Raw genomic sequence first — 57,671 nt, forward strand, 5'->3', positions numbered from 1 at the left:
ATTTACATTACCTATCCCTATTGTAGAGATTAATGCAAATCCTGGAATTGGAGCTCAGCAAAACCCTGGCTATTAATTTTAATTAAAAAGTAAAAAAATCAAAGCGGAATTTCGAGGATAAGATTTTCCGCTTTATTTATTATAAACTTTTAACAACAAGTACCAGCTATTTCAGCTTGTAGAAGTTAGTCAATACTATTTTTTAACATAAGAAGCTGTTAAATTTTTAGATAGAAAAATTAAACTAAAGCATTTTTTTTCTAAATTTAAGTTCTATTAAATAATTGCCTATTGAATTAAAGCTACCTTTCGTTTAACCAAAAACCCCCATTATTATTATGGCGAGAGCAATGTTCGAGTACACGAAAACAGTACTCAGTAAGGTAAGTTTTGATGCCACACTTTTCTGTAAAGAAGTTGAAAAAGCAGTAAAACGCCTATTACCATACGAATTAGAGGAATTGCGAATATTTATTCAAAGTTTAATACATCAAAACCCAGAACTAAACCAATGTTTGGTTTATCTTAAAGCATAATAATGAGCGACTTGTAAGTCGCTCATTTTATTTAGATAAAGGACTTATAATTTCGACATCTTGAAACGCAATAGCACCTCTTATAATACCGGAAATAACATTATGCATTGCATCTATAATCTGCATCTTAAGTTCACTTTTATGATAGATAATACTAACTTCCCTTGCTGGAGAAGGCTTTGTAAAATGTCTTAGGTTTGGACTTAGTTTTTCTCTAAAATCTAATGTATGTAGATAGGGAAGTAGTGTCATTCCTAACCCTTCATTTGATAATTTTATGAGTGTCTCGATGCTACCACTTTCAAGCTGGAAACTATCTTCAGCTTGATCCTTAAATGTTTTGCAAAGGTTAATAACACCATCTCTAAAGCAATGACCGTCTTCTAATAAGAGCATATCTTCGATTTCTAAATCAGATACTTCAATTACTTTTTTGTCTTTTAATCTATGATTATTTGGGACATAAGCAACAAATGGTTCATAGTAAAGTACACGTTCTTTTATGGTTTCATTTTCTAGGGGTGTAGCAGCAATAGCAGCATCTAAGTGTCCTTCATTAATCCTTGTTAATATTTCTTCAGTAGTCAACTCTTCGATTTTGAGCTTTACTTTCGGGTATTTTTTAATAAAATTCTTTAGGAACATAGGTAATAGAGTTGGCATTACTGTTGGTATAATACCTAGCCTAAACTCACCGCCTATGAATCCTTTTTGCTGATCTACGATATCTTGAATACGTTCAGCTTCATTAACAATGTTACGCGCTTGAAACACTATTTTACGACCTACATCTGTAAGTTCTATTGGTTTTTTACCTCTGTCAAAGATGATAACATCTAGCTCATCTTCTAGTTTTTGTATTTGTGTGCTTAGAGTAGGTTGCGTAACAAAGCATTTTTCAGCTGCTTTGGTAAAGTTTTTATGTTCAGCTATAGCTAGCGTATATTTAAGTTGAGTAATTGTCATTAGTATTTGTTTAGACTATAAAAATAACAAAAACTATATATTTTAACTATGATTATCAGTTTAAATTATCCATAAAAAAAGCTGCAAATTATTGCAGCTTTTTAATGATGATTGATGAGTTATATTTTTTAGAATCTGATATTGAGTTCTAAATTTTTATCAGCGACAGTAAACTTTGCATCGGCAAATTGTGGAGGTCCAAAATTCATGACATTGTTAGATGCGCCGTAAGCTTCTAGTGGCATTCCGTTTTCTCTAAAGTCCATTTTACCATTATTATTAGCATCATGACTTCCTAATACTGCGTATTCTCCGGGTGTTACGTTTTCAAAAGTGATAGTTACTTTATTGTTTTCAATTTTTGAAGTTTTTCCTTGTACAGGTGCAGCTTTCATAAAAGTGTTTTGTGTATGTAAAGCCATAGAGACTACACCATCGTTATTGGCAACATTGTCTACTGTTACTGTAATAGTTATACCATCTTGGGCAAAGGTTAATAATGAAGAAAATACTAATGCGATTGTTAAGATTGAATTTTTCATGATGATTTTGTTTTATGTGTTATTAATGATTCAAATATCCAATAAAACTCAAGCTATAAATAATCTAACTTACCGAATTGTAGTTTTAATATGATGAAATGTAAAAAGCATCAATTTCTATAAAATTAATGCTTTTAAATCCTAAATATGTGGCTTTTAATTACGCCCAGCCATTACACCTCCATCTGTATCCCAGATAGCTCCCGTTACCCATGATGCTTTATCAGATAATAGGAATGTGATACTTTCTGCTACGTCTTGTGCAGTTCCGTTTCTTCCAATAGGATGAAAGTTATTAAAACCTTCTAGTGCTTTTTCTGCTTCGTCTTTACCACCAAAAACACTATGGTAAACTGGAGTGCTCACCACAGCTGGTGATACAGCATTAACTCTAATATTATGCTCAGATAGCTCCATGGCTAAATGCTGTGTAAAAGAATGTAATCCTGCTTTTTGCATAGAATATGCAGACGATGGCGTTGCTTTAACTGCTTGTTTAGCCCACATAGAGCCCACATTAACAATTGCACCACCATTTGTTTCTTTCATTTTTTTAGCACTTGATTGTGTTGCAAAAAAGAAACCTCTGTTTAGATCTAGATAAGAATCATAATCTTTTTTTGTATGGTCAAGAAATGATTTAGGCCCAAAAATACCAGAAGCATTTACTAAATAATCTAGGTTGTTTAAGCTTTCAATTTTTTGTGACAATGTTTCTACATCATCGGCATTTGTTATATCTATTTTATGTTTCACTAAATTTGATTCATCTTTAATCTTGTCAGGATTTCTTCCTACAATGTGTACAGTTGCACCGTTTTTTAATAATTGTTTTGCAGTAGCATAGCCTATACCACTTGTACCTCCAATTATAAGAGCTGTTTTGTTTTCAAATTGTTTCATATATTTTTATTTTAAATTAGTAAATAGACAGACAAGTCTGTCTTTATTTTGATAAATTTTTTATAGTATTTGTTCGCAAATAGATTTTGCGGATTGTATTGGCCAAGAATTATCTTGTAAGTGACTTTCTGAAATAGCACCTTCATATAAAATAAATATTTGTTTGGCTATTTTAAGACTTTCATCTTTTGTATAAGCTTTTAAATTATCTTGAACTAGATGACTAATAAATTCTATTAATGCCTCTTTTTGAGCTACTATTTCGTTTTTAATTGCAGCATTAGATTTTGGAATTTCTGATACTGTATTAATACACCAACAACCATTAAAATCTTTAGAGTTATAAAATGATTGTAGAAAATCAAAAAGTCCTAATAACTTTTGTTTACCAATTGTTTTAGTGTTTATGAAAGTTTTTAAATCTTCTGTAAAACCTTGATTTTTGTACTTTAAGTAAGCAATACAGATATCTTCCTTAGACTTAAAATGATTGTAAAGTGTTGCCTTTGCAATATTTGCTTCTTTAATTATTTCATTTATTCCGGTACGATTATAACCGTTTTTATAAAATAAATCTGAAGCAGTTTCTATAATATGTTGTCTGACTAAGGAACGTTTCATTATACAAATATAAACAAATTTTATAAAAATAGACAAGTCTGTCTATTTTTATAATAAACCTCTTGCTTTAATCTCTAAATATTTGTTGATTGTGTTTACGGTAAGATGCTCTGGAGCCGTTAAGATAGTTTGTATGCCATATTTATGAAGCTCATTGACAATAAGTTTTTTCTCATAGATAAATTTTTCGGCAATTGTTTTTTGAAAAATTTGATATGTAGTTTCGGCCTTATCTTTTGTTAGCTGATGTAACTCGGTATTTTCAAAAAAGATAACCACTAACAAATGATTTTTGGCAATAGCTTGCAAATATGGCAATTGACGATGCAAAGCATCTAAAGTTTCAAAATTAGTATATAGTAATAATAAGCTTCTTTGTGTTACACTGCGTTTAACATCGACATAAAGTCTAGCGAAATCTGACTCAGAGTAATCAGTATCTATATTATAGAGTGTCTCTAAAATATTATTCATTTGCGAAGGTCGCCGCTCTGCAATAACTCTATTTTCGACCTTACGAGAAAAGGTAAACATTCCGGCTTTGTCTTGTTTTTTTAATGCAACATTACTAATTACCAGTGTAGCATTAATAGCATAGTCTAAGAGGCTTAAACCTTTAAAAGGCATTTTCATGGCTCGCCCTTTATCAATGACGCTATAAATTGGTTGAGAGCGTTCGTCTTGAAACTGATTTACCATTAATTGATTACGCTTGGCAGTGGCTTTCCAGTTAATGTTTCTGATATCATCACCCATTACATAGTCTTTGATTTGCTCAAATTCCATAGTATGGCCAATACGTCTTATTTTTTTTAGACCATATTCAAATAGCTTATTAGAAAAAGCCAAAAGCATAAACTTACGTAACTGCAAAAAAGATGGATAATTTGGTACCATGGCATCTTTACCAAATTGAAATCTTCGTGTTACTAATTTTATAGGTGTATTTACATAAATGTTAAGGTTACCAAAATAGTATTCACCACGTTCTAAAGGTCTAAGCGTATATGTAATCTTCTTTTTTTCTTGGGATTTTAAATAGGTTTCAATTTCAAAATCACGTTTTTGGTATTGAAACGGTAATTCGTCTATGAGTAAGAGTTCAGTTTTGTAGTTGTAACTATTGTTTAATGTAATTTCTATTGGATTATCATCACCATTGCTAAGTTTCTCGGGTAAAACTCGAATAGCATTAATTCCTTTTTGTTTATATAATAAAATCAAGTCTATAACGACTAAAGCCAATGCAACATAGAATAGCATTTTTACAATAGCTAATAATCCAGGGAATAGATAGGCCAAAATATAAAGACCAACTAATATGCCAACTATTGTAAAAAAGCGGGAAGTTAAATAGGTATGTTTAAATAAACGTTTCACTATCTAGGAATCTCAATTGTTTCAAGTATTTGATCTACAACTTTATCTACTGTGAAGGCTTCCATTTCTCTTTCTGGAGTTAATACTAGTCTGTGTTGTAAAACAGCTTTTGTACAGCGCTTAATATCATCTGGTGTTACAAAATCACGACCATTGATTGCTGCATTAGCTTTTGATGCATTTAATATAGCCAAGGATGCTCTAGGAGAAGCTCCAAGATATAAGTTGGCATTAGTTCTGGTATTATGAACAATAGAAGCAATGTAGTTTAGTAAATTATCTTCTACTATAACTTGTTTAATAAGCTGTTGGTATTTTATAATGTTATCTGAAGAAAGTACAGGGGCAATACTATCAAAATCCATTTTGTCTTGACGGCTATGATTATCCATTAAAATCTGTACCTCGTTTTCTAAAGTAGGGTAGTCTACATTAATCTTAAATAAGAAACGGTCTAATTGCGCTTCAGGTAAACGATATGTGCCTTCTTGTTCTATTGGGTTTTGTGTAGCAAATACTAAGAAAGGTGCTGACATTTTGTATTCAGTACCATCCATTGTTATTTGTCTTTCAGCCATTACTTCAAAAAGTGCAGCTTGTGTTTTTGCTGGAGCTCTATTAATCTCATCGATAAGAACTATGTTAGAGAAAATAGGACCTTTTTTGTATTCGAAATCATTGGTTTTGACGTTGAAAATTGAGGTCCCCAAAATATCACTTGGCATTAAATCTGGTGTAAATTGTATACGACTAAAATCTACAGCCATGGTTTTTGCTAACAATTTTGCAGTAACTGTTTTAGCAACACCAGGAACACCTTCTATTAATGCGTGACCATTAGTAAGTATAGAAATAATGAGTAGCTCAATCATTTCGTTTTGACCTACTATAATTTTTGCTATTTCGTTTTTAATTTGCTCAACACTATCTTGAAGCGGTTTTAGGTCAATACGATTTTCAAAAGTTTGCGCTTCTTGCTGTTGCTCATTATTTTGAGCTATTGTTTCTTCTTGCTGCGATTTTGTGTTCTCAGCTTCTGGTGATGTATTTTGTTCTTCCATTAGAAATTATTTTTCGTAAATGTTTCAATTTTTTTATTCAATTCTACAAGTTCTGTTTCAGTATGAAAAGTTTTAGATTTTAGATATAATAAATAATCAACAATGGCTTTAGAATCTTCTTTTGTGTTTGTTGATTTTAGCGAGAGTTTTTCAATAAAGTTAGCGTTGAGATTATTGGTGTCTAAAAAATATTTTGTTCTTACAAATTCTAAGAAGTACTGAATCTTTTTTGAAATTATATTTGAGAAGTCTCCATGTTGGTAGTAGAGTTCTCCTATAGTTTGGGTAAACTCTACTGTAGTATTTTCTAATTTATCTACAACTGGTATAATTCTTTGTGTACGCTTTCCTTTAAAAATCACAAATAAAATTAGGCTAAACATACTAATATAAAATGCCCATTTTAGCGCTGGACTTTTTAAAATATATCGTAAAGGACTAGTGATTATTTTCCGACCACTTTTATAATAGTTGTCCCATATGATTTGTTGTTTTGGTAAGTAAGACAATACAGTAGCAGTATAGTCTTCTTTACCATTCAAAATATGGTAATTAGTAAATGCATATGGATTAGTATGTATATAAAAAGCGCCACCGTTTTCACCAAATTTAGTCTTTATATAATTTGGATGAGATTCGTCTTCGTCTTCAATAGACATAGTGCCTAAAATTGTAGTGTTTAGTGTATCTACTGAAGTGATGTAAGCGTTTTCGATAACATCTTTAAAGAGACGATTACTTTCCTTTTGACTTGGACTCGTAAATTCATTATTTGCTGGTTCTTTTAATAAACCAGAATAATCCATCTTTATATTTAAATTTAGCGTATCAGCCAAATTACCATATAGCGTCTTACTACTTAAAAAAACGGCATTCCCATCATCTACAAAATCCATCAAGGCATTTGCATCTTGTTCAGTAAGTCCAACATATCCATTGATTATAAAAAGAGACTGCTTTTTATCTGACACCTCTTTATTATTAAGGTATAAGAAAATAGATTCGGTATTTTCTAAAACATCACCATCGCTAAAGGTTTTGAGTTCATTAAACAACACATAACAACCTAAAGGAATTTTGTCTGCAGCAGAGTAGGAGTCACTCCAGTTTAGGGGTTTTGGTTTTGTGACTTCAGCAATCATCATTAATAAGATAACCGCTGCAATAACATACAATGCAATTTTTGAGCGCTTATCCATTAGACTTAAGTTTTATAAGCTGATTAAAGTCGTTTTTGTTTTGATTAAAATCAGTTTCGTCAATAGGAAACTCACCATACCAAACATAATCGTATATGTAAGAAGCTCTTTTAAATAGAGACTTAACCTGATTATCTTTTATTTCGCGCAGATAATCATTATTAGTTTTGTCAAAATGCCATTCTATAACACCTTTAACACTTAATGCTTTTAAAGATTTAAGGTACATATAACGTGTTGCAAGTCTAAAATTATTTTCTTTTAAGGCATTACTAATAAGAGTATCAAAATCTATGGTTTCAATATTTTCTTCGATATAGTTAAAGCCGTCAATAGTTTTGTTTTCAGTTTTAAAAACAGAACTAACGGGATTTTCTAACAAAAACTTAATCAATAGGTAAAGTACTCCACAGCCTAAAAGGCCATAGATGATGTATTCTAATGTTTTATAGTTTATATAGCTAATATCTATACCAAATAAATCGCGAAGCCATCCAAAAAACTTTCGCAATACTTGTTGAACTAGGTTAACGCCACCTGTATCGTTTATAGAATAATTAAAGTCGTTACCTGAGTAACGTTCAGAAAGCCCTTCTTTAAAATGATTAACATCAATATTTGAAGAGTCTCGAGCGACTTCTTTTACGGATTCTTGTGCGCTCAAAACTATTGAAGAAACCAAACCTAAAGCGGTAATGTATTTAGTTTTTAGACTATTCATTAATACCGATTTGATTAATTTTTTCTTGGAGAAAAGTATTGTGTTTTAATTCAAACAAATTATAATATAGTACACCAAAAGCTATTTGACTTAAGGCTTGTGCGTATATAAATGATAAAATGAAAATAGCAAAACCAAATGTAAAAACAAGAGTAGTAAATGTACTACCTACTAAATCCGCATTACTTTCCACTGAAAAATAGGTGTATATACCAATAATAAACCCAGGTATTGAAAGGATAAGAGCTGTAATCATAAGATTAAGAATGCCTATCACTAAACCATAACCAATAACCTTTAAAAAGTTAGCGAATGTAAAATTGAAACCTTCAGAAATAGCATCACTAAAACCTTTGTTTTTAGAAAACATGGACATAAATGTGAGGCCAAAAATGGCAGAAAGTGTAAAACTCATTCCGTATTGAGCTATAAAACCTAAAAAAGGAATAAAAGATATCATCAGAGATATTATCAAATAAGCCACATAGATAAGTGCCCCTACAATAATCAATAGGATAATATTTCCTATATTTTTTATTATTTGTTTCCAGATGGATTTAGATTCTATTTGACCACCTGTTTTTACATACTGCGCTATATAAGAACTCGAAAAGCTATAGTTAATAAGAGAAGTGACAAATATTATTAAAAATAAAATTATTGCACCAGCAAAAAAATAGCTTTCTGTATCTAGATTGTTCCCCATCCCAAATCTAAAATCACGGCTAGCTAAGCCCATAAAACCTGTAACTAATAAGTAAGCAGCAACAATCGTTAAGACAATACTAATGGCGTTATACCTAAGATATAACATGCTGTAATGCTTAAAATTATATTTTAAGAATAAGAAGTAATTATTAATAATATCTCCAAAACCACTACGGTTTCTAAATTCTATATATGGTTGTTTCACGCGAGTTGTAGTTTAGGAACGCTTCTATTTATAGCTCTGTTTAGCAATATTGGATAAGCTATATAGTAATAGATAATAATAAATAATGATAGGAATATAATGCCATAAGCAACTGGCCAAGGCATTTGTTCTCCATAGCGTGTTATAAAACCTTCAATAAAACCGGCAATTATAAAAAACGGAATAGTACTCACAACAATTTTTAAGCCATCTTTAGCACCTTTCATAAAAGCGACTCGACGTGAATAGGTTTTAGGAAATAAAAAACTATTTCCCATAACTAAACCTGCACAACCAGCAATTACAATAACCGATATCTCTATAGTGCCATGTAGCCAAACGGTTGAGGTTTTTTCTAAAATGCCATAATTGTAAAAAAACGTTATAAAAGCACCAAGCATAATACCGTTGCTAAACAAGACGTAAATGGTACCAACACTAAAAAATATACCAAACGCAAAAGCAATAATAGCCACTCGTATATTATTGATGGTAATACCTAGGAACGTACCAATATGACTTCCGCTTTTATAAACAGCCATAGGTTCTCCTTTTTCAATATTTTCGATAGTCATGTTTACGTAACCATCACCAAGAATTAATCTCACAAAAGAATCGTCATTTAGAGTAGATACAGCACCTATAATTACGGCAGCCATGAATATTAAAAATGTATGCAACAGTGTTTTGTGGTATTGTCTAAAGAACAATGGAAACTCATCTCTCCAGAACGAAACTATTTTGTTCTTTGATTCTCTTTTAGTGATATAAATTTTTTGATGCGCTTGTGATGCTAACGAATTTAGGTAAAGTAAGGTTTTACTTTCAGGATAATAGGTCTGCGCATAAGCCAAATCATTAGTAAGTTGTATGTAATAAGAAGCTAAATCATCAGGATTTATTTTCACATTATTATCTAATGCTTTTTCAAATACAATCCATTTTTCCTTATTTTGCTTGACGAAAGATGCTTCGCGCATAAATTCTTTTTAATTTTAAAAACGAATATACATTTCAATGAGCAAATTAGCAATTAACACTGCACAAAATGTAAACCTAGATTATAAGCTAATTGGTCTTGGGGAAAGAATGGTTGCTTTTCTTATTGATGGCATTATTTTACTTACATATATGACCATTATGGAAAACCTTGTAAATCTGTCTCAAATTTTTGATGCAGATGGTTGGACAAGAAGAGGTTTTTTAGGACTGTTTTATTTACCAGCGTTTTTTTATTCTTTGATTTGCCATATCATTTTTGGTGGTCGTACTATTGGAAAAATGATTATGAAAATTAAAGTGGTACGTCTAGATGGTGCACCAACACAATGGTATAATCTTTTTGTGAGATGGATGCTGCGAATTATTGATATCTGGATGTTTTTTTCATCTATTGGAGTGCTGAGTATTTTGCTTTCAGATAGGAAACAACGTGTTGGTGACGCTGCTGCAGGTACTGTAGTTATTAGTATTAAAAAGAAACATAAAATCACTAGTACTATTTTAGAAGATATTACTGATGATTACAAACCTGTATTTAATAATGTAACACTATTATCTGATAAAGATGTAAGAATCATAAAAGAAGCATTTTTAATATCTAAGAAAAATACAGATTATAAAACGCTGAATCTTTTGAGAAAGAAAATCTGCGATATATTACAGATAAAATCTGAATTATATGATTTGCAATTTATTGATACTATTTTAAAAGATTACAATTACTACACGCAAAACATGTAAGCAGAGTGCTAATTTTTCTTTCTAGAAAAAGTATGCAAATCGCTTATGCTGAGCTTGTCGAAGTATCTTAAAAAAGGAATGATTTATGCTTAAGTTGAAAGACGTATTTTAAATAAAAAACAAATAAAGTGTTCATTCAAACTATAGATATACTAGGTACAGTTGCATTTGCTATTTCGGGAGTCTTAGTAGCAATGAACAAAAAAATGGACCCATTTGGTGTCTTTATTATTGCTTTTGTTACTGCAGTTGGAGGTGGTACATTAAGAGATATTTTAATTGGAGCAACACCAGTTTTTTGGATGCAAGACATGACCTTTATATTGGTTATCTCTTTGGCATCAGTATTTGCAGTAGTATTTAGAAATTACATAAAACATTTAAGGCGTTCATTATTTTTGTTCGATACGATTGGTATTGGGCTTTATACTGTAATTGGTATAGAAAAAGGAATTTCTGCAGATTTGCACCCTATTATTTGTGTGACTTTAGGTACCATGTCCGCATGTTTTGGCGGTGTTATTAGAGATATTTTATGTAATGAAATCCCCGTGATTTTCAGAAAAGAAGTATATGCAACAGCATGTATTTTGGGCGGACTCGCTTACTTTGGATTTGATGCTTTCTTACAAGATCAGAATCTATTGTTTTTAATAGCTGGAGCTGTAGTAATAGCTATTAGATTAGCAGCAGTTATATTTAAGATTAGCTTGCCGAGTTTGTATAAAAAAGATAGTTAAATGTTATTTTACTTCTTTAAATTGAGTACTCAGATATAGTTGTTCCCATTCTCCATTTACATAATTTCCAACTTTAAAATTATATGTTGAATCATTAACGTATTCCCACATGTCTGTTACGGTTGAAGTTCCATAAGTGTATTGATATATAATATTTTTACCTTTAGAGAAGACAGTACCTTTAGTTAATCCACCGAAAACATCAAACTCCCAAAATTTCAAACTTTTAGTGACTTTATCATACATTCTAATTCCATGATTTCTTAACCCTAACTTAGTCTGTTCTTTATCAATATACCCAATAGATTTTGCAATAACTATTGAGTTATCTAAAGAATATTCAAAATTTATTTCTTGATAAAATTTGCTTCCATCTCCCCAATTTCCATTTGCTTTCCATGTTTTTTCTACAAGATTGTCGAAAATTGAGAGATTAGATTTTTGAGCATAAGCCCCAATAGAAACTAATAGAATAAATATCAATATATAATTTTTCATAATTGAATATAACTAGTAATATATTTAGACATTATACTAATATCCCGAATTATTTTCGGGATATTAGTATAAATATGTTTTACTCTAAAGTCACAGGAAACCCTCTGTCTTTCATTAAGGCTTCAATCTTAGCATCACGACCTCTAAATAGTCGATATGCTTCTGCTGGATCCATAGCATTACGAGGCGCAAATAAATATTTCACCAATTTGTCGGCAACATTTTTATCATAAAATCCGTCAGGAGCTTCTCTAAATGCTTCAGAAGCATCACTTGTTAGTACATCTGCCCACATGTAACCATAATAAGCCGTGGCGTAACCTTCACCGGAAAACACATGACCAAAATGTGGTGTACGATGACGCATTGGTAATTCTTTTGGCATGCCGAGGTCTGTTAAGGTTTCACGTTCAAACGTATCAATATCTATATCTGTTGGATCTGCCAAATGCAGTTTCATATCCATTAATGCAGATGCTAGATATTCAGTAGTGCCAAATCCTTGGTTAAAGGTGGCAGCATTTTTAATTTTTTCTACTAATTCTGCTGGGATTGGTTCTCCAGTTTTATAGTGAACTAAAAATTGGTTAATGACTTTATCTGTAGATAACCAACGTTCTAATAATTGCGATTGAAATTCTGTGTAATCTCTAACACCACCATTTAAGGTTGGATACTTTACATTAGAAGAGTAGAAGTGAAGTGCATGTCCAAACTCATGAAAAAATGTTGTTGCATCATCCCAAGAGATTAACACAGCTTCGCCTGGAGCTGGCTTTACAAAGTTATTATTGTTAGAGGCCAAAACATTTGTTTCTCCTTCAAAAGAGGTGTAACTTCTATAGGTTGTCGCCCAAGCACCAGAACGTTTGCCTTCTCTAGCATAAGTGTCTAAATACCATAAACCTATATGCTTGCCAGAATCTTTGTCAGTTACTTCCCAAACTTTTACGTCTTTATGGAATACAGGTACTGAGCCTTCTTCAACAGGAGTAAATTTGTAATTAAACAATTCACCCGCAGTAAAAAACATGGCTTCGCGTAATTTGTCTAATTGTAAGTATTGCTTTACCTCGTCACTATCTAAATCATATTTCTTTTTACGCACTTTTTCTGCATAGTAACGATAATCCCATGGTTCTATAGTAATATTATCTCCAAGTTCATTAGCAACAGTTTGCATGTCTGTAACTTCTTCTTTAACACGAGCTGTTGATGCTGGCCAAACCTTAAGCATCAAATCCATAGCATTCTCTGGAGTTTTTGCCATACGATCTTGCAAACGCCATTGTGCATAATTCTCATAACCCATTAAGCCAACACGTTCTTTGCGGAGTTTTAAAATCTCAGCTATAATCTTATTGTTGTCATACTCATCACCATTATCACCTCTAGAATAGTAGTTTTTCCATACTTGTTTACGTAACTCTCGCTCAGTAGAATATTTTAAAAACGGATCCATTGACGATCTTGTATTTACAATAGCATACTTACCGTCTTGACCTTTGTCCGTTGCAATTTTGGCAGCAGATTTTATAAAGCCTTCTGATAAACCACCTAATTGTTCTTTTGTCAAATACGTCACATAGTTTTCCTCGTCATGAAGAACATTGTTACCAAACTTAGTATATAAGGTTGAGAGTTCCTTATTGATTTCGGCATAACGTTTTTTCTTGTCAGCATCAAGGTTGGCGCCGTTCATTTCAAAACCTTTGTAAGTTAAATCTACAACACGTTGTGCTTGGGACTCTAAAGGTGTTTTTTGTGACGCTTCGTAAACTGCTTTTACACGCTGGAAGAGTTTTTCGTTTTGCGTAATCTTAGAATTAAATTCGGATAGTTTAGGTGCTAATTCTGCTTGAACCTTTCTAAACTCTGGAGAAGATACATTACTAGACATAATGCCATAATATGCAAATACACGGTTTAACTCTTTACCAGCAGCCTCCATTGCCGAAATAGTGTTCTCAAAAGTTGGTGCTTCTGTATTGTTTGCAATGGCATCAATTTCTGCAAGATTGAGTTCCATACCTTTTTCTACAGCTTCTTTTAGATCGTCGACGCTCATTTTGTCAAAAGCTGGCACACCTTCAAAAGGTCCAGTCCACTCTTGGAGTAATACATTGTCTGTCATAAGTTCGTCGGTTATTTTTGCATCTTCTTTACAGCTAGATACTAATATAATACTGCAAATTGCTGCAGTTTTTATAGATTTTGAAATCATGATATTGAAGTTAAAATTAGTGTGTACAAGTTATGAAAATTGAAATTTTAGAATCTTAATTATTCTATAATTTCGACAGTTTTGATATAAACGCTTTTTATTGGCCATTCGCCATCATCAGTTTCAACAGCATTAATTTTATCAACCACGTCCATACCAGTAATGACTTCTCCGAAAACGGTATAATCACCATCTAAAAAAGGTGCGCCTCCTTTTCTGTTTACAATAAAAAACTGATATGGTGAAGCCAATTTATATGGGTTTTCAATCTCGCTACTAGGCATTGATACTGCACCGCGTTTATGCTTATAACCATTTTTTGTATCTGGAGGTAATAAGTACCGCCCAATTTTTTTACGACGCTTGGCAATGTTCATACCATCACTACTACCTCCTTGAATTATAAAATTTGGAACTACTCGGTAAAATTGGGTGTAGTCAAAATAGTTTTGCTTTGCCAGAAATATAAAATTAGCACGATGGAATCTTGTTTTCTTGTAGAGTAAAATATCAATATTACCAAAGTCTGTAACAATACGCACTTTATTTTCTTTATGTGCTTCAGAATAATCCAAGAAGAATTGCAAAGCATTATCATCCGTTAATCTTGGGTATTGACGCTCTTGCTTTTTTTTCTTTGGCGCTTCAGTTTTTACTGTAATTGTGTCCTTTGCGACTTTGGTATTTTGTTTTGAAGTTTGTTTATCTTCACAACTCAATAAAAAACAAACACAACAAAAAAGTAGAATTCTCATAAATGGACTTTAATACGTTTTTAGAATCAATTGTAAATATAAAACATCTTCCACTTTTAGGGGAAGAAGCACATGCAAAACTATCGCCACCTTACCGATTAGATTTAGCCGAAAAATATAAAGAAAAAAGAAAGTCGGCATCAAAAGCTGGTGTAATGGCACTATTCTACCCTGATGAGAATTGTAAAACACATTTGGTATTTATACTGCGAAAATCATACAAAGGTGTACATTCTGGACAAATTGGCTTTCCTGGAGGAAAAGTTGAGAAAACAGATTTGGATATTATGGAGACAGCACTTCGTGAAACAGAAGAAGAAATTGGTGTGCCAACAAAACAAGTTGAAGTACTTAAAACCTTATCGCCGCTTTATATTCCGCCAAGTAATTTTATGGTACATCCTTTTTTAGGCATTTCTAGAGACACCTTACAATTTGTAAAACAGGAAACTGAGGTAGAGGAAATTCTTGAAGTTAGATTAAATGACTTTTTAGATGACCGCAATATTGTAAACACAAAAGTGCCAACGAGTTATAATGTGGAAGTTGAGGTGCCTGCTTTTAAACTTAATGGACATATTGTTTGGGGAGCAACAGCTATGATGCTTAGCGAAATTAAAGTATTATTAAAAGACATACTCTAAGTAGTAGATTTTCTTACATTTGCTATCCGACTAACCAGATTTGATATTATGGGTTTATTCAAAACCAATCCTTTTGGGCATATACTTTTTGTAAAAAAATGGCTAATCAGAATCTTGGGTTTATTAACTCATAGACGCTTTAGAGGTTTTAATGATTTGCAAATTGAAGGCTCAGAAATTATTAAAAACTTACCAGATACTAACGTACTTTTTATATCTAACCACCAGACATATTTTGCTGATGTTATTGCCATGTTTCATGTGTTTAATGCAAGTCTTAGTGGTCGATTAGACAACATTAAAAATGTGGGTTATCTCTGGAATCCTAAGCTTAACATGTATTATGTTGCAGCAAAAGAGACTATGAAATCGGGTTTGATTCCCAAAATTTTTGCCTATACGGGTTCTATAAGTATTGAGCGAACTTGGCGTTCGCAAGGAAAAGATATAAACCGTCAAGTAAAGATGAGTGATATTAGTGCTATAAAGAAAGCACTAGACGATGGTTGGGTCGTCACGTTTCCGCAAGGGACTACTACACCTTTTAAACCTATTAGAAAAGGAACAGCCCATATCATTAAACAATATAAGCCTATTGTTGTACCTATTGTCATTGATGGTTTTAGGCGCTCGTTTGATAAGAAAGGACTCCGAATTAAGAAGAAGAATATCTATCAATCTTTTGAGGTAAAACAGCCTTTACAAATTGATTACGAGAATGAATCTATTGCAGAGATTGTAGAAAAAATAGAATATGCTATTGAGCAACATCCTTCATTTTTAAAGGTTATTCCTCAAGAAGAGCTAGAAGAAAGAGAACGTTTAAATAAGCTTAGAGATTGGTAAGTTTAGCTTTTGTATTTTCTATTTCAGTTTTAAAACGCTTGACTTCATCTACACTTAGTGCTATAGATTTATAACCTTTTTTGATGCCATATAAGCTAGATATTGTATTTGTTTTATTCAAATGAATAATAGTATTGTGACTTTCTAGACCTCCTAATAATGATAACCTTTGCAAATCTTTATTAGTTTCAATATCCTTAGATGATATCTCAATAGAATCAATATCGACGAGCTTAATTTCAGTTTCTTTCATTATACCATATCTTAATAATAATGTTTGTTTGGTTAGTATAATTGGACGCTTTAATATAGATTTTACGAAACCAAAGATTTGTATACAAGTGTAAATACTTAGGCCTGTTAATATCCATGCTACAGTTGTATTCCAACTTGCTAATAGTAGATGAAATACTAGAGTTTCAATAGCAATTAAAAATAGAAACGTAATTAGTAGAGTTAAGCTTCCGCTTTCTTTGTGGTAAGTAAACTCATTTGGCTGTAATGTTCTTTTTTTCCAATAGATAAACCCGTAGTAAAAGACAGATATCTCAGTGACAAATGGTATTACTGCGCCTTTTGGTAATATATCATAGCAGGTGTGTTTTAGTACAGTATAGAAATCTGAATCCTCAACACGTTTTGACTTGAAGCTTTTTATAGCCTTTACAACATTGTAAATTATAAATGAAGCAATGAATAATTCAATAATAGGAAGAGCCCATGTTTTAAAAAGGCTTAAAATATTTTGTTGTTCTTCTGGTAGAATAAATGAAGCCAAAACAACTCCTGCAATCGTAACGGGTAATACAGAAATCTTCGGAATAGATGTTTTACGTATTAATAGAAAATATATAATTGGGATAGTTAATAAAACATCTATTGTTATTGCTCTCGATAAGTGATTAGGTTCAGATATAAAAAATGTAGATGTGCTAACTAAATAGATTGATAAGAATGAGAGTGCTACAAAACCTAAAATTGATACTTTCCGTTGTAGAGTCATATATTTTTTAATTTATACTTCTAGTTTTTTAAGTTCCTTATAATTTCTATTTAAACGTTTTAAAAGAATCCCATAAAGCAAATAGTAAATGCCATAGAAAAATGCAATTATTGCGGCAGTAATTAAAACTATTACAATACCTAGCGTTGCATACTCAGCAAAATGAGCACTGGCATTAAATTTCTCGGCGCCACCTTCAGTAGTCACATATCCAATATATAGACCTACACAAGAAAAAATCCCTGCCATGACCAAATTAAAAAGAACATAATTTTTTACAGTACGTCTAGTTTTAAGTATAGTTTTTATTAATTTTCTAACACTATCTGTTGTTGTAATATTTTTATAATTTTTATAAAACAAATAAACAAATACTGCAATGACAGGAAAGGTTGCGTAGGATAATATCTCTATCCATTTTGGAAATTCTATCTGCCCTTCAATCTTTGGGTTTAATAATATGAGTAATAACCCAATTCCAAATTCGATAAGGCTGATGTAAAAAATCCATTTTACAATGCTCGACGATTTGGCATGGGACATATTGTAAATCTCATCATATGTGAGCTCAGGATACTCAATCGTATCACGCTGCCAATCCTTTTTTAATAATTCTAATTCATCCATAGTATTACGGATTTAGTATTGTTTTTAATTTCTTCTTTACACGGTTCATCTTTACTCGTGCATTAACCTCAGTTATACCAAGGGTAGCACTAATTTCTCTATAATCTTTATCCTCTAGATATAAGAATACTAGTGCTTTTTCTATATCATTTAACTGATGTACTGCATTGTACAACAGTTTTAATTGTTCTTCCTCTGTACTATCGTATTCTTCTGCTTTGATTTTAAACTGATAAGCATCAAAATCATCAGTTTGTATACGACGTTTGGATTTACGGTATAATGTAATTGCCGTATTTAAGCCTACACGATACATCCAAGTACTGAACTTACTATCACCTCTAAACTTTGGATATGCACGCCATAACTGTATGGTAATCTCTTGAAAGAGATCGTTATGCGCATCCTGATTATTGGTATAAAGCCTACATACTTTATGCACAATATTCTGATGTTTTTGAAGCTGCTCTACAAAGCTATGTTCAAGTTCTTTATTCAATAGTTTCTGGTGGTTGATTTAGTTACTATGTAAGTAGTCAAAGATATAGTTATGTTACATTTATAAAGATAAAATTCAGAAATAAATACGTATTCATTTACCTACATAGACAAATATGCATGAAAATGCAATTCGTCATTAAAAAGTTACAGTTCGGTAATTTATAATTTCCAAAGTTTAGAAAAGAGCGGAAGTTTGCTTCATCAATTAATACGAATAGTAAATCATCAATCATGAAATCGAAGATTCAAGAATACCAAAATAATGATAGAAAATCCATGAGTAAGTATTTATCAATCATTCTATTTATAGCTTTTGGCCTCATCAGCCAAGCTCAAACAACAATTTCAGGAAAAGTCATAGACACTAAAGGCAATCCAATATTTGGAGCTAACGTATACCTAAATGGCACTTATGATGGTGCTACAACTATGGAAGATGGTAAGTTTTCTTTTGAAACAGAAGAAACAGGAACTCAATCTTTAGTCGTTTCATTCTTATCCTATGAGACAAAAACTCTGACATTAGATGCTTCACTATTAAATACATTAGAAATTAAACTCCGCGAAGATGTTAATGCTTTAGATACTGTTGTTTTATCGGCTGGTACTTTCGAGGCTAATGATAACAGCAAAGTCTCTGTGTTAAAACCTTTAGATGTGGTAACTACTGCAAGTGCTTTAGGTGATTTTGTAGGCGCATTGCAAACCCTGCCAGGCACATCAAACAATGCCGAAGATGGACGGCTTTTTGTACGTGGCGGTAATGCGGATGAAACCCAGATTTTCATAGACGGTATTCGTGTATTTACACCATATACGCCAACAACTAATAATTTACCAACACGAGGTCGATACTCACCATTTTTATTTGATGGGATTACATTTTCAACAGGTGGTTATTCTGCAGAGTATGGACAAGCACTATCTAGTGTATTGTTATTGAATACAATAGATGAACCAGATCAAGAAAAGACAGATATTGGTATTATGACTGTTGGTGCTGCACTTGGTAATACTCAGAAATGGGAAAAATCTTCATTAAGCGTTAACGCAACATATATAAATCTAGCACCTTATTTACAAGTTTTTGAAGACAGAAATGATTGGGAAAAGCCTTTTGAAGCAGCTCAAGGTGAAGCTGTGTTTAGACGTAAGTTTACAAACGGAACATTAAAATTTTATGCAGCTTTTGATACTACAAATTTTGAATTAACTCAAGAAGATATTAATGAAGAAGATGGATTGCAGTTTAAGCTGAATAATAAAAACTTTTATACAAACACATCTTATAAAGGTATACTGAACAATAACTGGAGTATAGTTACGGGCTTAAGTTATACCTATGCAAGAAATAAAATAGGTGTTGAGATGAATGATATAGATGATACTGAAAATTCGTTTCACGCTAAGTTGAAGCTAAAAAAACGTTTCAGTAGTAGGTTTAAGCTAAATTTTGGAGTGGAGCAGTTTTTAACTGATTTTAATGAAGATTTTTCTAATTCATCTTTTAGCGATTCATACGGATTCAATAACAACATAACTGCAGGTTTTGCAGAAGCGGATTTAGTATTCTCTAAAGACTTAGCCTTAAAAGTAGGCTTAAGAGCAGACTATAGCTCCATCTTTGAAAGCTTTAATCTAGCGCCTCGTACAGCATTAGCCTATAAAGTATCTGATAATGCGCAAGTGTCTTTGGCTTACGGTAACTTTTTTCAGAATCCAAGTGCAGGGGCTTTAAAATTTAGTCAAGATTTGGTGCCACAAAGAACAGATCATTACATATTCAATTACCAGTATGTTAATGATGGTCGCATTTTTAGAGCTGAGTTATATCGAAAAGATTATGACAATTTGGTGAAATTTGATACTCAATTTGAACAGCCTAGTAGCAATTTCAATTCTAGCGGTAGTGGATACGCTCAAGGCTTAGACGTTTTTTGGAGAGATAATACAAGTATTAAGAATTTAGATTACTGGGTAAGCTATTCGTTATTAGATACACAGCGCGACCATCGTAATTTTCCAAATGCGGCTCAACCAAATTTTGCGAGTAAGCATAACTTCTCAGTAGTTGGAAAGTATTGGGTAGAAAGCTTAAAAAGTCAAATAGGTTTGGATTATGTGCATGCTTCTGGTCGACCATATACTGACCCAAATACCAATCAGTTTTTAGGAGGACGTACTAAAAGTTTTAATAATATAAGTTTTAATTGGGCGTATTTAATAAGTCAGCAGAAGATTTTGTATTTCTCAGTAAATAATGTGTTTGGATTTAATAATATAAACGGTTACCAATATGCAAATACGCCAAATGCAAACGGGAATTTTAGCAGACGCGCATTAACACCTGCAGCAGACCAATTCTTTTTTGTAGGATTCTTTTGGACGATTAGTGAAAAAGGGACAGATAATCAGTTGAATAACTTATAATTAATTAGGAATTTACTTCTCTTCTGAATGACATTTGTCATATTTTTTCTGAATTATACTGACTAGCTTTAGAGTATAAAATTTGAAGTCATGGAAGTAAAGAAGAATCCCAACGCAGATGTAGGAAGAAACAGCAGTTTGTTTTTTGTTGTAGGTCTAAACGTAATGCTTTTATTTACATATTTCGGGTTTGAGTATAAAACGTATAATAGCACATTAACAGAAACTGATATATTAATGCTAAATGAGCAATTAGAAGAAGATATACCTATTACTAATATAGAAATAACACCACCACCACCTCCTCCTAAACCAGTGGTAAGTCCAGTTATACAAGTCGTAGAAGATGTTACTGAGATTGAAGAGACAGTATTAGAAAGTACAGAAATAGGCCAAGATGATGTTATTGAGCCAGTGGTAAAAGTAGAGGATGTAGAAGTAGAAGAAGTAGAGGAAGATATAGAAGTGCCATTTGCAGTAATTGAACGTGTGCCAACTTTCCCTGGGTGTAAAGGGAATAATAATCAGTTAAGAGTATGTTTTCAGGAAAAAATCAGGGATCATTTGCAGAAGAATTTTGAATACCCCGAAGTTGCTCAAGAGTTAGGCCTTACTGGTAAGGTATATGTGTTCTTTTTAATAGATAAAGATGGATACGTAACAAAAATTAAAAGTCGAGGTCCAGATAAGTTGTTAGAAAATGAAGCTGAGCGTATTATTGGTTTATTACCAAAAATGATACCGGGCAAACAAAGAGATAGAAATGTAAGTGTGCCTTACAGTATTCCTATTAACTTTAAATTACAAGGAAACTAAAAATATTGGTTGGTTACAATAGTTAATCTCGTTAATATTCAATTTGATTGGTTGATATTAACGAGATTTTTTTTGGAGTAAACTAATTTAGTTAGTGATAGTTTATCATGAAAACCGTGCTCGGTTCCAAAAAGATAAGATAAGGCATCCCATGGCATTAGACGAAGAAAACTACGCATTAAAATTAAAGTAAAATGTGGTTTTTCTCCATATTTATTAACCACTATGGTTTTAGTAAAAATTTTCCCTAGTGTTTGTTGTATGCTAATTTCCATTGCGGAATAATACACAAACAATATTAAATAAAAACTAAAACTGTAGTTGATGTCTGGAAATATCATAAATATTAATATAGAGATTAATGCAACGCAAATAATATCAATAAGATAATTAACAGCCCTTATTCCTTTATCAATTCCTGTCATTTACTTCCATTTAATATTGCAACCCATACTTGGTTTTTGGTTAGGATTTATAGGTTTATTTTCGACTAGTGCATCCATTGCTGCACGTAAATCTTTACCAGTAACAGGAATTCCATTTCCTGGTCTTGAGTCATCTAATTGACCAGCATAAACGAGTTTTAATTCGCTATCGAATAAAAAGAAATCAGGAGTGCATGCTGCATCATAAGCTTTTGCTATATCCTGAGTTTCGTCATATAAATAGGGAAAAGGATAATTGTTTTCATTAGCATGTTTATGCATTAGCTCTGGTCCATCTTGAGGGTAGTTAATAACATCATTACTTGATATGGCAATACAGTTAATACCATTAGAACTATAGTCATTTGCTAATTTTACTAATGCTTCATTCACATGAATTACAAAAGGGCAATGGTTACAGATAAACATCACGAGTGTACCATTAGCTCCCTTAAGTTGAGTTAATGATTTACGTATATTGTCTTTAGTGTCTACCAAAATAAAATTTGGGGCTTTAGTACCTAGTGGTAACATATTTGAAGGCGTTAATGCCATAATTTTTGTAGTTTTAATTTATGGATAAGATAATAACATTTGAAGATTTTACAAAAGTAGATTTACGTGTAGGAACAATTACTGAAGTCAATGACTTTCCTGAAGCTAGAAACCCTGCATATCAATTAACTATTGATTTTGGCAACTTGGGTATTAAAAAATCTTCAGCACAGATTACCACACTTTACAGCAAAGAGGATTTATTGAATAAACAGATAGTAGCCGTAGTTAACTTCCCTAAAAAACAAATTGCCAAATTTATGAGCGAATGTTTAGTTATGGGCGCTGTAAAAGAAAATGATGTGTATCTCTTACATCCGGAAGCTAAAGTTAAGAATGGGAGTACAGTAAACTAAAATTATAAGTTCGTCAAATACTAAATTACAATTCTTCTCTAAAAAAGATAGCGTTCATCAATAGTTTGTTAGTGCCATACCAAAAGGCTCTAAAGTTGGTGTTATCTGTAAATGCAACAATATTACCTCGTCCATAATTGCCAATTTTTAATGGCACAGTACCAGAAATACTATCTAAATTTTGTTTCGAGATATAACCACTTAATAAAGGTTCTTTAGAATATTGTATTGGGTTATCGTAGCTATTCTTGTTTGGTTTTACAAATAATGTTGTATTCCTAAACATTGGTAATATACTGTTCTTATAACCAAAATTTATGGGATGAGAACGGTCAATTTCTGCTTCAAAAATAGCACCACCAATAACTTGAGCACCTCTAAAATCGCTACGTTGCTCTCTTGTAATATTTTTTGCAACTAGCTTTGGCTTTTTAAACTCTATTTTCAATAGTTTTTTAGAGTTCATGTAATTCAATGCGCGTCTATAACCTATTAAAGTACCACCGCTTCTAATCCAAGATTGTAGTTTTTTAGTATTACCTTCATCCAACCCAGAGCCATTGACCATAATTATGGTATTGTAACGACTTATGTTAGCTCTTGAGAAATTCTTAGTATCTAATTTAGTTACAGGAATATCATATCTAGTATCTAGCAAATGCCAGATTTCGCCTGCATCATAAGACGTCATGCCATCACCAACTAATAGTGCAATTTTTGGAACTTCTAATGGTCTAAAATTATTACTTCCTAAATCAATACCATCATTAAGACCAGTAGAAACGGCATCTAAAGTCAAATGACTTTCTTGCGCTAGTTTGTCTAAAAACGTATGTAGTTGAGATTCAGATAATTTTTGATTTTGTACAGGAATCATTAACGTACCATAGTCGTATGATTTTCCATTGGCGTTAAATTGCTTCTGACTTACTTTAGCACGAATCCCTTTTCTTAAAAGTGCATACAGGAATTTTGGGGTGTAATATTCGTTCCATTCGGTGAGGTATGCATAATTACTTTTTGAGTTAGCACCACCATTTCTAAATTCTAAATCTGTAACTATTGCACCAGCATTGCCTGTTGAGGTTTCGGCATAATCTAAGTTAAAAGCTAAAGGAAAAGACCATGCAGAAATATCATAGAACAAACTGTCTTGGAAAGTTGTGCGTTTTTCAAACATGGCATTAATTAATCGCGTATTATTCTGATTTTTCGGTACGATATAACCATATCCTTTTTTAAATCGTTTTCCATCGACTTCAAAATCAGTATCAATATCATGAAACTTAATATTGTGACGCTTTAATATTTCTGCCATATGATATGTTCGTGCGGCATCTTTTTCGTCACCAAAGACAATGGCCTTTTTACCTTCCTTTTTACCTTCCTTTCTTGCATTTTTAAAGAAGTTGACTTGGTAATTAAGAATATCTGTACGCATACCATTCGCCGCTTCAAGTGTAGATAGAGCAGCGGTAAATTGATTTCTAATTGTAAAAGGGAATGTAAGTATGCCATTTACACTTTCCTGTATATGTCCCCGAGAACTAGCTTGCTCAAACAAAATGCCAATACCACCATTAATATCTGGAAACGTTGACCCTTTTCCGTAGTAAAAATCATCAAAGCTTTCTTCGGAATAGTAAAGTGATCCAATTTTATCTAAAGCTTTAGCATGATAGGTTGCTATTTGCTTAGTTAATGCTTGATTTAATTTTGGTGTCAGCGGATGTGTCCTTGAAGGGATTCCTGGTTGAAAGAAAAAACTTGAATTTGTTCCCATCTCATGATGGTCTGTTAAGATATTAGGCATCCACTCATGAAACGTTTTTATGCGGGCTCTAGACTCCGGAAGCTGAACAGGAAGCCAATCTCTATTCATATCAAACCAATAATGATTTGTACGTCCACCAGGCCAGATTTCACTGTACTCTCTATCGTTTGGGTCTGGGTTTAAATTTTGACTTCTATTGGTATTTGCCCAATATGCAAAGCGTTGTAAACCATCAGGATTAAAAGAAGGGTCAAAAAGGATTACGGTATTATCTAAAAGTTCATTGATTTTTGGACCTTGAGCTGCCGCTAAATAGTAGGCAACAGCTAAAGCTGCATTAGAACCACTTGGCTCATTACCATGAATAGAAAAACCTTGATAAACAACAATAGGTCTATCAGTAGATATGTTGTCAGTTTTAGTGGCATCAACATGTGCTTTTTGTATTGCTTCTATACTTGAGTGGTTTTTAGGCGATGTTATTTTTAATAATAATAAAGGTCTATCTTCAAAGGTCTTGCCTCTGTTTTCAATAGTAATTCTATCTGTAGCATCAGCAAGTGCATACATGTATTGTACAAGCTTATCATGCGTGATGTGCCATTCGCCAACTTCGTGACCTATTACACTTTTTGGTGTAGGAATCTCAGAATTGTATTGTACATCTTGGTGAAGGTAATAGGATAAATCGAGGTTTTCCTGAGCAAACAATGTAGATGAAACTATTGTAAATACTAGTAATAGAATGCGACGCATGTGTGTGAGTTTGGTTAGTTATTTTGATAAGATATAAAAATAAAAAAACCGTTACAGAGGTAACGGTTTTTAATATTATTTAACAAGATAAGTTTTAAATGTCATCAAAACTGATATCCGTAAAACTATCAGTATTTGTATCTTCAGAAGTTTTTGCTTCTTGAGCTACAAACTCGTTATCTTCTCTTTTAAAGTCTTTTTGATGACGCTCACTAATCACTTCTTCACCTTTTTCATTGATGATGTAATCTGTCATTTCAGCTAAAATCTCTCTAAATTCAGAGAAATCTTCTTTATACAAGTAAATTTTGTGCTTCTTATAATGAAACGAACCATCATCATTAGTAAATTTTTTACTTTCTGTAATGGTTAGGTAATAGTCACCTGCTTTTGTCGCGCGTACATCAAAGAAGTAAGTTCTACGTCCAGCACGCAATACTTTAGAATATATTTCTTCTTTATCCATCATTTCGTAATCGCCCATAATTTGAGATTTGAGTTTTAAATTCAATCCAAAAATCTAAAAAAAAAGTATAGTAACCAACAAATAGTTACATTTCTTTTTCGGAGCGTTGTTTAATGTATAAGTCTTTGTAGTAACCGTCTATTTCTTTAAGGGTTTTGTGTGTTCCTGTTTGGATAATTTTTCCCTCGTCTAAAACAATAATCTTGTCAGCATTCTTAGCTGAAGAAATACGATGACTTACAATTATGGTTGTTTTGTTTTTGGAGACACGCTCAAGGTTTTTGAGTATTTTTTCTTCAGTTTCTGTATCAACTGCCGATAGACAATCGTCAAATAGTAAAATCTCAGGTGACTTTATAATGGCCCTTGCAATTGACACACGTTGTTTTTGCCCACCAGATAATGTAATACCTCGTTCTCCTAAAACAGTTTCATAGCCGTTTTTAAAACCAATAATGTTTTTATGAACCTTTGCATTTTTAGCGGCTTCTATAACGTCGTCATCAGTAGCATCTTCTTTACCAAATTTAATGTTGTTTTTAATAGAATCTGAAAATAGAAAAGCATCTTGTGGAACATAACCAATACTTTCTCTAAGACTATAGAGGTTTAGCTCTGTTATTTTTTTATCATCTATAAGAATACTTCCATTTTTAGTATCATAAAGTCTACCAATTAAATCAAGTATTGTAGATTTACCAGAACCAGTCATGCCTAATATGGCAAGTTTCTCTCCAGATTTTAAATCAAAACTTACGTTCTTTAATGCGGTAATATTAGTATCTGGGTAGGTGAACGTAACATTGTTGAATGTAACAGCACCATCTATCTCTGTTGGACTATCAACCGTATTATTTATTTCAGGTTCTTGTTTTAAAAATTCATTAATGCGCTTTTGAGATGCTTCGGCTTGTTGTACAATAGAGGTAACCCAACCTACTGTGGCTACTGGCCAGGTTAACATATTTACATAAATAATAAACTCAGCAATGGTACCTATGTTTTCAATTTCACCATCAATATATTGTTTGCCACCAATAAAAATGACTAATAAATTACTAAGACCAATAAGCAAAATCATTAACGGAAAGAAAAGAGCTTGTACTTTTGCTAAGTCTATTTGTTTTTTTCTATTTCCTACTGATAGATGTTCGAACTCTGTATTTACACTAGGTTCAATAGTATAAGATTTTATTACAGAAATACCACTAAACTGCTCTTGTGTAAACGAAGAAAGACCAGATAATGATTCTTGTACCACTTTACTGCGATAATTTATCAGGCGACTTAGTTTGTATATGACAAAAGACAATATAGGTAACGGAAGCATGGTATAAAGCGTAAGTTTGGGTGCAGTACTAATCATATATGTTAATGCCACTACGAAAAGAGTAATAGTATTGATAGTATACATAATGGCTGGACCAACATACATGCGTACTTTTCCAACATCTTCACTAATACGATTCATTAAATCTCCAGTTCTATTAGCTTTATAAAAACTTAATGATAATACTTGGTAATGCTTGTAGACTTCGTTCTTTAAATCAAACTCAATATAACGAGATACATTAATAATAGTTTGGCGCATTAAAAAGGTAAATAATCCTGCAATAATGGCTGCACCTATAAGATATAAGATGTTAATCAGGAGTTGGTCTTCAAAAACATCAAGTGATATTTTTCCATTTACTTTATCAGATATAACATTAATAGAGTTTCCGATTAATCGCGGTGTAAACAGAGCGAAAATCTTTGCAACTATTGTAATAAAAATACCAATAATAAGTCTGTATCGGTACTTGTAAAAATATTTATTAAGATGTTTTAATGCCTTCATTAAAAGTAAAAGATTACAAAGCTATTGCTATAATCTTATTTTTCAGTTAATATTTTGCTAATGCTTTAATAATAATTTATTTTTGCAAGCTGTTTTTAAATAATCTGCAACAGCATTAAAATAAACAAAAGCATGACAACAGACGTTATTGACGCAAAAGACTTAGTAAACGCTGACCCCGTTTTTGGGCAAATGTCATTTGATGACCATGAGCAAATCGTTTTTTGCAATGACAAAGATACTGGTTTAAAAGCAATAATTGGAATACATAATACAGTTTTAGGACCAGCTCTTGGAGGTACTAGAATGTGGCAATATAATAGTGAGTGGGAAGCATTAAATGATGTTTTGCGTTTGTCTAGAGGAATGACTTTTAAGTCTGCAATCACTGGTCTAAATTTAGGTGGCGGTAAAGCTGTAATTATTGGTGATGCCAAAACACAAAAAACACCCGAATTAATGCGTCGTTTTGGAGAGTTTGTTCACTCTTTGAGCGGACGCTATATTACTGCTGAAGATGTTGGTATGGCAACTGAAGATATGGATACTGTAAGAGAAGTAACGCCATTTGTTACTGGTATTTCAGAGAGTAAAGGTGGTGCAGGTAATCCATCGCCAATTACAGCCTATGGTGTTTTTATGGGAATGAAAGCAGCTGCTAAATATAAGTACGGTTCTGATATTTTGGAAGACAAGAATGTGTATGTACAGGGTATTGGTAATGTTGGTGAAGCTTTAGTTGAACATTTAGTAAATGAAGGTGCAAAAGTTACAATTGCTGATATTAGTGAAGAACGCCTTGAAGAAGTAAAAGCTAAATATGGCGTAAGTATTTATCGTGGTAATGATATTTATAGTGAAAACATGGATATCTATGCACCATGTGCATTAGGAGCTACTGTAAATGATAATACTATAGATAAGCTAAAGGCAGATATCGTTGCAGGTGCAGCAAATAACCAATTAGCGGATGAATTAAAGCATGGTAGAATACTGCAAGACAAAGGCATTGTATATGCTCCAGATTTCTTAATCAATGCTGGTGGTATTATTAATGTTTATGCAGAGCTAGAAAACTATGGTAGAGCAGAGATAATGCGTAAAACAGAAAATATCTACAACACAACTTTAGAGATTTTCGAAAACGCTAAGTCTAACAATGTGACAACTCACAATGCAGCATTAAACATTGCTAAAGACCGTATCGAAACTCGAAAAAGAGAAAATGCAAAATAATTTTTTAGAATAGTAAGAAATACTATTTTTGCAGGGTGAAACTAAATATGGTTTCACCTTTTTTAATGATTTAAAATAAGTTCTTTACATATGCTCAATCGACGACACATTCGTATTAAAGTTATGCAATCTTTATTCGCTTTTAAAGGCACAGAAAGTGATGACTTTTCAAAAGATGAAAAATTCCTTTTTCAGAGTATCGATAAAATGTCTGATTTATACTTCGCCATGATGGCCTTAATGATTGAGCTGCAAAAGAAAGCCAATTCCAAACTAGAACTCTCTCAAAAAAAGCTACTTGCTACAGAAGAAGATATTAATCCAAACCGAAAGTTTGCTGATAATGCTGTGCTTGAGTTTATTAGTAATAATACCATGCTTAAGGAGGTCATCGAAAAACGAAAGCTAAATTTTTGGGATTTAGATTTTGAGTATGTAGATATTATTTACAAGGCGATTCTAGAAAGCGATATCTACAAAGATTATATGTCTAAAGGTGCTTCTGATTTAAAGGAAGATAAAGATTTTATGGTAGATATCTATTCTGAAATAATTGCACCAAACGAAAAGCTTTTTGATTATTTTGAAGACAAACAAATCACTTGGGTAGATGATTTACCAGTAGTAAATACAGCTATTGTTAAGACTTTTACTAAGTTTAAGTTAACAAAGCCAGAAACGTATTTAATTCCTGAATTATACAAGGATGAAGACGATAGGGTTTTTGCTAAAGATTTATTAATCAAAACACTTTTAAATACATCAAAATTTTCCGAAGAAATTGCGGCAAAAACAACCAATTGGGATGCTGATAGATTGGCAAGCTTGGACGGAGTCTTATTGCAAATGGCGCTATGTGAGTTTCAGAAATTTGCTTCAATACCTGTAAAAGTGACCATTAATGAGTATTTAGAGATTGCTAAAGAATACTCTACACCTAAGAGTAGCTTGTTTATAAATGGTATTTTGGATAAGATTGTAAAAGAGTACAAGCAAAATAATATCCATAACAAGATAGGGCGTGGTTTGATGTAAAAAGCCCGTAAATTCTACAGTTTACTATCTGTTAATGGCGTATTAAAAATTTTTATTCGTTGAAATTATTATTACATTTGGCGATAGATTAAGAAACATTTAAAATTAATTTAAAAACATAGCGATGAAAAAAGTTATTTTAGGCCTTGGCGCTTTATGCATGCTAGCCTTTACATCTTGTAAGGACGATGCTTCTAGCAAAGTGAATTCTGAAAATGTTGCACTAGCAGCAGAGCGTGATGCTAATGCAGGAAATTTACCAATGATTAAGTTTGATAAAGAAACTCATGATTTTGGTACAATCGAAAACGGAACACCTGTTGAAACTACATTTAAGTACACAAACACTGGTAACTCAATGTTGGTAGTAAGTAATGTAAAAAGTACTTGTGGTTGTACAGTACCATCTAACTATACTAAGCAAGTTGCTCCTGGTGAAACTGGTGAGTTTGCAGTAAAATTTAATGGAAAAGGTAATGGTAACAAAGTTACTAAAGCCATTACTATGACAACTAATACAGCAAAAGGTAATGAGCAAGTAAAGATTACGGCTTTTGTAGAAAAAGACCCTAATGCAAAAACTCCAGCTCAGGCAACAGCTACTGGTACTTCAAGTATTTTACAAGCTCAGCCAAAAAAGTCTAGTACAAAACCAGGTCACGAAGGTCATAACCACGATTAATTAAAATTCATGGGAGAAGGAATAAGTTCATTTTTACCATTTATAGCGATGTTTGCTGTGGTGTATTTCTTTATGATTGCACCTCAGATGAAACGTGCTAAAAAAGAGAAAGCCTTTGCATCAACGTTAAAACGTGGTGACCGTGTAATTACTAAAAGTGGTATGTACGGTAAGGTGGCGGAACTAAACGAAAAAGACAACAGTTGTGTTATAGAAACTCAAGCTGGAAAAATTAAGTTTGACCGTTCTGCGATTTCTATGGAAATGAGTAACAAACTGAATAAACCAGCAACTACTAAGTAATTGTTAGGTATATAATATTAAAAGCCACTCTTAGAGTGGCTTTTTTTGGTTTAAAGTTTAGTCTTTTCTATTAATATATTAGTAGCTGAGTGGTTCGGCTTCGTTCACCAACCACGGAGTCGAAGCTAGCAATTTTTATACTTATCATGAAGCCCAACACCATTAAGAATCATAGGTATAATTTTCTCTAGTCGAGATAGCTTAGTCACTTCTCTTTTAGCAGAAGCAATGTGTTCACAGTACTCACGTTGCTTTCCTGGTGTCAATGCTTCAAAGGTCAATTGTAAATCTTGGTCATTGCTTAGAGCAGCTTTTAGTTCTTCTGGGATAACAACAGTTTTACCTTTACGCTCTATTTTTATTTCTTTGCCCGCACGCTGATTTTCTATAGCTTCTTTTACATAGGCTAACACTTGGTCTTTATTGACGTCTTCAATCTTGTCAAAACGCATTTGGCGTAAGCCTTTAGTTTTGCCTTCTTGTGCATTGACTAAAAGCTTGTGTTCGTCTTTTAAAAACACACCATTAAAAAACCAAATACAGAAGTGATGTTTAAAAGCGCCAAGGCCTAACACATTTTTTCCATTTAGGTCATAAACTGGCGCAGACCATTTTACTGCCTCATTGAGTTCTGTTTTTAAAACAATACTACGTAATAGCTCAAGAGCGTCTTGCCAATGACTATTGGTTTCTATGTATTCTTCAACGGAGTAAACTTTTTTCATTTTGTTATATTCAAAAGTTGAGTTTCGTTATCGTGTTCGTGTATGGGTAGTAGCGGATTTCTACTCATGAACCTTTCGGTTTTGCACTGACCATTGTTTTATGTTTATACTTTTGTTTTATTACTTAAACCACTATTACTTATACACCTTTGTTAGGTGCAGTTATTTTTTGAATAATCTACTGAAAAACCCTTTCTTTTCATTAGTTTTTGCTTTTGATATTTTCTCTTCAATTTGTTCTACTTCTAAATCTTCTTTGCCGAGTTTGTGGGTCGTAATATTTGAATTTTCCTTTGAAAATTCTTTAAAAACACTACTCTCAAAATTATTTCTTAACTCATCTACTTTTTGGTGTATAACAATTTCTTTATCTGTCTTATAAATCAAAAAGCTGTTTGAAGAAAAAGTTACTTGACCAATGCCATATACACTCCCTATGTTTTCAAAATCTTTATTCCACACAAGTAGACAATCACTAACTTGAGTAATTATAAAATCACCGTTTTCAATGAAAGAAATATTTGAAATATCATAACCTCTATTGATAAATAACTTATGACCTTCGTGTTCAACCGAATACGGTTTGAAATAATTTTCAGTTGATTTTCCTTCCGAGATAGTAGTAGTAAACCAATTAAAAATATTTAAAGCAGAATGATTTGGGATTAATTCCTTTCGTTCAAATTTTTCAGTGTCCCAAACAACATATTTTCCGTGGTCAGCTCCTCCAATGATATATTTACCATCAGGAGTAAATTTGCAAGTTGTCAATCCAAAATTATGATGGATGTCGTTATAAAAATTCTCCTTATAGTTTTTAAGAAAAGTAGGATGAGCCCAAAGCGTTTGTTTCTTTTTATTATCGATATTGTATAACTGTGACTTAGTGGAGTAGAAGTGAAGAAGCATTAGATTTCCATCTGGAGATAACTCAATACGGTCATTACCATTTCCGTATTTATAATTCTCTTTAAAGCTACCGTCAAAATCTATTATGTCTACAGAATTTTTTTCCGATAGTGCTATATACTCTTTTCTTAAAAAGTTTAGCTTTAATATGTTTTTATCAAAAGATTTTGTTGATATCAACTTTCCCTTCTTATCATAAGTTGAGTGATAAGTAGTCTTGTAATTTATCAAGTATAAAAAATGAAACTCTTTTTTATTGCCGTCAAAAAAGAGGCTCTTCATAAAGAGTCGAACATCATTGGTCTTAAATTTAGATTTATCAAAGTCAAAAATCAGCTTGATTAATTCATTTTTTTCATTGACTATATAATTATCACAAGAAAAGATTTTGGCATTTTCAATCCATCTAACTTTGGAGGTATTGAAGTCATTACTAAAGCAATCATCAAATTCTAATTTGCCAATTTTTTCAATTTCACCTTTTGTATTGATTTTATTAACTTCTTTCGACTTAGTAACGATTAAAACTTCTCCTGAATCATTAATGTCATATGACTCAATATCCAATAAACTACAATCCAGTCTTAGATATTCTTCAAAACCTAGATTTTGAGCAAGTTTTATTTTCTCTTTTCTAGATTCGAGCTTTGTCAGTCCTCGTTCAAATGGGATTTCAAGTTTTGTGTCAAAGAAAATTTCGATTTCAGAAGCGAATTTTTCAAGACCTTGTATAGTCTTTTTTGTTTCTTCGATTTTGTCTGTATTGGTTAAATCAATTCTAGATTTGATTTGATTATACTTTTCTAAGTATTCAGTTTTTGCTTTTTCAATATCTCCTTCGAATACTAAAAGTCTTAAATAATCTCTAAAAGCTTCAGTTTTGTTGTCGTACAATTTTTTTGCTGTATCTAAATTATCAAAAGATTTTATTGATTCAGTTAGCTTGCTTTCATATTCTTTTAGACTTATTCTATTTTCATTATCAACTCCAACTAGTGATGATGTAATATAGTTTTTGAATTTCCTGCTTTCTGAGGGTGAGAAAAAATCATCTTTATTCAATGCATTAAAATCTACTATTTCAATACACTTTGTGTTTTCTAATAAATGCCTGAAAAACGAACGCGATTTTAAAGTTTTGGAAATCCATTTGTCAAATTTTGGAGATTCAATATATGTACTGAAATAAAATTTAAGATTTAATTCATCTCTATTTTCGTCAAATTCGAGTGGCGAATGCGAAGTTCCAAAAGAAATTATTTGGTCATAATTTCCAACTGTTCTTTTAAAATGTTGTTTACTTTTTAAGTACTTAAAGCCTATTGGCTCTAATTTTCCTAAAAGTCCATTCAGGACAATTTTTTCGTTTAACTTTTTTAATGAATCAGCTTTTATCATTTTGCTCTAATTATGAAAATCAGCAGTTTATAAGCTTTCAAATTTCTCATTTATTCTTAGATTTTCAATTCGAATTTACTTAATTTTTCGTTAGCCAACATTCTGAGGAAATTTTTGGGTTTCTATAGGGGATTGCACCTAGCGCGGAGATATGGGCAGTTATAATTGTCTATATCGGTCGATAACGAAGTTAGCTGTTTTTTGTTATAAAGTCAAATGCTTCATGCAATTAGGGCTGGTGCTTGATAGCCGTAATCTCTGCAATCTTACAAATTACTTCAGTAGCTTTTATCATGCTCTCTACTGGGACATACTCATAGCGTCCATGAAAGTTATGTCCGCCAGCAAAAATATTTGGGCAAGGTAATCCCATATAACTCAATTGCGAGCCATCTGTACCACCACGTATGGGCTTTATTAAAGGAGTAATGTCTAGAGCTTTCATAGCTTCTTCAGCAATATCTACAATGTGCATTACAGGTGTTACCTTTTCTTTCATGTTGTAGTATTGGTCTTTAATCTCTATTTCAAAAACTGGCTTTCCATATTTTTCGTTGAGGTTAGTCACTATCTTTTGCATTAGTGCTTTACGAGCTTCAAACTTAGCTTTGTTATGGTCTCTAATAATATATTCTAGCTTAGTAGATTCTACTTCGCCACTAACAGAATACAGATGAAAGAAACCTTCGTAACCTTCAGTATGCTCAGGTGTTTCGTGTTTTGGTAAAGCATTTATAAACTCACTAGCATAATACATGCTATTTACCATTTTGCCTTTGGCATATCCTGGATGTACAATCTTTCCGTTGACTTTAATAACTGCACCTGCGGCATTAAAATTCTCGTATTCTAATTCGCCAATTTGGCTGCCATCCATGGTATATGCCCAATCAGCTCCAAATTTTTCAACATCAAACTTATGCGCCCCACGACCAATTTCTTCGTCAGGTGTAAAACCTACTTTTATAGTACCGTGCTTTATTTCAGGATGATTAATAAGGTATTTCATCGCTTCCATAATTTCGGTAATACCCGCTTTATCGTCAGCTCCTAAAAGCGTTGTGCCATCTGTGGTGATTAAGGTTTGTCCTTTGTAGAGTAGTAAGTCTTCAAAATAATCTGGTGACAAGACAATATTTTCTTCAGCATTAAGCACCAAATCTTGTCCTTGATAATTCTCGACTATCTGTGGTTTTACATTAGCACCTGTATAATCTGGTGTGGTGTCAAAATGAGAGATAAAACCTATTACAGGAACGTCATGATCTACATTACTTGGAAAGGTTGCCATAATGTAGGCGTTGCTGTCTATTGATACGTCACTCATGCCCATTACCTTAAGCTCATCAGCCAGCTTATTGGCCAAATCCCATTGTTTTGCTGTACTTGGCGTGGTATCAGAATTTGGGTCAGATTCGGTATCTATGGTAACATAACTTATAAAACGGTCTATGAGTTGTTGTTTGTCTATCATTTCAATTTGATTTTATCCAAAAATAGAGATTGGAAAAGGATAGTGCAAGCGTAGATTTACTTTCTTTTTATTTGCTATAAATTGACGTATTTTTGCACAGCAAAACATAACGCATGTATAAGTCCATTATTAGACCAATATTGTTTCGTTTCGACCCTGAAAAGATTCATTATTTTACGTTTTCATTAATTAGAAACTTATCTAAGATTCCTGGTGTAAAAGTATTATTTAGAAGTTTATATGTAATAGAGGACAAAAGACTAGAGCGTGAGCTTTTTGGATTGAAATTTAAGAACCCTGTTGGCTTAGCTGCGGGTTTTGATAAGAATGCAGTGTTGTATAACGAACTAGCAAACTTTGGTTTCGGGTTTATTGAAATAGGAACAGTAACGCCAAAAGGACAAGCTGGAAACCCCAAGCAGCGCTTATTCCGATTAAAAGAAGATCAAGGGATTATTAATCGAATGGGTTTTAATAATGAAGGTTTAGAAGCTGCAATAGCACAACTCAAAAAAAATAAAGGGCAATTGATTATCGGTGGAAATATTGGTAAAAATACCCAAACCAAGCCAGAAGATTACACTAAAGACTACCTCGAATGTTTTAATGCTCTGCATCCTTACGTTGACTATTTTGTATTGAATGTAAGTTGCCCAAATGTGGATAGTCATGCCAAGCTTAATGATAAAGATTATTTATTAGAGTTAATTGGCGATGTTCAAAAAGCGAATACATCTTTCAATATACAGAGACCAATTCTTCTTAAAATTGCACCTGACTTAAATGATGGTCAGTTAGATGAAATTGTAGAGCTCGTAAAAGAAACTCATCTTGATGGTGTTATTGCTAGTAATACTTCAACAGGTAGACACGATTTAAAAACCTCTAATGAGCGCTTATCTGAAATTGGAAATGGTGGTTTGAGTGGACAACCGATAAAAGCAAAATCGACTAGAGTTATTAAATACTTAGCCGATAAAAGTGGGAAGTCATTCCCAATTATTGGAGTAGGAGGCATTCATTCGGCTGAAGACGCTCTCGAAAAAATTGAAGCAGGTGCTGACTTGTTGCAAATATATACGGGCTTTATCTATGAAGGACCTAGCTTAATTAAGTCTATTAAAAAGGCGATATTAAAAAAGGCGCAATAAATACGCCTTTCTTAACAATTTATTCTTTTTCAAAGATTTTAGTTTTTTACGAATGATAATGTTTGACTAGAATTATCTTTATTTAGTTTTATAAAGTATAAGCCTTCTTTTAATTCCTTAATATCTATAGTAAACTCAGAAGTTGAATTGATTTCTGAAGTCCTTAAAACCTGACCTAAAGTACTTATTATATTGTAAGAGTCAGGAAGATATTCTGATTGTATATTTAAAATATTTGAAGATGGATTAGGAAATAATTTTATTGATGATGTTTTAAACTTGTTTAAGCCTAAAATACTTGCGCTTCTAAAATTGTCAGTAGTTCCAGAATTAAAATCTCCTCCACTTGCTATTAGTGTATTATCATCAGTTCTTAATTCGTAGGAGCCATTACCTTCACTACAGCATATACCATCTCCATATTGGTCTGTAATAGTAAATCTATAACAAAGACCAGAGCTAATTGGGAAAGTTGCAGTTTTTGTAGTAAAATCATCTGTGCCTTCAATATATGGACCTCCTGAGTCTATAACATTATTGTTACTATCTACAAACTGCCATTCTGTTTCAGCTGGCCAATCGTCTAATGTTAATGTTAATTCAATTGTGGTCGTACTTATTTCTGGAGAACCAACATTTATATATTGAGGTTTTACTTTACTAATATTAGTTGTTCCGTCAGAAATTGTTAAAGCAACATCATAATCACCTGCTGAATTATAAGTATGCGTTATGTTTTGAGATGTATAATCAATGATATCATCTCCATCAACATCCCAAGACCATGAAGTAGCTCCAATACTGCTATCTGTAAAGTTAACAGTAAGATTAGGTAAACAACTTTGGGTTTCATCTGCAGCAAATTCAGCATTAAAACTTGGACAGATTAAGTTGTTACGAGATGCTTGGTATACAGCATTAATCCTAGCTAATTGTTGCAAAGAGAATGTATCTCTGCATTCTTTTGGTGCGTAAGACATTAAGTTATTAGGGTCAGGAACATATGTGTCGTTATTGGCATCTTGTGCACTACCAGAATATATACAACTAAAAAAGTTTACATTACCATATCCGAGCTGAGGGTCTGCAGGAGTATCACAAATAAAGTCACCAGTTGTGGCACAATTTGAACCATCAACTAACTCTGCTGTAGAGCCTACAACATTACTATTACCGTGGGTATGAGATAATGCAAAGAAATGTCCAACTTCATGTGATAGTGTACTTCCGTTTGTAGCACAACTGTTTGCCATTAGAATATTCTCAGTAATTGCACCACCTGGAAAACGTGCATAACCACATAGGCCACCTCCACTTGTACTATTAACTACGGAGTTTGCAAAGTAAATATTCATAATATTACTTTGACTATGCGCCGCGAATAAGGCGGCCTCTTCATTGGTTTCATAATCGTAATACTCATCACTGTTTATGAAATTGATACCGTCACATAAGAAGAATTCTAGACCAGCGTCTACATAAATAGAATTCATAACAGCCATTGCATCATCTAATTCTGTAGACGTTAAGCCACCAGTTCCGTCAGTTCTATTTATAATATGTGCTTTTATAGGTATTGAAGTTAAGACTGTAGAACTTGAGGATAATCTTTCTTGTACAAACTTATCTTCAAAAGTTTTTATTTTGTCTTTAATAGAGTCAAAGTATAATTTGGCTTCTTCAGTATATTGAAAGCCACATTCATTACTCTGAGAGTAACTAATTAGACAAGATGCAAAAACCAATAGTGTTAGTATATGTTTTTTTAAAAAGTAGTTTAAATCCATTTGTTAAGCTTTATTGTTGCCGAAAATAATAAAATGTCTTTATAAAACAATAAAAATCCGACAAAATGAATAATTAAGTAAGTTTATTACTACAAGTATAATTATTTATTACTTTATTATTAAGTGTTTTAGTTATTTTAGCCAAAATTTATATTTTGAATTACGACACGCTTTTATTGTTTATGTCTGCAACAGCAGCTTTAGCCATATCTCCAGGGCCAGACAATATATATGTCCTTGTACAGAGTTTAACTAACAGTAAAATTCACGCGCTAGCTACTGTAGCTGGATTAATGACTGGTTGTATTATACATACAACTTTGCTTGCATTTGGAGTTTCAGCGATTATAAGAGATAATGATAATGTCTTTTTAGGCGTAAAAATCCTAGGCGCAATATATCTTTTGTATCTAGCTTATAAGGTTTTTAAATCTGATAGTGAAATTTACATAGATACTGAAAATGCACCTCAAAAGAGTTTGAAACAACTCTTTGTCCAAGGTTTTTTTATGAATGTACTTAATCCTAAAGTGACAATTTTCTTTTTAGCATTCTTTCCTGCATTTTTGTTTAGTGATACATTAAGTACTGTGATACAGTTTTATGTTTTGGGAGGTTTATTTATTGTAGTGTCTTTTATTATTTTTTCGTCAATTGCACTTTTAGCTAATACCATAAAAAGTTCATTGCTGAAAAATAAAAGCTCAGGTTTGGTGTTTAAATGGCTTCAGATTATTGTTTTTGTTGGGATAGCAATTTTTATATTGTTGTAATTTATAGACTATGAAATCGACCTACTAAGTCTTATATTTGACCTACATGAAAAACCACGTAAAACTTATTGAATGTCCCCGAGATGCTATGCAAGGCATAAAGGATTGGATACCTACAGAGCAGAAGGTGCAATACATTCAGTCGTTGTTACGTGTTGGTTTTGATACCATTGATTTTGGGAGTTTTGTGTCGCCTAAGGCCATTCCTCAAATGGTAGATACAGCAGAGGTTTTAGCTCAGTTAGATTTAAGTAAAACAAAGAGTAAGCTTTTAGCAATTATTGCTAATGTTAGAGGAGCTAATGACGCCTCAAAACATGAAGAAATTAATTACTTAGGCTTTCCGTTTTCTATCTCTGAAAACTTTCAGATGCGTAATACACACAAAACTATTGAGCAATCTGTGATTACACTTTCTGAGATTCTAGAAATTGCAGATAAAAGCAATAAAGAAGTTGTGGTTTATATTTCTATGGGCTTTGGAAATCCATATGGCGACCCATGGAATGTTGATATCGTAGGTGAGTGGACCGAAAAATTGGCTAATATGGGTGTAAAAATTTTGTCCTTAAGCGACACGATTGGAAGCTCTAATCCAGAGAATATTGATTATCTGTTTTCTAATTTAATTCCAAAATATTCTAATATTGAGTTTGGTGCGCATTTACATACCACACCAACAACATGGCATGAAAAAATTGATGCAGCTTACAAAGCTGGCTGTAGAAGATTTGATGGCGCTATCCAAGGTTTTGGCGGTTGTCCAATGGCAAAAGATGAACTTACAGGCAACATGCCAACCGAAAAAATGTTGTCCTATTTTACGCAGCAAAAGGCACACGATTTAAACGCTATGGCTTTTGAAAGTGCTTATAATGAAGCCACTAAAATCTTCACTAATTACTATTAAAAAAAGCGTCACTTTTCAGCAACGCTTTTTAATCAACTTAATACTAGTTTTAGAATCTGAACTCTAAACCTAAGTTTGCACCAAAAGGATGACCTGGTCTTAAACCTGCAGGTACTCTAGATACTGCATAGGTTTCATCCAATAAGTTTATAATATTAGAAGTTAAGCTTAGCCTTTTATTGAAATGATATTTTGCAGCAAAGTCAATTATAAAGTTAGAATCAACACGTTCAGCATCAGGAATAGATCCATTACCAGCAAGTGTTCTAAATTCACCATTAAAACGACCACTTAAATTTAATTCGTATTTAGCATGTTCTAAAGAAATTGAAGCATTGAATTGGTGTTTTGGAATATATGGTAACTCGTCACCAGCAGTTACTTCTCCCCAAAGATCATCAGAGCTTCCAAAGCTGTTTAAAAATTCTGTATTTGTAAATGTGTAGCCAAAACTAATTGGTAATTTAAATTTTGTATTATTAGGTAATATCTCATAATTCAATAATAACTCTAAACCATTTACACGAACCTCTCCTGCATTAAACTGGTCTAGAGAGCCAGTGCCACCTGTGGCAGCTAAATCACTACCTAAAAGATTGCTGTAATCGTTGTAGAATCCAATAAGCTCTCCACGTAATTGACCTATTGTAAAACGAGAGCCTAATTCGTAATTAATACTTTCTTCAGATTCTTCACCTTCAGAACTTCCTGGAGGAGAAAACCCTTTGTGAACGCCACCAAAAAGAGAGACATCATTTGTAATAGCATAGTTAAAACCCATACCTGGTATAAATATATCTACCTTATTTTCTCTAGTAGATAAATCTGTCCCAGTTCTATTAGGATCGTTACTTCCAAAATTTTCTCGTTCTAATATGATATTTTCATAACGGAGACCTGGTGTAATTGTAAACTTATTCCACTTCAATTTATACATAGCATATGCAGCAAATGCAGTTGCACTACTAATTCTATTGCCTTGTGCGCCTCTTAACCCTTCGGATGTTCTGTCTAATTGTCCATTAGTAATACTGTATCCATCTTCCCACTGAAAACGGTCTTCTTCATCATAATGGTAACGAGCTCCAACTTCTAAATCATGAAACGTATTTTCACCATACCAATGGTAATCTAATTTTGTTTGTATACCAGTTGAGTAATATTCTCTATTATTTGCTTTTAATAAAAGAGCATCAGTACCAGAGTTAACATCACCTCTTAGTATAGCCATATGATCTGGGAATGCTGTTGGATTTCCTACAACATTTGCAATACCTTGTTTGTCTCCATTGAAAACTACATCATCAAGTTTAAACCAATTACGTTTAAATTTATTTAAGTAAGTGTTGGTAGTAATTCTGAAATTTTTAGTCAAGTTTAACTCATGAGTTAGCATAAATTGTAAATGTTCAGCTACCATTTGATCATCTTGTGATGATGCATAACGTGAAAATGGAGCAGTTTCAAAATCTTCTTCAGTTAAACCTAAATAAGTTTCATTGGAAACTTCATCAGAATATTGAAACTTAGCTTCTATATATTGTTGAATTTTGGCATCAGCCTTACTACTATAGCGTAGTTTTGCTAATACTTCATTAATATCAAAGCCTGTATGACTATTATCTGGCAAATCTTTAAATCCACCAGAACCATAATTTAAGAATTCAGCTACATAACCAAATTGTCCTTTTTGCCCTCCAGCTTTAGCGTGTAATTGTCTGGTGTTAAAAGCACCATAACTAGCTCGGATTCTTCCTCCAAATTCGTCTGGAATTTGAGCAGAAACCATATTTATGGCGCCACCTGTTGTAAAAGGACCATATTGTACTTGACTACTTCCTTTTAATATTTCAACAGCTTCCATGCGTACAACAGAAGGAAAATAGTAAGCAGAAGGAGAACTGTAGGGCGCAGGAGCAATAAGAACACCATCTTCCATTAAAGAAATTTTGGCACTTCTTTCTGGAGATGTTCCTCTTAAACTTATATTAGGGCGTAACCCAAAACCATCTTCTTCATAAAAGGTAACACCAGGTACAGACCTTAATACACGATTAATATCTGTGTAATTATGCTTTTTTAATTCTTTAGGTGAAACATAATAGGCAGAACCTGTTCTGTTTTTTGCAACATATTTCGAACCAAAAATAGTGTTTGTTTTAATAATAACTTCATCTAGTTTTTGTGTAGAATCTTTTTGCTTTTTATTTTCTTGAGCTGTCAAGACAGTTGTTAAGCATAGCAGTAGAGCGGAAAGTTTTAGCTTCATTTATTTAGACTGATTAAAAATAGTGTTATTTTACAGTCGGCAAATTTAAAACCAAAATATGCTTTCAGCAAACTTTATTTAGAATAAATAAAAATAAAGATTGTTAAAATTTGTAATACATTGTTTTATAGTTATTTATAAACAAGATGTGATTTAACATTGTATCTGACTAACTAACAATGAAGTCTTTTGAAAGAAAATATTCAAGCTTTTTTTATGTATTGTAATTAGTAGAAGACTTAACTTTCATTTAATATTCTAACTAAAATAAAAAGCGTAAATTTGCATGCAATTATCTTTTAATTGCATCATGACAGCACACAACAACAAAATTTTAGGAGAAGGTCTAACTTATGACGATGTCCTATTAGTTCCGGCGTATTCCGAAGTTCTTCCGCGCGAAGTTAATATTCAATCAAAATTTACGAGAAACATTACGATAAATGTTCCTATTGTATCCGCAGCAATGGATACAGTTACCGAAAGTCGTATGGCTATAGCTATGGCTCGTGAAGGCGGAATAGGTGTTTTGCATAAAAATATGACTATTGAGGCTCAAGCTACGAAAGTGCGTAAAGTAAAACGTGCTGAAAGCGGAATGATTATCGACCCAGTAACTCTGCCTATGGATGCTAAAGTTATTGATGCAAAAAATGCCATGCGTGAGCATAGTATAGGTGGGATTCCTATTGTAGATGATAACGGAAAATTAAAAGGTATTGTAACCAACCGTGATTTGCGTTTTGAACACAGAAACGAAAGACCAATCGTTGAGGTTATGACTAGCGAAAATTTAGTCACTGCTCCAGAAGGGACGTCATTAAAAGATGCTGAAAAAATTCTTCAAGAAAATAAAATTGAAAAACTACTTATAGTCAATGGAGATAAGCTTGAAGGCTTAATTACGTTTAGAGATATCACTAAAGTGACTCAAAAGCCAATAGCAAACAAAGATACTTATGGACGTTTACGTGTTGCAGCTGCCATTGGTGTTACTGGTGATGCTGTTGATAGGGCAGAAGCATTGGTTAATGCTGGTGTAGATGCAGTAATTATAGATACAGCGCATGGGCATACTCAAGGAGTTGTATTGGTCTTAAAAGAAATAAAATCTAAATTCCCTAGTCTTGAAGTAGTTGTAGGCAATATTGCAACTGCTGAAGCTGCTAAATATTTGGTTGAGGCTGGTGCAGATGCTGTAAAAGTTGGGATTGGGCCAGGTTCTATATGTACCACTCGTGTAGTTGCAGGAGTTGGTTTTCCTCAGTTTTCAGCTGTATTAGAAGTAGCTGAAGCTATTAAAGGTTCTGGAGTTCCGGTTATTGCCGATGGCGGAATTAGATATACAGGCGATATTCCAAAAGCAATTGCAGCTGGTGCTGATACGGTAATGCTAGGTTCGCTTTTAGCTGGAACAAAAGAAAGTCCAGGAGAAACCATTATCTACGAAGGACGTAAGTTTAAATCTTACCGTGGTATGGGCTCTGTTGAAGCTATGAAACAAGGGAGTAAGGATCGTTATTTCCAAGATGTGGAAGATGATATTAAAAAATTAGTTCCAGAAGGTATTGTTGGTCGTGTACCATACAAAGGTGAATTATATGAAAGTATCCACCAATTTGTAGGAGGCTTAAGAGCTGGTATGGGTTATTGTGGAGCCAAAGATGTTAATACTTTAAAGGAAACGGGGCGTTTTGTAAAAATTACTGCAAGTGGTATTAACGAAAGTCATCCGCATGATGTTACCATTACTAAGGAAGCACCTAATTATTCACGATAAATAGTATTAAGACGCAATTGTCTCTAAGGCATTGACTAAATAGTCAATATCTTTTTTTGTGATATATATTCCAAAAGAAATACGAATGCCATTTAAGCCAAAAGTTGGCATTGGTCTCGTATCAATACCGTAGTTATCAAACAATTGCTTTTTTATTTTAGATACAGGTTCTCCTAAAACTTCTAATGTTTGTATAGCACAAGATAGTTGATCATTTTCTGGTGTTTTTAGTTTGAATTTTGGATTAGTTTTTACCTTATCTCTAAAGTAGTGTTTCAACTCGTAAGAACGTTTGGTGATTTTTTCACCTCCAATAGCATTATGAAATGCAACAGCGTCGCCCAAACCTAAATATTCAGGAAGATTTCTAGTATTGTAGTTTTCTAACCGACGTATACTTTTGTCTTTATGACCTCTAGCAACGATTAGTGGTTTTAAATATTTCTGACTTTCCTGCCTTGCATAAAACACGGCAATACCTTTTGGGGAAAATAACCATTTGTGCGCACTGGCAGTATAAAAATCACAGCCTAAATCTGTAAGATTAATGGTAAACATTCCGGCAGTTTGTGCACCATCAACTGCGACTAAAATACCTTTCTTATGAGCCATTTCACTAATTTCTTTTACTGGTAAAAGCATACCATTGGTGTTTACAATATGACAGATGTTTATCACTTTTGTTTTGGGAGTAATTACGTTTTCATAGACAGCAACAAGATCTTCTATTGTTTTTGGCAGCAATGGTAATTTTGGACGTACTAATTTTATACCTTTTGTTTCTTGCCAAACTTCCCAAGGAATATATGCGCTAGCGTGGTCATGATTAGATAAGATGACCTCGTCTCCGGCTTTTAAATCTATACTTTTGGCAATAAGATTCATGCCCTCAGTTGTGTTGTGTGTAATGGCAATCTCTTCTTTATTCACCGAAAATAAACTGGCTACTTGTTGACGCACTTTTTCCTTTTCATCTTGCCATTCTCCCCACATATATCTGGACGGAAACCCATCTAATGTAGCTCTATAACTATTGGTAGCACCTTGAACAGACATTGGCGAAGGTCCTAGAGAACCATTATTAAAATAGTAAAGCCCATGAGCAAAATGAAACTGATCCTTTACTGTTTCCCAAAACTCTTCAGAACTATCATTTGCATTATAATCATTTAGAGGTTTAAGTCGTTTTTTATTATCTGCGTAGAGTTGAGGTATTAATAGAGATGCTGCTGTACCAGCAGTAATCTTTTTTATAAATGAACGACGATTAGAATTACTCATAAACTAAACAATTAGATAAGAGTCTAAAGTATTGAATAATATTGAGAAATACGAAGGTGGTTTTTCTGTAGCTTTAAGCTTAGATAAATTCAGTTTTAATTGATTTTATGGCTTGCTAAACGAAGTTAGTTGAAATTCACTAGAAAGTGAAGCCATAATTTGTAAGCAGATAATCTTAAAGTGTATCTTCACCAAATAATTTTGATTTCTTGATGAAACACTATGATTATATCATATTAGGAGCTGGAGCTTCAGGACTATTATTAGCTTATCGTATGGCTAATGATATTTTTTTTGATGATAAATCTATCCTTATTATTGATAAAAACAGTAATAAAGGTAATGACCGAACATGGTCTTTTTGGGAAGAAGGACAAGGCGAATGGGATGATATATTAGAGAAATCTTGGAACTCAGTTTTTTTTGGAAGTCAAACATTTTCTAAAACTATTGATATTTCACCATATCGATATAAGATGATTCGTAGTGAAGCATTTTATAATAAACTTTGGAAAAAGATAAATCAGAAAAGTAATATTCAATTTTTAGAAGCTTTAATTCAAGATTTTCAAGAAAACGAAAATGCACAAGTAATAACTACTAAAGGTGATTTTACTTGTGATAAATTATTTAATAGTATTCCAAGCAATTCATTTTTAAAGCAGAATAAATACCCTGTTTTACAGCAACACTTTGTAGGTTGGTTTGTGAAAACTAAAACTGAAGTTTTTGATGATGCTTCGGCAACCTTTATGGATTTTTCTGTGCCTCAAAAGGGGAATACACGCTTTATGTATGTCTTACCAGTTGATAATAATACTGCACTTTTTGAGTACACTTTATTTTCAAAAGACTTGCTAGAAATTTCAGAATATGAAGCTGCGATTAAAGATTATTTAAAGGAAAAAGGTGTTACAGATTATGAGATTATAGAAACCGAACAGGGTTCTATACCAATGACATCTTTCAAATTTTCGGAATTAAACACACCTTGTGTTTTAAATATAGGTACTGCTGGTGGTTGGACCAAAGCAAGTACAGGTTATACCTTTAGGGCAACTAGTAAGAATACAAAAAAGATAATTTTATTATTAAAACAAGGAAAAGATGTATCCAAACCGCTTTCTAAGTCCAAATTTTGGTTCTATGATTTAATCTTTTTGGATGTTCTAGCAAATTATAATGCAAGTGGTGCTAAGTTGTTTTCAAGCTTGTTCAAAAAAACTGATGTTAAGACAATTTTTAAGTTTTTAGATGAAGAATCATCACTTCTTGAGGACTTGAAAATTATACTGTCTGTTCCTCCCAAGCATTTTATCACGTCTTTCTTTAAACGCTTATTTTAGCCTTGATAAACTTGTCCGCGATGTGGTCTCAAAGCATCACGAATGGGTTTCATGTTAGCTTCATCAACCACTAAATAAGCAATACTATGCATATCGCTTAAATCTTCGATTCCTGTAATTGATATATCTAACTTTTCAATTTCAATATATTCTTTGAGATGTATGAGGTGATGCTCTGCAGTTTTCTTTGCTGTTGGTCCTCTAAAATCCCAGATGAGTTTTAAATTTCGCATTATTATTTTTTATAAAAGTAGTTTTCTCTGAGTAAAATAAAAAAACCATCTGTTTCTAAAGATGGTTTTGAAATATCAATTATTATAGATCTTATCTAATAATAATCTTTTTTGTTATTGATTTTCCTTCAGAAGAAATTCTTAATAGATAGATACCTTTTTTTGTGTTACTTAAATCAAAAAACAAATTATCTTCTATAAATGTATTTTGTTCATGTAAAACTGATTGGCCAAGTATATTATATATAGATAAAGTTCCCATTGCATTTAGTCCTTTAACACTGAGTGATTTATTATCTGTAATAACGTATAGATTTTCTAAATTTACTGCGTTAAGGTTAAGGGTGTTAGCGTAAGTTTCAAAAGAAGAAAAAGTAATTGTACCTGCGCCAGGGTTGCCTGGAGAAATACCCCCGCCATAACCTTCATCAGAAGAGAAACCGTTACTTGAATTTAAGTAAGTAGCCACAAAATCAAACGAATCGGTATTTGCTAGCCCTAAGTTAGCCCATGTAATGCTAAAAGTGAAAGATGCTGTCATTTCATTTGTTCCCATAGGCAAATTAGCAGAACTTACAAAGGGTAAACCATTATCTCCAATAATACCAGTATTAGGAATACTCCAAAGACCAGCAAAATTTGTAAATACATTTACACTAATAGCTATAGCATGTGTAGCTTCAAAAGTTGCGGGAAAATTTATAGTAGTAGGATTGTCCCCTGCATTAGAAACAGCTCTTCTCAAGTTATCCCCTTGATCATTCACGTCACCGTCAATCGTTGTTCTTCCACTTACTCCAGTATCTATATATATAACCATAGCATCATTAAAATCAGCAGCACCTTTAGTAAAAGTAAAGGTAATTGTGGTGCCGTCGTCGTCAACACTCATTGAACTTTGACCAATTGGTCCACCAAAGCCTGTATTTGTATTACCATTATATGTTGTTTGCCCAAAAGATGTAGCAGTAAATATAATTGCAAGCCATAAAATGTAATTTTTAATCATAAATAGAGTTTTAATAATTCCTAATTTATAGATTAAGTGTCATTTAACAATTTAAGCACAATCACGAAAACGTTTTCGTGTTAATAAGTTTAAGTGATTCTATTATTTTTAAGCTTCAAATCATCAATTTTTAATTTAAATAAATCAACTTAGAAGATTTATTTGTTATAGTTATTTCATCTTGTAGAATAGTTGATTTGTGTTATTTTTGTTCGGTTTTGATTAGTTTTAGAAAAATAAATTTAAAGTTCGATATAATGATGTGTATAAAACGAAATAGTGTTTTACTGTTGCTTTTATGTCTAAATGTTGCAATTGCTCAAAAGCAACAGACTCTGCTTACTATAGATAACGAGGCTATATCGTCTGATGAGTTCATGAAACTTTATAATAAGAATCTAGATTTGGTTAAAGACGAATCTCAGAAACAGCTTGATAATTATTTAGAATTATTTGTAAACTATAAATTGAAACTTAAGGAAGCTGTTAGCTTAGGTTTGGATAAAGATGAAAACTACAAACGCGAGTTTGAAAATTATAAAAAACAATTAACCAAAAATTACCTTTCAGATAATAAAGTTACTGACGCTCTTGTAAAAGAAGCTTATGATAGAATGCAATATGATGTTAAGGCATCTCATATTTTAATTCTTGATAATCCGGAAGAAGAGGACACATTAGTGGCCTATAATAAACTTCTGGACTATCGTAAGATTTTACAAGAAAAAGGATTTGAATCTGCAAAAGAAAAATACCATAATGGTAAAACGGTTTTAGTAGAAGATTTGGGATATTTCTCAACTTTTAAAATGGTTTACGATTTTGAGTCTAAAGCCTATGAGACAAAACCAGGGAATGTGTCTATGCCATTTAAAACAGATTTTGGTTATCATGTAGTTAGGATTGATAATAAACGCCCATCTCGTGGTACAGCAACAGCTGCACATATTATGATTGCAGACAAACAAAAAGATAGCACTATAAACCCTGAAGAACGTATAAGAGAGATTTATAAGAAACTACAGCAAGGTGAATCTTTTGAAGCATTAGCAAAACAATTCTCTGATGATAAGAGCTCAGCAAGAAGTGGCGGTAAACTTCGTGCCTTTAAAAGCGGGCAGTTATCTTCTACTGTATTTGAGGATGCAGCATTTGCTTTGCAAAACTCAGGTGATGTTACTGAACCTATTAAAACAAAATATGGCTGGCACATAATTAAACTTATTAACAAGGAAGCTGTTAAAGGATTTGAAGAATTAAAACCTACGCTTGAAGCGCAGATAAAACGTGATGCCCGCTCAAAACTTATAAATAGCGCTATGGTCAAGGAGCTTTCTAAGCGTTATAAGATTGATAAAAACCCAAAAACTAAGGCTTATTTTAAGTCTATTATTGCTGAATCGTACTTAGCAGGTAAATTTGATTTACCTGAAGATTACAATGGCGACGATGTTGTGCTCTCCGTTAATGATTCCGTTTTTTCAAACAATGATTTTCTTCAGCATTTAAAAACTAAACAGCGTCAATATATGCGTCAGCAAACATCAATCAAGAAAATTCTTGATAAAGAATTAGAGCTTTTCTATGAGAATTCTGTACTGAAATTTAGAGAAGATAATCTAGAAAACGAAAATCAAGAATTTGCAGATGTCCTTCAAGAGTATAGAGATGGTTTATTGTTATTTGCGTTAATGGAAAAACAGATTTGGAATAAAGCTTCTAAAGACACAATAGGATTAAAGCAGTATTATGAAGCTAATAAGTCAAAATACGTATGGGAAGATAGAGTAGATGTAATTATCGCTTCTTCAGGAAATAAAGCTATGGCTAAAAGCGTTCAAGATTTAGTAAAAAGTGGTAAGACACAAGAAGAAATAAAAGAAGCTTTAAACTCAGATGGTAAGCAAAATATCATTTTTACTTCGGGTATTTTTGAAGTGTCTAATTCAAAACTTCCTAAAGACATGAATTTGGTTACTGGTGTTTCAAACATATATGAGCATAATCAAGCTTATCATATAATTAATGTAAAGGAGATATTGCCGTCGGGTATTAAAGCATTAGAAGAAGCAAAAGGAAGTGTAGTCAATGATTATCAAAATAAAATTGAAGAAGACTGGCTACTTAAGTTACGAGATAAGTTTAAAGTAGAAGTTAACAAAAAAGTATTGAAACGACTTAAATCTAAAATCAATAACTAATTGAAGTATAATGTAGCATATTGTTTTCTAATATTTGCCATATTGGTTGGTTGTAATCGTTTTAATTCAGATAAAGCAGAAAATGCTGTTGCTCGAGTAAACGACACCTATTTGTACAAAGCTGATATAGAAAAAATAATCCCAGAAGGCGCTTCAAAAGCAGATAGTACGTTATTATCAAATAGTTATATTAATAAGTGGGCTAGTGGTTTACTTTTAATTGATAAAGCCAAGCTTAATTTGTCAAATGAGCAACAATCAGATTTTAATTTACTAATTAAACAATACGAAACAGATTTATATACTAAAGCTTATCTAGAAGCTTTAGTAAAACGCTCAATTGATACAGCTATTACAGTTGAAGAAGCCGAGAATGTTTATCAAGCAAACAAAGAATCTTTTAAGCTCAATGATGAGTTATTAATGTTACGTTATTTGAGTTTACCTCAAAACGCAGTGAATTTAGATAATATAAAATCACGTTTCAAAAATTTTGAAGACAAAGATAAAGTCTATTTAGATTCAATAGCAGTTCAATTTAAGTCTTATTCGCTCAAAGATTCTGTTTGGGTTAAGGCTTCTCAGGTTATAGATAAGATTCCTGTAGTAAACCTATCTAATAAAAATCAACTGTTAAAAAAATCTAATTTTATACAACTCAAAGACTCATTAAACCTATATTTGATCCAAATAAATGATGTACTTTTGCGCAACGATTACGCGCCCCTAGATTACGTAAAGCCTACAGTAAAACAAATTATAAGTAATAAGCGTAAACTAGAGTTGATTAAGGAGATAGAAAATGAAATTACAAAGGATGCTATTAAGAATAAACAATTTGAAGTCTATAAGTAAAAACCTGCTTTCTGCAGTTTTTTTAATGACTATTACTGTCGGATTTTCTCAAGAAATTATTAAAGACGAAGTTAAAACTGAAGTAAAAGAAACTAAACGTCAAGGGAATCGTATTAAGGCGGATGGCGTTGCAGCAGTCGTTGGAGATTTTATAGTTCTTGACTCAGATGTAAATAGAAGAATTGCACAAATTAAAGCCGCTGGTGGAGATATTGGAGATATTACAAATTGCGAAATATTTGGTAGTATTCTAGAAGAAAAACTCTATGCACATCAAGCCATTCAAGATAGTATCGTTGTCAACGAACTGCAGATTCGTTCTCAGATAGATCAACAAATTCAAGGAATTTTGGGTCAGTTTAATGGTTCTATGACTGAGATGCTTAATTTTTACAAAAAAGATTCTGAAGATGCATTACGTGAAGAGATTTATGAAATTAACAAAAATCAATCTTTGGCCTCGCAAATGCGTAATAAAGTTTTAGAAGAAATTGAAATTACACCTGAAGAAGTTCGTCAGTTTTATAATGATTTAAAGGAAGAAGGGTTACCAACTTTTGGTACAGAATTACAAATTGCAAACATTGTTATTATACCTGAAATAACTGAAGCGTCTAAGCAAGTAGCTATAGACAAACTTGCTGGGTTTAAAAAGGATATTGAAGAAAACGGAGCAAGTTTCACGACTAAAGTACTCTTCTATACAGATGATACGGCTTCTAAATCTACAGGCGGAAAGTATACGTTAAATAGAAAACGTCCTCGAATGGTAAAAGAGTTTCGAGATGTAGCATTTTCACTTCAAGAAGGAGAAATATCAGAACCTTTTGAGTCTATTTATGGCTACCATATTATTTTCCTAGAAAAGATTAGAGGACAAGAATATGATGTAAGGCATATATTATTAAGACCAGAAATTACACCTGATGCTATTGATAAAGCAAGAAAGCAAATAGAAGATATAAGAACTAGAATTGTTGATGGTTCTGTAACGTTTGCAGAAGCTGCTCGAGAGTTTTCTGATGAGAAAGAAACTAAGTTTGAAGGTGGTCAGATGACAAACCCTACCACTCAAGATTTTAATTTTGAGTTGACTAAAATGGATCCAGAGATTTATGGACAAGTCCAAGATTTAAAGGATGGAGAGATTAGCCCTATCATCCAAGATGGCGATCGCGAAAATCCGATTAAGTTTAAAATCATGACAGTTACTAATCGTATTGATGACCATGAAGCTGATTTTTCCAGAGATTATTTAAAAATTAAACGCTTAGCACTTCAGAACAAACATTTTGATGCCCTTGGCAAATGGCAAGAAGAGACTATTATGTCTACTTATATAAAAATCAATGGAGATTATAGAAGTTGTGATTTTAATGGTAACTGGTTAAAAAATAAATAATATATGTCAGACGTAACTGCTATTGAAAATTTTGTAAAAAAGTACAAAGCACTTAAAGAAGAAATTGCAAAAGTTATTGTCGGACAAGAAGAAGTTATAGATCAAATATTGATATCTATATTTTCTGGCGGACATTCTTTACTTATTGGTGTTCCAGGATTGGCAAAAACGTTAATGGTTAATACTATTGCTCAAGCCCTAGGGTTAGATTTTAAACGTATTCAGTTTACACCAGATTTAATGCCAAGTGATATTTTAGGTAGTGAGATTTTAGATGAAGATCGTAAGTTTAAATTCATAAAAGGTCCAATATTTGCTAATATTATTTTAGCAGATGAGATTAATAGAACGCCGCCAAAAACTCAAGCTGCTTTACTTGAGGCAATGCAAGAGCGTGCAGTTACTGTTGCGGGACATCAATATAAATTACAATTGCCTTATTTTGTTTTGGCAACCCAGAATCCAATTGAGCAAGAAGGAACCTATCCTTTGCCAGAAGCACAACTAGATCGCTTTATGTTTGCAATTAACTTGGATTATCCTTCGTTTCAAGAGGAAGTTGATGTTGTAAAAGCAACAACTACTGACGTTCAAGTTTCTGTTAATTCATTATTTATAGCTCAAGAGATTATAGATTTTCAAAATGTAATACGTCGTATTCCAGTAGCAGATAATGTTATAGAGTATGCAGTAACTATGGTTGGTAAAACAAGACCTAATAGTACAGCTGCAACTGACTTAGTTAAGGAATTTGTAGATTGGGGCGCAGGTCCAAGAGCTTCTCAAAATCTTATTTTAGCTGCAAAGACATATGCAGCTACAAAAGGAAAATTTTCTCCAGATGCCGAAGATATTCAAGCTGTAGCGACATCTATATTACGCCATAGAGTCATCAAAAACTATAAGGCTGAAGCTGAAGGCGTAACTGACGAAGCAGTTATTAAGAGTTTGTTTTAAAATTTTTCAATTCAACTTTTCTGTTTTTTAGTTTTTCTGATAGCTAGACTATAAAAAGAAAGTGTCTAATAGCTAATCCACAATTGTTAACTTATTAAATTATTAACCATAAAATTGAATTTTATTCAATTTATGTATAGATTTATTGCTCTACATTGAATTATTTTCAATGATTATTCAATTCTATTACATATTTTTAAAAATGCTTTAAAATTTGTAATTTTGTGCTGCTAAAAATTAATTATCAACCTTTAAAAATACTATATGGCTTTTGACATTGATATGATTAAAAAGGTTTATGCTAACATGACAGAGCGCGTAGATGCTGCTAGAGATATTGTTGGTAAACCATTAACTCTTTCTGAAAAAATATTATACGCTCACTTATGGGATGGAAAACCTACTAATGCCTTTTCAAGAGGTAAAGACTATGTGGATTTTGCCCCAGACCGTGTTGCTTGCCAAGATGCAACAGCACAGATGGCACTATTGCAATTTATGCAAGCTGGAAAACCTAAAGTAGCCGTGCCAACAACAGTACACTGTGATCATTTAATTCAAGCAAAAGATGGTGCAGCAACAGATTTAAAAAATGCGAATAGTACAAGTAGTGAGGTTTTTAATTTTTTAGAATCTGTATCAAATAAGTATGGTATTGGTTTTTGGAAACCAGGCGCTGGTATTATTCATCAAGTAGTACTAGAAAATTATGCATTTCCAGGTGGAATGATGATTGGTACTGATTCTCACACTGTAAATGCAGGTGGATTAGGGATGGTAGCTATTGGTGTTGGTGGTGCAGATGCTGTAGATGTTATGGCTGGTATGGCATGGGAACTTAAATTCCCTAAGTTGATTGGGGTAAAGTTAACAGGTAAATTATCTGGTTGGACAGCACCAAAAGATGTAATTTTAAAGGTTGCTGAAATTTTGACTGTAAAAGGCGGAACAGGAGCTATTGTAGAATATTTTGGACCTGGAGCAACAGGAATGTCATGTACCGGAAAAGGTACTATTTGTAATATGGGTGCCGAAATTGGTGCAACGACTTCTACATTTGGTTATGATGAATCTATGGAGCGTTATTTACGTGCAACAGATAGAGCAGACGTAGCAGATGCTGCAAACCAAGTTAAAGATTATTTAACTGCAGATGCAGAAGTTTATACAAATCCTGAACAGTATTTTGACCAAGTTATAGAAATTAATCTTTCTGAATTAGGCCCATTATTAAATGGTCCATTTACACCAGATTTATCTACATCTGTAGGTAGCGAAATGACTGAAAAGGCTACAACAAATGATTGGCCACTTCAAGTTGAATGGGGATTAATAGGGTCTTGTACAAATTCTTCTTATGAAGATTTGTCTAGAGCTTCATCTATTGCACAACAAGCCATAGATAAAGGCTTAAAAATGAAAGCTGAGCTTGGTATTAACCCAGGTTCTGAGCAAGTACGTTACACTGCTGAACGCGATGGTATTTTAGGAATTTTCGAAAACTTAGATGCAAAGATATTTACAAACGCTTGTGGTCCTTGTATTGGACAATGGGCAAGATATAGTGATCCAAAAAATGCACCAAAAAATAGTATAGTACATTCATTTAATAGAAACTTTGCGAAGCGTGCAGATGGTAACCCAAATACACATGCCTTTGTAGCTTCTCCCGAGTTAACTGCTGCAATTGCTGTAGCTGGTCGTTTAGATTTTAATCCATTAACTGATAAGTTAATCAATGAAAATGGAGAAGAGGTTATGTTCGATGAGCCAACAGGTTGGGAACTGCCTCCAAAAGGATTTGATGTTAAAGACAATGGCTATTTAGAGCCAGTTGCAGATGGAAGTGGAGTAAAGGTGACAGTAAACCCTACGTCTGAGCGTTTGCAATTACTAACCCCATTTACACCTATTGAAGGTAATATTTCAGGGGCTAAATTATTAATTAAGGCATTTGGTAAGTGTACAACCGATCATATCTCTATGGCAGGACCATGGTTGCGTTTCAGAGGACATCTAGATAACATTGCTAATAACACATTAATAGGTGCTGTTAACGCTTTTAATAAGAAAACAAACTTTGTTAAGAATCAATTAACTGGTGATTATGCAGGAGTACCTGATACACAGCGAGAATATAAGAAAAATGGTATTTGGTCTGTAGTTGTTGGAGATCATAATTATGGAGAAGGTTCTTCTAGAGAGCATGCGGCTATGCAGCCACGTCACTTAGGTGTAGCTGCTGTTATAGTAAAATCCTTTGCACGTATTCACGAAACTAATCTTAAAAAGCAAGGTATGTTAGGGTTAACGTTTGCAAACGAGGCTGATTATGATTTAATTCAAGAAGACGATACGTTTAACTTCGTCGATTTAGATGCATTTGCGCCTGGAAGACAATTGACTTTAGAGATTGTACATACTGATGGCAGTTCTGATACTATTAAGTTAAACCACACTTATAACGATTCTCAAATTGAATGGTATCATGAAGGTTCTGCGTTAAACCTAATTAAAAAGCAGAATGCTTAATTAAATATCATATAAGAATATGAAAAGGCTTTGATGAAAATCAAAGCCTTTTTTGTTTAATGTTTTGGAGCTACTTTATTAATACATCGTATTTCCATTTGCAGAACTCTCAGGAATCTCTTGCATAGCATCCCAATGCTCTATGATTTTTCCGTTTGCGTCAAACTTAAAAAAATCCATAGTTACATATTCTTGATTTCCAGGCCAAGTTTGATGAGTGTGTAAGGCAACCAAATCACCTTCAGCTATAGCTCTAACAAATTCAATTGACTTATTTGGATATTCATTTTGCATGCGCTCAAAATATGCAATAAACGGCTGCTTACCATCACCAACTAATGGGTTATGCTGTATATAGTCATCACCAACAAATAACTCAACTGCTTTTTTTGGATTACCTTCATATGCCATTTTGTAAAATGCAATAGCATTTTGTTTGTTTTGATTTAAAGTCATAATTATATCTTTCTAAGTTAAAAGTAATAATTACTCACAAAAAAAGCCTTTCTAATTAGAAAGGCTTTTTGAATATCGTAAAAGTATATTAACTATAATGCAGCAACGTGCTTAGTTAATTGAGATTTTAAGTTACCAGCTTTATTAGCATGAATAACATTTTTCTTTGCTAACTTATCAATCATACCAACAACAGTAGGTAACATTGCTTGTGCTTCTTTAGCATTAGTTAGCTCACGTAATTTTTTGATAGCGTTACGTGTAGTTTTATGCTGGTATCTGTTCAGCACACGTCTCTTTTCGTTACTTCTAATTCTTTTTAATGCTGACTTATGATTTGCCATGTCTATTATTTTTATTAAAAAATTGTAGCCCGTAGGGGAATCGAACCCCTCTTACCAGGATGAAAACCTGGCGTCCTAGCCGATAGACGAACGGGCCATTTATATTCAGATTTTTAAAGCAATTTTAAAGGCTCTAAAAATCAATTTAAAATTTAAATGAACAACAATGTTTCCATTGCGGATGCAAAAATACAACTATTTTTAAATGTTGCAACACCAAAGCAATTTTTTTTAAAAAAAATTAATATGCTTTAGCAAAGAGCACACGTTGCTTTGATGTATTACCTGTATAAATACAATTTCCTTCTTCTATTTTACTATCATAAGGGATGCATCTAATAGTTGCTTTTGTAAGCTCTTTTATTTTGTTTTCAGTTTCTGCAGTACCATCCCAATGTGCAGAAACAAAACCAGTTTTAGTCTCGAGAATAGTTTTAAAAGTTTCAAAGTCTTCAACTTCAGTAATGTGATTGTCTCTAAACGTTTGGGCTTTATTAAACAAATCCTCTTGAATTGTTTTTAGTAAGTCTGATATTCTATCTTCTATACCTTCAATTGAAACAACCTCTTTAGTTAAGGTATCACGTCTAGCTAATTCTACAGTTCCATTTTCTAAATCTTTTGGTCCAATTGCAATACGTAATGGAACACCTTGTAATTCGTGTTGCGCAAATTTTGCACCAGGTCTGAAAGTATCCCTATCATCAAACTTAACAGTTATATTTTTTGCTTCTAAATCAGATTTAACTTTTGATACGACTTCTTTGATAGCTTCAAATTGT

At 32.7% G+C, this 57,671-nt stretch carries 54 protein-coding genes and 1 tRNA gene (1 of these 55 running past the window's edge); 22 read left to right on the forward strand and 33 right to left on the reverse strand.

The annotated features are described in order from the left end of the window. The first annotated feature begins 338 nt into the window (after positions 1-338). Complete coding sequence (locus Q0770_RS13940; RefSeq protein WP_188374070.1) at positions 339-536, forward strand: hypothetical protein; 198 nt, start codon at positions 339-341, stop codon at positions 534-536. Positions 537-563: 27 nt separating this feature from the next. On the opposite strand, the gene Q0770_RS13945 is transcribed toward Q0770_RS13940, so the two are convergent. From Q0770_RS13945 to Q0770_RS13990, 10 genes are all read right to left on the reverse strand, one after another. Beyond that, positions 564-1,502, reverse strand: coding sequence for a LysR substrate-binding domain-containing protein (locus Q0770_RS13945; RefSeq protein WP_299117984.1), 939 nt, complete (start codon positions 1,500-1,502; stop codon positions 564-566). Positions 1,503-1,630: 128 nt separating this feature from the next. After that, a complete protein-coding gene (locus Q0770_RS13950) occupies positions 1,631-2,044 on the reverse strand; it encodes a DUF2141 domain-containing protein (RefSeq protein ID WP_299117986.1) in 414 nt (137 codons plus the stop codon). Positions 2,045-2,200: 156 nt separating this feature from the next. Further along, a complete protein-coding gene (locus Q0770_RS13955; protein ID WP_299117988.1) occupies positions 2,201-2,947 on the reverse strand; it encodes an SDR family NAD(P)-dependent oxidoreductase in 747 nt (248 codons plus the stop codon). Between the two features lie 60 nt (positions 2,948-3,007). After that, positions 3,008-3,568, reverse strand: coding sequence for a TetR/AcrR family transcriptional regulator (locus Q0770_RS13960; protein ID WP_299117990.1), 561 nt, complete (start codon positions 3,566-3,568; stop codon positions 3,008-3,010). Between the two features lie 48 nt (positions 3,569-3,616). After that, positions 3,617-4,948 (reverse strand): DUF58 domain-containing protein, encoded by a 1,332-nt coding sequence (locus Q0770_RS13965; protein ID WP_299117991.1) that lies wholly within the window; start codon positions 4,946-4,948, stop codon positions 3,617-3,619. After that, on the reverse strand, positions 4,948-6,009 hold the full coding sequence (locus tag Q0770_RS13970) for a MoxR family ATPase (RefSeq protein WP_299117992.1): 1,062 nt from the start codon (positions 6,007-6,009) through the stop codon (positions 4,948-4,950). The genes Q0770_RS13965 and Q0770_RS13970 overlap by 1 nt, the downstream gene beginning before the upstream one ends. Beyond that, positions 6,009-7,208 (reverse strand): DUF4350 domain-containing protein, encoded by a 1,200-nt coding sequence (locus Q0770_RS13975; protein ID WP_299117994.1) that lies wholly within the window; start codon positions 7,206-7,208, stop codon positions 6,009-6,011. Before Q0770_RS13975 ends, Q0770_RS13970 begins: the two co-directional genes overlap by 1 nt. Beyond that, on the reverse strand, positions 7,201-7,929 hold the full coding sequence (locus Q0770_RS13980; RefSeq protein WP_299117995.1) for a hypothetical protein: 729 nt from the start codon (positions 7,927-7,929) through the stop codon (positions 7,201-7,203). Before Q0770_RS13980 ends, Q0770_RS13975 begins: the two co-directional genes overlap by 8 nt. Next, positions 7,922-8,842 (reverse strand): hypothetical protein, encoded by a 921-nt coding sequence (locus Q0770_RS13985; RefSeq protein ID WP_299117997.1) that lies wholly within the window; start codon positions 8,840-8,842, stop codon positions 7,922-7,924. The genes Q0770_RS13980 and Q0770_RS13985 overlap by 8 nt, the downstream gene beginning before the upstream one ends. Further along, positions 8,839-9,822 (reverse strand): stage II sporulation protein M, encoded by a 984-nt coding sequence (locus Q0770_RS13990; protein ID WP_299117999.1) that lies wholly within the window; start codon positions 9,820-9,822, stop codon positions 8,839-8,841. Before Q0770_RS13990 ends, Q0770_RS13985 begins: the two co-directional genes overlap by 4 nt. Before the next feature lie 37 nt (positions 9,823-9,859). Here Q0770_RS13990 and Q0770_RS13995 point away from each other — a divergent pair, with 37 nt between their 5' ends. Beyond that, complete coding sequence (locus Q0770_RS13995) at positions 9,860-10,585, forward strand: RDD family protein (protein ID WP_299118001.1); 726 nt, start codon at positions 9,860-9,862, stop codon at positions 10,583-10,585. Between the two features lie 128 nt (positions 10,586-10,713). Next, positions 10,714-11,325, forward strand: coding sequence for a trimeric intracellular cation channel family protein (locus tag Q0770_RS14000; protein ID WP_299118003.1), 612 nt, complete (start codon positions 10,714-10,716; stop codon positions 11,323-11,325). Positions 11,326-11,328: 3 nt separating this feature from the next. Here Q0770_RS14000 and Q0770_RS14005 read toward each other — a convergent pair whose 3' ends face one another. The 3 genes from Q0770_RS14005 to Q0770_RS14015 all read right to left on the reverse strand — a co-directional run bounded on the left by Q0770_RS14005 (position 11,329) and on the right by Q0770_RS14015 (position 14,802). After that, complete coding sequence (locus tag Q0770_RS14005) at positions 11,329-11,823, reverse strand: hypothetical protein (protein ID WP_299118005.1); 495 nt, start codon at positions 11,821-11,823, stop codon at positions 11,329-11,331. Positions 11,824-11,902: 79 nt separating this feature from the next. Beyond that, the gene (locus Q0770_RS14010; protein ID WP_299118007.1) at positions 11,903-14,047 is read right to left on the reverse strand and encodes a M3 family metallopeptidase; all 2,145 of its coding nucleotides are present in this window, start codon (positions 14,045-14,047) and stop codon (positions 11,903-11,905) included. 59 nt (positions 14,048-14,106) lie between these two features. Further along, a complete protein-coding gene (locus Q0770_RS14015; RefSeq protein WP_299118009.1) occupies positions 14,107-14,802 on the reverse strand; it encodes a peptidylprolyl isomerase in 696 nt (231 codons plus the stop codon). Between the two features lie 2 nt (positions 14,803-14,804). Here Q0770_RS14015 and Q0770_RS14020 point away from each other — a divergent pair, with 2 nt between their 5' ends. Then, positions 14,805-15,446, forward strand: a complete 642-nt coding sequence (locus tag Q0770_RS14020; RefSeq protein ID WP_299118011.1) for a CoA pyrophosphatase — start codon at positions 14,805-14,807, stop codon at positions 15,444-15,446. A gap of 48 nt (positions 15,447-15,494) precedes the next feature. Continuing rightward, on the forward strand, positions 15,495-16,292 hold the full coding sequence (locus tag Q0770_RS14025) for a 1-acyl-sn-glycerol-3-phosphate acyltransferase (RefSeq protein ID WP_299118013.1): 798 nt from the start codon (positions 15,495-15,497) through the stop codon (positions 16,290-16,292). Here the strand turns inward: Q0770_RS14025 and Q0770_RS14030 are convergent. Genes Q0770_RS14030 through Q0770_RS14040 form a run of 3 tightly spaced genes read right to left on the reverse strand, consistent with a single transcriptional unit; the run spans position 16,279 to position 18,421 of the window. Then, positions 16,279-17,295, reverse strand: a complete 1,017-nt coding sequence (locus Q0770_RS14030) for a hypothetical protein (RefSeq protein ID WP_299118015.1) — start codon at positions 17,293-17,295, stop codon at positions 16,279-16,281. The genes Q0770_RS14025 and Q0770_RS14030 overlap by 14 nt on opposite strands. 12 nt (positions 17,296-17,307) lie before the next feature. Continuing rightward, positions 17,308-17,922 carry a hypothetical protein gene (locus Q0770_RS14035; protein ID WP_299118016.1) on the reverse strand — a complete coding sequence of 205 codons (615 nt, stop codon included), beginning with the start codon at positions 17,920-17,922 and terminating at the stop codon, positions 17,308-17,310. A gap of 4 nt (positions 17,923-17,926) precedes the next feature. Beyond that, positions 17,927-18,421 carry an RNA polymerase sigma factor gene (locus Q0770_RS14040; RefSeq protein ID WP_299118017.1) on the reverse strand — a complete coding sequence of 165 codons (495 nt, stop codon included), beginning with the start codon at positions 18,419-18,421 and terminating at the stop codon, positions 17,927-17,929. 278 nt (positions 18,422-18,699) lie between these two features. Between Q0770_RS14040 and Q0770_RS14045 the strand changes: the two genes are divergently transcribed. After that, entirely contained in the window at positions 18,700-20,853 is a 2,154-nt protein-coding gene (locus Q0770_RS14045; protein ID WP_299118105.1) for a TonB-dependent receptor, read from the forward strand. Positions 20,854-20,943: 90 nt separating this feature from the next. Continuing rightward, a complete protein-coding gene (locus tag Q0770_RS14050; protein WP_299118019.1) occupies positions 20,944-21,669 on the forward strand; it encodes an energy transducer TonB in 726 nt (241 codons plus the stop codon). Between the two features lie 38 nt (positions 21,670-21,707). Here Q0770_RS14050 and Q0770_RS14055 read toward each other — a convergent pair whose 3' ends face one another. Then, entirely contained in the window at positions 21,708-22,094 is a 387-nt protein-coding gene (locus tag Q0770_RS14055) for an RDD family protein (protein WP_299118021.1), read from the reverse strand. Next, positions 22,095-22,649 (reverse strand): thioredoxin family protein, encoded by a 555-nt coding sequence (locus Q0770_RS14060; protein ID WP_299118023.1) that lies wholly within the window; start codon positions 22,647-22,649, stop codon positions 22,095-22,097. It lies immediately after the preceding gene. A gap of 20 nt (positions 22,650-22,669) precedes the next feature. Here Q0770_RS14060 and Q0770_RS14065 point away from each other — a divergent pair, with 20 nt between their 5' ends. Further along, positions 22,670-23,005, forward strand: coding sequence for a tRNA-binding protein (locus Q0770_RS14065; protein WP_299118025.1), 336 nt, complete (start codon positions 22,670-22,672; stop codon positions 23,003-23,005). Between the two features lie 25 nt (positions 23,006-23,030). On the opposite strand, the gene Q0770_RS14070 is transcribed toward Q0770_RS14065, so the two are convergent. From Q0770_RS14070 to Q0770_RS14080, 3 genes are all read right to left on the reverse strand, one after another. Further along, positions 23,031-25,535, reverse strand: coding sequence for a M14 family zinc carboxypeptidase (locus Q0770_RS14070; protein WP_299118027.1), 2,505 nt, complete (start codon positions 25,533-25,535; stop codon positions 23,031-23,033). 94 nt (positions 25,536-25,629) lie between these two features. After that, positions 25,630-26,019: a PUR family DNA/RNA-binding protein gene (locus tag Q0770_RS14075; protein WP_299118028.1), complete on the reverse strand. Its 390-nt coding sequence runs from the start codon at positions 26,017-26,019 to the stop codon at positions 25,630-25,632. A 67-nt stretch (positions 26,020-26,086) separates the two neighbouring features. Then, a complete protein-coding gene (locus Q0770_RS14080) occupies positions 26,087-27,841 on the reverse strand; it encodes an ABC transporter ATP-binding protein (RefSeq protein WP_299118029.1) in 1,755 nt (584 codons plus the stop codon). Between the two features lie 132 nt (positions 27,842-27,973). On the opposite strand from Q0770_RS14080, the gene Q0770_RS14085 reads away from it, so the two are divergent. From Q0770_RS14085 to yajC, 4 genes are all read left to right on the forward strand, one after another. Then, positions 27,974-29,077, forward strand: a complete 1,104-nt coding sequence (locus Q0770_RS14085; RefSeq protein WP_299118031.1) for a Glu/Leu/Phe/Val dehydrogenase — start codon at positions 27,974-27,976, stop codon at positions 29,075-29,077. A gap of 123 nt (positions 29,078-29,200) precedes the next feature. Continuing rightward, positions 29,201-30,112: a transcription antitermination factor NusB gene (gene nusB / locus Q0770_RS14090; RefSeq protein WP_299118033.1), complete on the forward strand. Its 912-nt coding sequence runs from the start codon at positions 29,201-29,203 to the stop codon at positions 30,110-30,112. Between the two features lie 124 nt (positions 30,113-30,236). Further along, positions 30,237-30,794, forward strand: a complete 558-nt coding sequence (locus tag Q0770_RS14095) for a DUF1573 domain-containing protein (protein ID WP_299118034.1) — start codon at positions 30,237-30,239, stop codon at positions 30,792-30,794. A gap of 9 nt (positions 30,795-30,803) precedes the next feature. Next, positions 30,804-31,097 (forward strand): preprotein translocase subunit YajC, encoded by a 294-nt coding sequence (gene yajC / locus Q0770_RS14100; RefSeq protein ID WP_299118036.1) that lies wholly within the window; start codon positions 30,804-30,806, stop codon positions 31,095-31,097. 125 nt (positions 31,098-31,222) lie between these two features. On the opposite strand, the gene Q0770_RS14105 is transcribed toward yajC, so the two are convergent. The 3 genes from Q0770_RS14105 to pepT form a co-directional block, all read right to left on the reverse strand. Beyond that, positions 31,223-31,822 carry a YdeI family protein gene (locus Q0770_RS14105; RefSeq protein ID WP_299118038.1) on the reverse strand — a complete coding sequence of 200 codons (600 nt, stop codon included), beginning with the start codon at positions 31,820-31,822 and terminating at the stop codon, positions 31,223-31,225. 162 nt (positions 31,823-31,984) lie between these two features. Then, a complete protein-coding gene (locus Q0770_RS14110) occupies positions 31,985-34,129 on the reverse strand; it encodes a hypothetical protein (RefSeq protein ID WP_299118040.1) in 2,145 nt (714 codons plus the stop codon). Between the two features lie 229 nt (positions 34,130-34,358). Continuing rightward, complete coding sequence (pepT, locus tag Q0770_RS14115) at positions 34,359-35,603, reverse strand: peptidase T (protein ID WP_299118042.1); 1,245 nt, start codon at positions 35,601-35,603, stop codon at positions 34,359-34,361. Positions 35,604-35,716: 113 nt separating this feature from the next. Here pepT and Q0770_RS14120 point away from each other — a divergent pair, with 113 nt between their 5' ends. After that, complete coding sequence (locus Q0770_RS14120) at positions 35,717-36,754, forward strand: quinone-dependent dihydroorotate dehydrogenase (protein WP_299118043.1); 1,038 nt, start codon at positions 35,717-35,719, stop codon at positions 36,752-36,754. Positions 36,755-36,792: 38 nt separating this feature from the next. Here Q0770_RS14120 and Q0770_RS14125 read toward each other — a convergent pair whose 3' ends face one another. Continuing rightward, on the reverse strand, positions 36,793-38,541 hold the full coding sequence (locus Q0770_RS14125) for a T9SS type A sorting domain-containing protein (protein WP_299118044.1): 1,749 nt from the start codon (positions 38,539-38,541) through the stop codon (positions 36,793-36,795). A 155-nt stretch (positions 38,542-38,696) separates the two neighbouring features. On the opposite strand from Q0770_RS14125, the gene Q0770_RS14130 reads away from it, so the two are divergent. Both Q0770_RS14130 and Q0770_RS14135 read left to right on the forward strand, forming a co-directional pair. Then, positions 38,697-39,314, forward strand: coding sequence for a LysE family translocator (locus tag Q0770_RS14130; RefSeq protein WP_299118045.1), 618 nt, complete (start codon positions 38,697-38,699; stop codon positions 39,312-39,314). A 46-nt stretch (positions 39,315-39,360) separates the two neighbouring features. Further along, positions 39,361-40,224 carry a hydroxymethylglutaryl-CoA lyase gene (locus Q0770_RS14135; protein WP_299118046.1) on the forward strand — a complete coding sequence of 288 codons (864 nt, stop codon included), beginning with the start codon at positions 39,361-39,363 and terminating at the stop codon, positions 40,222-40,224. A gap of 49 nt (positions 40,225-40,273) precedes the next feature. On the opposite strand, the gene Q0770_RS14140 is transcribed toward Q0770_RS14135, so the two are convergent. Then, complete coding sequence (locus tag Q0770_RS14140) at positions 40,274-42,493, reverse strand: TonB-dependent receptor domain-containing protein (protein WP_299118047.1); 2,220 nt, start codon at positions 42,491-42,493, stop codon at positions 40,274-40,276. A 310-nt stretch (positions 42,494-42,803) separates the two neighbouring features. Here Q0770_RS14140 and guaB point away from each other — a divergent pair, with 310 nt between their 5' ends. Next, complete coding sequence (gene guaB, locus Q0770_RS14145) at positions 42,804-44,273, forward strand: IMP dehydrogenase (RefSeq protein ID WP_299118106.1); 1,470 nt, start codon at positions 42,804-42,806, stop codon at positions 44,271-44,273. Between the two features lie 6 nt (positions 44,274-44,279). On the opposite strand, the gene Q0770_RS14150 is transcribed toward guaB, so the two are convergent. Then, complete coding sequence (locus Q0770_RS14150) at positions 44,280-45,554, reverse strand: aminotransferase class V-fold PLP-dependent enzyme (protein WP_299118048.1); 1,275 nt, start codon at positions 45,552-45,554, stop codon at positions 44,280-44,282. Positions 45,555-45,766: 212 nt separating this feature from the next. Between Q0770_RS14150 and Q0770_RS14155 the strand changes: the two genes are divergently transcribed. Next, complete coding sequence (locus Q0770_RS14155) at positions 45,767-46,900, forward strand: lycopene cyclase family protein (RefSeq protein WP_299118049.1); 1,134 nt, start codon at positions 45,767-45,769, stop codon at positions 46,898-46,900. Here the strand turns inward: Q0770_RS14155 and Q0770_RS14160 are convergent. Next, positions 46,897-47,133, reverse strand: a complete 237-nt coding sequence (locus Q0770_RS14160) for a hypothetical protein (protein WP_299118050.1) — start codon at positions 47,131-47,133, stop codon at positions 46,897-46,899. The genes Q0770_RS14155 and Q0770_RS14160 overlap by 4 nt on opposite strands. Positions 47,134-47,224: 91 nt before the next feature. Further along, complete coding sequence (locus Q0770_RS14165; RefSeq protein WP_299118051.1) at positions 47,225-48,142, reverse strand: T9SS type A sorting domain-containing protein; 918 nt, start codon at positions 48,140-48,142, stop codon at positions 47,225-47,227. 257 nt (positions 48,143-48,399) lie between these two features. Between Q0770_RS14165 and Q0770_RS14170 the strand changes: the two genes are divergently transcribed. From Q0770_RS14170 to Q0770_RS14190, 5 genes are all read left to right on the forward strand, one after another. After that, entirely contained in the window at positions 48,400-50,343 is a 1,944-nt protein-coding gene (locus tag Q0770_RS14170) for a peptidylprolyl isomerase (protein ID WP_299118053.1), read from the forward strand. Continuing rightward, entirely contained in the window at positions 50,344-51,198 is an 855-nt protein-coding gene (locus Q0770_RS14175; RefSeq protein WP_299118054.1) for a peptidyl-prolyl cis-trans isomerase, read from the forward strand. Next, complete coding sequence (locus tag Q0770_RS14180) at positions 51,182-52,600, forward strand: peptidylprolyl isomerase (protein ID WP_299118056.1); 1,419 nt, start codon at positions 51,182-51,184, stop codon at positions 52,598-52,600. The genes Q0770_RS14175 and Q0770_RS14180 overlap by 17 nt, the downstream gene beginning before the upstream one ends. 3 nt (positions 52,601-52,603) lie before the next feature. Further along, on the forward strand, positions 52,604-53,557 hold the full coding sequence (locus Q0770_RS14185; protein ID WP_299118058.1) for a MoxR family ATPase: 954 nt from the start codon (positions 52,604-52,606) through the stop codon (positions 53,555-53,557). Between the two features lie 264 nt (positions 53,558-53,821). Beyond that, positions 53,822-56,089 carry an aconitate hydratase gene (locus Q0770_RS14190; RefSeq protein WP_299118060.1) on the forward strand — a complete coding sequence of 756 codons (2,268 nt, stop codon included), beginning with the start codon at positions 53,822-53,824 and terminating at the stop codon, positions 56,087-56,089. A gap of 78 nt (positions 56,090-56,167) precedes the next feature. On the opposite strand, the gene Q0770_RS14195 is transcribed toward Q0770_RS14190, so the two are convergent. From Q0770_RS14195 to proS, 4 genes are all read right to left on the reverse strand, one after another. Next, positions 56,168-56,545, reverse strand: a complete 378-nt coding sequence (locus Q0770_RS14195) for a nuclear transport factor 2 family protein (RefSeq protein ID WP_299118062.1) — start codon at positions 56,543-56,545, stop codon at positions 56,168-56,170. A gap of 92 nt (positions 56,546-56,637) precedes the next feature. Further along, the gene (gene rpsT / locus Q0770_RS14200; protein WP_188374130.1) at positions 56,638-56,889 is read right to left on the reverse strand and encodes a 30S ribosomal protein S20; all 252 of its coding nucleotides are present in this window, start codon (positions 56,887-56,889) and stop codon (positions 56,638-56,640) included. A gap of 25 nt (positions 56,890-56,914) precedes the next feature. Continuing rightward, a tRNA-Glu gene (locus Q0770_RS14205) sits at positions 56,915-56,986 on the reverse strand. 144 nt (positions 56,987-57,130) lie between these two features. After that, a protein-coding gene (proS, locus tag Q0770_RS14210) for a proline--tRNA ligase (RefSeq protein ID WP_299118066.1) crosses the window boundary here: on the reverse strand, positions 57,131-57,671 show its 3' end. 938 nt of this gene lie beyond the right edge of the window; only the last 541 of its 1,479 coding nucleotides appear in the window; its start codon lies off the right edge, out of view; the stop codon is at positions 57,131-57,133.

The sequence above is a fragment of the uncultured Winogradskyella sp. genome (assembly GCF_947501905.1).
Taxonomy (GTDB): domain Bacteria; phylum Bacteroidota; class Bacteroidia; order Flavobacteriales; family Flavobacteriaceae; genus Winogradskyella.

Excerpts from the sequence above, each read along its gene's own strand:
- Q0770_RS13940 (WP_188374070.1), top strand. The coding sequence starts at position 339 with ATGGCGAGAGCAATGTTCGAGTACACGAAAACAGTACTCAGTAAGGTA.
- Q0770_RS13945 (WP_299117984.1), bottom strand. The coding sequence starts at position 1,502 with ATGACAATTACTCAACTTAAATATACGCTAGCTATAGCTGAACATAAA.
- Q0770_RS13950 (WP_299117986.1), bottom strand. The coding sequence starts at position 2,044 with ATGAAAAATTCAATCTTAACAATCGCATTAGTATTTTCTTCATTATTA.
- Q0770_RS13955 (WP_299117988.1), bottom strand. The coding sequence starts at position 2,947 with ATGAAACAATTTGAAAACAAAACAGCTCTTATAATTGGAGGTACAAGT.
- Q0770_RS13960 (WP_299117990.1), bottom strand. The coding sequence starts at position 3,568 with ATGAAACGTTCCTTAGTCAGACAACATATTATAGAAACTGCTTCAGAT.
- Q0770_RS13970 (WP_299117992.1), bottom strand. The coding sequence starts at position 6,009 with ATGGAAGAACAAAATACATCACCAGAAGCTGAGAACACAAAATCGCAG.
- Q0770_RS13975 (WP_299117994.1), bottom strand. The coding sequence starts at position 7,208 with ATGGATAAGCGCTCAAAAATTGCATTGTATGTTATTGCAGCGGTTATC.
- Q0770_RS13980 (WP_299117995.1), bottom strand. The coding sequence starts at position 7,929 with ATGAATAGTCTAAAAACTAAATACATTACCGCTTTAGGTTTGGTTTCT.
- Q0770_RS13990 (WP_299117999.1), bottom strand. The coding sequence starts at position 9,822 with ATGCGCGAAGCATCTTTCGTCAAGCAAAATAAGGAAAAATGGATTGTA.
- Q0770_RS13995 (WP_299118001.1), top strand. The coding sequence starts at position 9,860 with ATGAGCAAATTAGCAATTAACACTGCACAAAATGTAAACCTAGATTAT.
- Q0770_RS14005 (WP_299118005.1), bottom strand. The coding sequence starts at position 11,823 with ATGAAAAATTATATATTGATATTTATTCTATTAGTTTCTATTGGGGCT.
- Q0770_RS14010 (WP_299118007.1), bottom strand. The coding sequence starts at position 14,047 with ATGATTTCAAAATCTATAAAAACTGCAGCAATTTGCAGTATTATATTA.
- Q0770_RS14015 (WP_299118009.1), bottom strand. The coding sequence starts at position 14,802 with ATGAGAATTCTACTTTTTTGTTGTGTTTGTTTTTTATTGAGTTGTGAA.
- Q0770_RS14020 (WP_299118011.1), top strand. The coding sequence starts at position 14,805 with ATGGACTTTAATACGTTTTTAGAATCAATTGTAAATATAAAACATCTT.
- Q0770_RS14025 (WP_299118013.1), top strand. The coding sequence starts at position 15,495 with ATGGGTTTATTCAAAACCAATCCTTTTGGGCATATACTTTTTGTAAAA.
- Q0770_RS14030 (WP_299118015.1), bottom strand. The coding sequence starts at position 17,295 with ATGACTCTACAACGGAAAGTATCAATTTTAGGTTTTGTAGCACTCTCA.
- Q0770_RS14035 (WP_299118016.1), bottom strand. The coding sequence starts at position 17,922 with ATGGATGAATTAGAATTATTAAAAAAGGATTGGCAGCGTGATACGATT.
- Q0770_RS14045 (WP_299118105.1), top strand. The coding sequence starts at position 18,700 with ATGAGTAAGTATTTATCAATCATTCTATTTATAGCTTTTGGCCTCATC.
- Q0770_RS14050 (WP_299118019.1), top strand. The coding sequence starts at position 20,944 with ATGGAAGTAAAGAAGAATCCCAACGCAGATGTAGGAAGAAACAGCAGT.
- Q0770_RS14055 (WP_299118021.1), bottom strand. The coding sequence starts at position 22,094 with ATGACAGGAATTGATAAAGGAATAAGGGCTGTTAATTATCTTATTGAT.
- Q0770_RS14060 (WP_299118023.1), bottom strand. The coding sequence starts at position 22,649 with ATGGCATTAACGCCTTCAAATATGTTACCACTAGGTACTAAAGCCCCA.
- Q0770_RS14065 (WP_299118025.1), top strand. The coding sequence starts at position 22,670 with ATGGATAAGATAATAACATTTGAAGATTTTACAAAAGTAGATTTACGT.
- Q0770_RS14070 (WP_299118027.1), bottom strand. The coding sequence starts at position 25,535 with ATGCGTCGCATTCTATTACTAGTATTTACAATAGTTTCATCTACATTG.
- Q0770_RS14075 (WP_299118028.1), bottom strand. The coding sequence starts at position 26,019 with ATGGGCGATTACGAAATGATGGATAAAGAAGAAATATATTCTAAAGTA.
- Q0770_RS14080 (WP_299118029.1), bottom strand. The coding sequence starts at position 27,841 with ATGAAGGCATTAAAACATCTTAATAAATATTTTTACAAGTACCGATAC.
- Q0770_RS14085 (WP_299118031.1), top strand. The coding sequence starts at position 27,974 with ATGACAACAGACGTTATTGACGCAAAAGACTTAGTAAACGCTGACCCC.
- nusB (WP_299118033.1), top strand. The coding sequence starts at position 29,201 with ATGCAATCTTTATTCGCTTTTAAAGGCACAGAAAGTGATGACTTTTCA.
- Q0770_RS14095 (WP_299118034.1), top strand. The coding sequence starts at position 30,237 with ATGAAAAAAGTTATTTTAGGCCTTGGCGCTTTATGCATGCTAGCCTTT.
- yajC (WP_299118036.1), top strand. The coding sequence starts at position 30,804 with ATGGGAGAAGGAATAAGTTCATTTTTACCATTTATAGCGATGTTTGCT.
- Q0770_RS14105 (WP_299118038.1), bottom strand. The coding sequence starts at position 31,822 with ATGAAAAAAGTTTACTCCGTTGAAGAATACATAGAAACCAATAGTCAT.
- Q0770_RS14110 (WP_299118040.1), bottom strand. The coding sequence starts at position 34,129 with ATGATAAAAGCTGATTCATTAAAAAAGTTAAACGAAAAAATTGTCCTG.
- pepT (WP_299118042.1), bottom strand. The coding sequence starts at position 35,603 with ATGATAGACAAACAACAACTCATAGACCGTTTTATAAGTTATGTTACC.
- Q0770_RS14120 (WP_299118043.1), top strand. The coding sequence starts at position 35,717 with ATGTATAAGTCCATTATTAGACCAATATTGTTTCGTTTCGACCCTGAA.
- Q0770_RS14125 (WP_299118044.1), bottom strand. The coding sequence starts at position 38,541 with ATGGATTTAAACTACTTTTTAAAAAAACATATACTAACACTATTGGTT.
- Q0770_RS14135 (WP_299118046.1), top strand. The coding sequence starts at position 39,361 with ATGAAAAACCACGTAAAACTTATTGAATGTCCCCGAGATGCTATGCAA.
- Q0770_RS14140 (WP_299118047.1), bottom strand. The coding sequence starts at position 42,493 with ATGAAGCTAAAACTTTCCGCTCTACTGCTATGCTTAACAACTGTCTTG.
- guaB (WP_299118106.1), top strand. The coding sequence starts at position 42,804 with ATGACAGCACACAACAACAAAATTTTAGGAGAAGGTCTAACTTATGAC.
- Q0770_RS14150 (WP_299118048.1), bottom strand. The coding sequence starts at position 45,554 with ATGAGTAATTCTAATCGTCGTTCATTTATAAAAAAGATTACTGCTGGT.
- Q0770_RS14155 (WP_299118049.1), top strand. The coding sequence starts at position 45,767 with ATGAAACACTATGATTATATCATATTAGGAGCTGGAGCTTCAGGACTA.
- Q0770_RS14160 (WP_299118050.1), bottom strand. The coding sequence starts at position 47,133 with ATGCGAAATTTAAAACTCATCTGGGATTTTAGAGGACCAACAGCAAAG.
- Q0770_RS14165 (WP_299118051.1), bottom strand. The coding sequence starts at position 48,142 with ATGATTAAAAATTACATTTTATGGCTTGCAATTATATTTACTGCTACA.
- Q0770_RS14170 (WP_299118053.1), top strand. The coding sequence starts at position 48,400 with ATGATGTGTATAAAACGAAATAGTGTTTTACTGTTGCTTTTATGTCTA.
- Q0770_RS14185 (WP_299118058.1), top strand. The coding sequence starts at position 52,604 with ATGTCAGACGTAACTGCTATTGAAAATTTTGTAAAAAAGTACAAAGCA.
- Q0770_RS14190 (WP_299118060.1), top strand. The coding sequence starts at position 53,822 with ATGGCTTTTGACATTGATATGATTAAAAAGGTTTATGCTAACATGACA.
- Q0770_RS14195 (WP_299118062.1), bottom strand. The coding sequence starts at position 56,545 with ATGACTTTAAATCAAAACAAACAAAATGCTATTGCATTTTACAAAATG.
- rpsT (WP_188374130.1), bottom strand. The coding sequence starts at position 56,889 with ATGGCAAATCATAAGTCAGCATTAAAAAGAATTAGAAGTAACGAAAAG.